The sequence below is a fragment of the Sphingomonas sp. PL20 genome (assembly GCF_017875905.1).
GTDB lineage: Bacteria > Pseudomonadota > Alphaproteobacteria > Sphingomonadales > Sphingomonadaceae > Sphingomonas > Sphingomonas echinoides.
Window position 1 is genome coordinate 3,397,106 of the sequence record NZ_JAGINH010000002.1, and the last position, 55,149, is coordinate 3,452,254.

General features: G+C 63.8%; 61 protein-coding genes and 1 pseudogene (2 of these 62 only partly in view). 39 read left to right on the forward strand and 23 right to left on the reverse strand.

What is annotated here, in order from left to right; genetic code table 11:
* Positions 1-480: the 5' portion of an alpha/beta fold hydrolase gene (locus H4W01_RS15945; protein WP_209613404.1), read on the reverse strand. It extends 345 nt beyond the left edge of the window; the window shows 480 of its 825 coding nt (coding positions 1-480); it begins with the start codon at positions 478-480; its stop codon lies beyond the left edge, outside the window.
* A gap of 434 nt (positions 481-914) precedes the next feature.
* On the opposite strand from H4W01_RS15945, the gene H4W01_RS15950 reads away from it, so the two are divergent.
* Genes H4W01_RS15950 through H4W01_RS15965 form a run of 4 tightly spaced genes read left to right on the forward strand, consistent with a single transcriptional unit; the run spans position 915 to position 3,541 of the window.
* The gene (locus tag H4W01_RS15950) at positions 915-1,712 is read left to right on the forward strand and encodes an alpha/beta fold hydrolase (protein ID WP_334685309.1); all 798 of its coding nucleotides are present in this window, start codon (positions 915-917) and stop codon (positions 1,710-1,712) included.
* A 52-nt stretch (positions 1,713-1,764) separates the two neighbouring features.
* Complete coding sequence (locus H4W01_RS15955; protein ID WP_209612288.1) at positions 1,765-2,496, forward strand: dienelactone hydrolase family protein; 732 nt, start codon at positions 1,765-1,767, stop codon at positions 2,494-2,496.
* Complete coding sequence (locus H4W01_RS15960) at positions 2,496-2,960, forward strand: nuclear transport factor 2 family protein (RefSeq protein WP_209613406.1); 465 nt, start codon at positions 2,496-2,498, stop codon at positions 2,958-2,960. Before H4W01_RS15955 ends, H4W01_RS15960 begins: the two co-directional genes overlap by 1 nt.
* Before the next feature lie 56 nt (positions 2,961-3,016).
* Positions 3,017-3,541 (forward strand): cytochrome P460 family protein, encoded by a 525-nt coding sequence (locus H4W01_RS15965; RefSeq protein ID WP_209612290.1) that lies wholly within the window; start codon positions 3,017-3,019, stop codon positions 3,539-3,541.
* Positions 3,542-3,596: 55 nt separating this feature from the next.
* On the opposite strand, the gene H4W01_RS15970 is transcribed toward H4W01_RS15965, so the two are convergent.
* The 3 genes from H4W01_RS15970 to H4W01_RS22870 are packed head-to-tail and all read right to left on the reverse strand — an operon-like array spanning position 3,597 to position 5,195.
* A complete protein-coding gene (locus tag H4W01_RS15970; RefSeq protein WP_209612292.1) occupies positions 3,597-3,818 on the reverse strand; it encodes an SDR family oxidoreductase in 222 nt (73 codons plus the stop codon).
* Positions 3,808-4,419 carry an asparagine synthase-related protein gene (locus tag H4W01_RS15975; protein ID WP_209612294.1) on the reverse strand — a complete coding sequence of 204 codons (612 nt, stop codon included), beginning with the start codon at positions 4,417-4,419 and terminating at the stop codon, positions 3,808-3,810. The genes H4W01_RS15970 and H4W01_RS15975 overlap by 11 nt, the downstream gene beginning before the upstream one ends.
* A gap of 11 nt (positions 4,420-4,430) precedes the next feature.
* A complete protein-coding gene (locus H4W01_RS22870) occupies positions 4,431-5,195 on the reverse strand; it encodes an asparagine synthase-related protein (RefSeq protein WP_334685310.1) in 765 nt (254 codons plus the stop codon).
* Here H4W01_RS22870 and H4W01_RS22875 point away from each other — a divergent pair.
* Both H4W01_RS22875 and H4W01_RS22880 read left to right on the forward strand, forming a co-directional pair.
* Positions 5,194-5,592 (forward strand): DUF3363 domain-containing protein, encoded by a 399-nt coding sequence (locus tag H4W01_RS22875; protein WP_334685311.1) that lies wholly within the window; start codon positions 5,194-5,196, stop codon positions 5,590-5,592. The two genes, H4W01_RS22870 and H4W01_RS22875, sit on opposite strands and share 2 nt — an antisense overlap.
* Entirely contained in the window at positions 5,550-6,065 is a 516-nt protein-coding gene (locus H4W01_RS22880; RefSeq protein ID WP_334685312.1) for a DUF3363 domain-containing protein, read from the forward strand. Before H4W01_RS22875 ends, H4W01_RS22880 begins: the two co-directional genes overlap by 43 nt.
* 16 nt (positions 6,066-6,081) lie before the next feature.
* On the opposite strand, the gene H4W01_RS15990 is transcribed toward H4W01_RS22880, so the two are convergent.
* The 5 genes from H4W01_RS15990 to H4W01_RS16010 all read right to left on the reverse strand — a co-directional run bounded on the left by H4W01_RS15990 (position 6,082) and on the right by H4W01_RS16010 (position 8,393).
* Complete coding sequence (locus tag H4W01_RS15990; RefSeq protein WP_209612299.1) at positions 6,082-6,459, reverse strand: hypothetical protein; 378 nt, start codon at positions 6,457-6,459, stop codon at positions 6,082-6,084.
* A gap of 8 nt (positions 6,460-6,467) precedes the next feature.
* Complete coding sequence (locus tag H4W01_RS15995) at positions 6,468-6,695, reverse strand: hypothetical protein (RefSeq protein WP_209612301.1); 228 nt, start codon at positions 6,693-6,695, stop codon at positions 6,468-6,470.
* 70 nt (positions 6,696-6,765) lie between these two features.
* Positions 6,766-7,353, reverse strand: coding sequence for an RES family NAD+ phosphorylase (locus H4W01_RS16000; RefSeq protein ID WP_209612303.1), 588 nt, complete (start codon positions 7,351-7,353; stop codon positions 6,766-6,768).
* The gene (locus H4W01_RS16005; RefSeq protein ID WP_209612305.1) at positions 7,350-8,060 is read right to left on the reverse strand and encodes an antitoxin Xre/MbcA/ParS-like domain-containing protein; all 711 of its coding nucleotides are present in this window, start codon (positions 8,058-8,060) and stop codon (positions 7,350-7,352) included. The genes H4W01_RS16000 and H4W01_RS16005 overlap by 4 nt, the downstream gene beginning before the upstream one ends.
* Positions 8,061-8,150: 90 nt before the next feature.
* Entirely contained in the window at positions 8,151-8,393 is a 243-nt protein-coding gene (locus H4W01_RS16010; protein ID WP_209612307.1) for a hypothetical protein, read from the reverse strand.
* A gap of 183 nt (positions 8,394-8,576) precedes the next feature.
* Here H4W01_RS16010 and H4W01_RS16015 point away from each other — a divergent pair, with 183 nt between their 5' ends.
* The 13 genes and pseudogenes from H4W01_RS16015 (at position 8,577) to H4W01_RS16075 (ending at position 20,219) form a co-directional block, all read left to right on the forward strand.
* On the forward strand, positions 8,577-10,607 hold the full coding sequence (locus H4W01_RS16015; RefSeq protein WP_209612309.1) for a conjugal transfer protein TraG: 2,031 nt from the start codon (positions 8,577-8,579) through the stop codon (positions 10,605-10,607).
* A gap of 3 nt (positions 10,608-10,610) precedes the next feature.
* On the forward strand, positions 10,611-11,015 hold the full coding sequence (locus H4W01_RS16020; protein ID WP_209612311.1) for a CopG family transcriptional regulator: 405 nt from the start codon (positions 10,611-10,613) through the stop codon (positions 11,013-11,015).
* A complete protein-coding gene (trbB, locus tag H4W01_RS16025; RefSeq protein ID WP_209612313.1) occupies positions 11,012-12,001 on the forward strand; it encodes a P-type conjugative transfer ATPase TrbB in 990 nt (329 codons plus the stop codon). The genes H4W01_RS16020 and trbB overlap by 4 nt, the downstream gene beginning before the upstream one ends.
* Positions 12,002-12,018: 17 nt before the next feature.
* Positions 12,019-12,354, forward strand: a complete 336-nt coding sequence (locus H4W01_RS16030) for a TrbC/VirB2 family protein (RefSeq protein WP_209613407.1) — start codon at positions 12,019-12,021, stop codon at positions 12,352-12,354.
* Positions 12,351-12,635 carry a VirB3 family type IV secretion system protein gene (locus H4W01_RS16035; RefSeq protein ID WP_209612315.1) on the forward strand — a complete coding sequence of 95 codons (285 nt, stop codon included), beginning with the start codon at positions 12,351-12,353 and terminating at the stop codon, positions 12,633-12,635. Before H4W01_RS16030 ends, H4W01_RS16035 begins: the two co-directional genes overlap by 4 nt.
* Positions 12,629-15,088 carry a conjugal transfer protein TrbE gene (trbE, locus tag H4W01_RS16040; RefSeq protein ID WP_209612317.1) on the forward strand — a complete coding sequence of 820 codons (2,460 nt, stop codon included), beginning with the start codon at positions 12,629-12,631 and terminating at the stop codon, positions 15,086-15,088. The genes H4W01_RS16035 and trbE overlap by 7 nt, the downstream gene beginning before the upstream one ends.
* On the forward strand, positions 15,088-15,834 hold the full coding sequence (trbJ, locus tag H4W01_RS16045; protein ID WP_209612320.1) for a P-type conjugative transfer protein TrbJ: 747 nt from the start codon (positions 15,088-15,090) through the stop codon (positions 15,832-15,834). Before trbE ends, trbJ begins: the two co-directional genes overlap by 1 nt.
* Before the next feature lie 99 nt (positions 15,835-15,933).
* Positions 15,934-16,773, forward strand: a pseudogene (locus tag H4W01_RS16050) (type IV secretion system protein); the annotation flags it as partial.
* Positions 16,774-16,778: 5 nt separating this feature from the next.
* Positions 16,779-17,582, forward strand: coding sequence for a conjugal transfer protein TrbF (gene trbF, locus H4W01_RS16055; protein ID WP_209612322.1), 804 nt, complete (start codon positions 16,779-16,781; stop codon positions 17,580-17,582).
* Entirely contained in the window at positions 17,579-18,544 is a 966-nt protein-coding gene (trbG, locus tag H4W01_RS16060) for a P-type conjugative transfer protein TrbG (protein ID WP_209612324.1), read from the forward strand. Before trbF ends, trbG begins: the two co-directional genes overlap by 4 nt.
* Positions 18,541-19,764, forward strand: coding sequence for a TrbI/VirB10 family protein (locus H4W01_RS16065; RefSeq protein ID WP_209612326.1), 1,224 nt, complete (start codon positions 18,541-18,543; stop codon positions 19,762-19,764). The genes trbG and H4W01_RS16065 overlap by 4 nt, the downstream gene beginning before the upstream one ends.
* A gap of 1 nt (position 19,765) precedes the next feature.
* On the forward strand, positions 19,766-20,005 hold the full coding sequence (locus tag H4W01_RS16070) for a DUF2274 domain-containing protein (RefSeq protein WP_209612328.1): 240 nt from the start codon (positions 19,766-19,768) through the stop codon (positions 20,003-20,005).
* Positions 19,998-20,219 carry a helix-turn-helix transcriptional regulator gene (locus H4W01_RS16075; protein WP_209612330.1) on the forward strand — a complete coding sequence of 74 codons (222 nt, stop codon included), beginning with the start codon at positions 19,998-20,000 and terminating at the stop codon, positions 20,217-20,219. Before H4W01_RS16070 ends, H4W01_RS16075 begins: the two co-directional genes overlap by 8 nt.
* A 380-nt stretch (positions 20,220-20,599) precedes the next feature.
* Here the strand turns inward: H4W01_RS16075 and H4W01_RS16080 are convergent, their stop codons facing one another.
* The 3 genes from H4W01_RS16080 to H4W01_RS16090 all read right to left on the reverse strand — a co-directional run bounded on the left by H4W01_RS16080 (position 20,600) and on the right by H4W01_RS16090 (position 22,770).
* Positions 20,600-20,980: a hypothetical protein gene (locus H4W01_RS16080; RefSeq protein WP_209612332.1), complete on the reverse strand. Its 381-nt coding sequence runs from the start codon at positions 20,978-20,980 to the stop codon at positions 20,600-20,602.
* 213 nt (positions 20,981-21,193) lie between these two features.
* Entirely contained in the window at positions 21,194-22,216 is a 1,023-nt protein-coding gene (locus tag H4W01_RS16085) for a FecR family protein (protein ID WP_209612334.1), read from the reverse strand.
* Positions 22,213-22,770, reverse strand: a complete 558-nt coding sequence (locus H4W01_RS16090) for an RNA polymerase sigma factor (RefSeq protein WP_209612336.1) — start codon at positions 22,768-22,770, stop codon at positions 22,213-22,215. The genes H4W01_RS16085 and H4W01_RS16090 overlap by 4 nt, the downstream gene beginning before the upstream one ends.
* Positions 22,771-22,989: 219 nt before the next feature.
* Between H4W01_RS16090 and H4W01_RS16095 the strand changes: the two genes are divergently transcribed.
* Positions 22,990-26,214: a TonB-dependent receptor domain-containing protein gene (locus tag H4W01_RS16095; RefSeq protein ID WP_209612338.1), complete on the forward strand. Its 3,225-nt coding sequence runs from the start codon at positions 22,990-22,992 to the stop codon at positions 26,212-26,214.
* 151 nt (positions 26,215-26,365) lie between these two features.
* Here the strand turns inward: H4W01_RS16095 and H4W01_RS16100 are convergent, their stop codons facing one another.
* The 3 genes from H4W01_RS16100 to H4W01_RS16110 all read right to left on the reverse strand — a co-directional run bounded on the left by H4W01_RS16100 (position 26,366) and on the right by H4W01_RS16110 (position 28,686).
* Positions 26,366-26,704 carry a hypothetical protein gene (locus tag H4W01_RS16100; protein ID WP_209612340.1) on the reverse strand — a complete coding sequence of 113 codons (339 nt, stop codon included), beginning with the start codon at positions 26,702-26,704 and terminating at the stop codon, positions 26,366-26,368.
* A 273-nt stretch (positions 26,705-26,977) separates the two neighbouring features.
* Positions 26,978-27,349 (reverse strand): response regulator transcription factor, encoded by a 372-nt coding sequence (locus H4W01_RS16105; RefSeq protein WP_209612343.1) that lies wholly within the window; start codon positions 27,347-27,349, stop codon positions 26,978-26,980.
* Positions 27,350-27,489: 140 nt separating this feature from the next.
* The gene (locus H4W01_RS16110; RefSeq protein ID WP_209612345.1) at positions 27,490-28,686 is read right to left on the reverse strand and encodes a M48 family metalloprotease; all 1,197 of its coding nucleotides are present in this window, start codon (positions 28,684-28,686) and stop codon (positions 27,490-27,492) included.
* Between the two features lie 215 nt (positions 28,687-28,901).
* Between H4W01_RS16110 and H4W01_RS16115 the strand changes: the two genes are divergently transcribed.
* Positions 28,902-29,540, forward strand: coding sequence for a response regulator transcription factor (locus H4W01_RS16115; protein WP_209612347.1), 639 nt, complete (start codon positions 28,902-28,904; stop codon positions 29,538-29,540).
* A 67-nt stretch (positions 29,541-29,607) separates the two neighbouring features.
* Here H4W01_RS16115 and H4W01_RS16120 read toward each other — a convergent pair whose 3' ends face one another.
* Positions 29,608-30,540 carry an AraC family transcriptional regulator gene (locus H4W01_RS16120; protein WP_209612349.1) on the reverse strand — a complete coding sequence of 311 codons (933 nt, stop codon included), beginning with the start codon at positions 30,538-30,540 and terminating at the stop codon, positions 29,608-29,610.
* An 86-nt stretch (positions 30,541-30,626) separates the two neighbouring features.
* On the opposite strand from H4W01_RS16120, the gene H4W01_RS16125 reads away from it, so the two are divergent.
* The 4 genes from H4W01_RS16125 to H4W01_RS16140 all read left to right on the forward strand — a co-directional run bounded on the left by H4W01_RS16125 (position 30,627) and on the right by H4W01_RS16140 (position 34,198).
* Positions 30,627-31,601: an SDR family NAD(P)-dependent oxidoreductase gene (locus H4W01_RS16125; protein WP_334685313.1), complete on the forward strand. Its 975-nt coding sequence runs from the start codon at positions 30,627-30,629 to the stop codon at positions 31,599-31,601.
* Positions 31,602-31,826: 225 nt separating this feature from the next.
* Complete coding sequence (locus H4W01_RS16130) at positions 31,827-32,450, forward strand: ATP-binding cassette domain-containing protein (protein ID WP_209612351.1); 624 nt, start codon at positions 31,827-31,829, stop codon at positions 32,448-32,450.
* The gene (locus tag H4W01_RS16135) at positions 32,447-33,820 is read left to right on the forward strand and encodes a hypothetical protein (protein WP_209612354.1); all 1,374 of its coding nucleotides are present in this window, start codon (positions 32,447-32,449) and stop codon (positions 33,818-33,820) included. The genes H4W01_RS16130 and H4W01_RS16135 overlap by 4 nt, the downstream gene beginning before the upstream one ends.
* A gap of 60 nt (positions 33,821-33,880) precedes the next feature.
* Complete coding sequence (locus tag H4W01_RS16140; RefSeq protein ID WP_209612356.1) at positions 33,881-34,198, forward strand: hypothetical protein; 318 nt, start codon at positions 33,881-33,883, stop codon at positions 34,196-34,198.
* Between the two features lie 18 nt (positions 34,199-34,216).
* On the opposite strand, the gene H4W01_RS16145 is transcribed toward H4W01_RS16140, so the two are convergent.
* Positions 34,217-34,585, reverse strand: a complete 369-nt coding sequence (locus H4W01_RS16145; protein ID WP_209612358.1) for a response regulator transcription factor — start codon at positions 34,583-34,585, stop codon at positions 34,217-34,219.
* Positions 34,586-35,124: 539 nt separating this feature from the next.
* Here H4W01_RS16145 and H4W01_RS16150 point away from each other — a divergent pair.
* The 3 genes from H4W01_RS16150 to H4W01_RS16160 all read left to right on the forward strand — a co-directional run bounded on the left by H4W01_RS16150 (position 35,125) and on the right by H4W01_RS16160 (position 37,457).
* Positions 35,125-35,946 carry an alpha/beta fold hydrolase gene (locus H4W01_RS16150; RefSeq protein WP_209612360.1) on the forward strand — a complete coding sequence of 274 codons (822 nt, stop codon included), beginning with the start codon at positions 35,125-35,127 and terminating at the stop codon, positions 35,944-35,946.
* Between the two features lie 128 nt (positions 35,947-36,074).
* A complete protein-coding gene (locus tag H4W01_RS16155; RefSeq protein ID WP_209612363.1) occupies positions 36,075-36,587 on the forward strand; it encodes an isoprenylcysteine carboxyl methyltransferase family protein in 513 nt (170 codons plus the stop codon).
* Positions 36,588-36,689: 102 nt separating this feature from the next.
* Positions 36,690-37,457, forward strand: a complete 768-nt coding sequence (locus H4W01_RS16160; protein ID WP_209612365.1) for a carbon-nitrogen hydrolase family protein — start codon at positions 36,690-36,692, stop codon at positions 37,455-37,457.
* 15 nt (positions 37,458-37,472) lie between these two features.
* Here the strand turns inward: H4W01_RS16160 and H4W01_RS16165 are convergent, their stop codons facing one another.
* Together H4W01_RS16165 and H4W01_RS16170 are read right to left on the reverse strand one after the other, a co-directional pair.
* On the reverse strand, positions 37,473-39,038 hold the full coding sequence (locus H4W01_RS16165; protein WP_209612368.1) for a PAS domain-containing sensor histidine kinase: 1,566 nt from the start codon (positions 39,036-39,038) through the stop codon (positions 37,473-37,475).
* A 198-nt stretch (positions 39,039-39,236) separates the two neighbouring features.
* The gene (locus H4W01_RS16170) at positions 39,237-40,070 is read right to left on the reverse strand and encodes an SMP-30/gluconolactonase/LRE family protein (RefSeq protein ID WP_209612370.1); all 834 of its coding nucleotides are present in this window, start codon (positions 40,068-40,070) and stop codon (positions 39,237-39,239) included.
* 379 nt (positions 40,071-40,449) lie between these two features.
* Here H4W01_RS16170 and H4W01_RS16175 point away from each other — a divergent pair, with 379 nt between their 5' ends.
* Positions 40,450-40,872, forward strand: coding sequence for a GFA family protein (locus H4W01_RS16175; protein ID WP_209612372.1), 423 nt, complete (start codon positions 40,450-40,452; stop codon positions 40,870-40,872).
* A gap of 57 nt (positions 40,873-40,929) precedes the next feature.
* On the opposite strand, the gene H4W01_RS16180 is transcribed toward H4W01_RS16175, so the two are convergent.
* The 3 genes from H4W01_RS16180 to H4W01_RS16190 form a co-directional block, all read right to left on the reverse strand.
* On the reverse strand, positions 40,930-41,964 hold the full coding sequence (locus tag H4W01_RS16180) for an alpha/beta hydrolase (protein WP_209612374.1): 1,035 nt from the start codon (positions 41,962-41,964) through the stop codon (positions 40,930-40,932).
* A 178-nt stretch (positions 41,965-42,142) separates the two neighbouring features.
* The gene (locus H4W01_RS16185) at positions 42,143-44,257 is read right to left on the reverse strand and encodes a xanthine dehydrogenase family protein molybdopterin-binding subunit (RefSeq protein WP_209612376.1); all 2,115 of its coding nucleotides are present in this window, start codon (positions 44,255-44,257) and stop codon (positions 42,143-42,145) included.
* Positions 44,254-44,715 carry a (2Fe-2S)-binding protein gene (locus H4W01_RS16190; RefSeq protein WP_209612378.1) on the reverse strand — a complete coding sequence of 154 codons (462 nt, stop codon included), beginning with the start codon at positions 44,713-44,715 and terminating at the stop codon, positions 44,254-44,256. Before H4W01_RS16190 ends, H4W01_RS16185 begins: the two co-directional genes overlap by 4 nt.
* Before the next feature lie 229 nt (positions 44,716-44,944).
* Between H4W01_RS16190 and H4W01_RS16195 the strand changes: the two genes are divergently transcribed.
* From H4W01_RS16195 to wrbA, 10 genes are all read left to right on the forward strand, one after another.
* Complete coding sequence (locus tag H4W01_RS16195; RefSeq protein ID WP_334685314.1) at positions 44,945-46,273, forward strand: c-type cytochrome; 1,329 nt, start codon at positions 44,945-44,947, stop codon at positions 46,271-46,273.
* Positions 46,274-46,451: 178 nt separating this feature from the next.
* Positions 46,452-47,093, forward strand: coding sequence for an NADPH-dependent F420 reductase (locus tag H4W01_RS16200; RefSeq protein WP_209612383.1), 642 nt, complete (start codon positions 46,452-46,454; stop codon positions 47,091-47,093).
* Positions 47,094-47,130: 37 nt separating this feature from the next.
* Positions 47,131-48,207, forward strand: a complete 1,077-nt coding sequence (locus H4W01_RS16205) for an alkene reductase (RefSeq protein ID WP_209612385.1) — start codon at positions 47,131-47,133, stop codon at positions 48,205-48,207.
* Positions 48,208-48,315: 108 nt separating this feature from the next.
* Entirely contained in the window at positions 48,316-49,263 is a 948-nt protein-coding gene (locus H4W01_RS16210; protein WP_209612387.1) for a helix-turn-helix domain-containing protein, read from the forward strand.
* Between the two features lie 168 nt (positions 49,264-49,431).
* Positions 49,432-50,250 (forward strand): AraC family transcriptional regulator, encoded by an 819-nt coding sequence (locus tag H4W01_RS16215; RefSeq protein WP_209612389.1) that lies wholly within the window; start codon positions 49,432-49,434, stop codon positions 50,248-50,250.
* 237 nt (positions 50,251-50,487) lie between these two features.
* A complete protein-coding gene (locus tag H4W01_RS16220) occupies positions 50,488-50,856 on the forward strand; it encodes a nuclear transport factor 2 family protein (protein WP_209612391.1) in 369 nt (122 codons plus the stop codon).
* 118 nt (positions 50,857-50,974) lie between these two features.
* On the forward strand, positions 50,975-51,619 hold the full coding sequence (locus tag H4W01_RS16225) for a hydrolase (protein ID WP_209612394.1): 645 nt from the start codon (positions 50,975-50,977) through the stop codon (positions 51,617-51,619).
* 127 nt (positions 51,620-51,746) lie between these two features.
* Positions 51,747-52,640: a pirin family protein gene (locus tag H4W01_RS16230; RefSeq protein WP_209612396.1), complete on the forward strand. Its 894-nt coding sequence runs from the start codon at positions 51,747-51,749 to the stop codon at positions 52,638-52,640.
* Between the two features lie 161 nt (positions 52,641-52,801).
* A complete protein-coding gene (locus tag H4W01_RS16235; protein ID WP_209612398.1) occupies positions 52,802-54,277 on the forward strand; it encodes an alginate export family protein in 1,476 nt (491 codons plus the stop codon).
* Positions 54,278-54,447: 170 nt separating this feature from the next.
* Entirely contained in the window at positions 54,448-55,047 is a 600-nt protein-coding gene (gene wrbA / locus H4W01_RS16240) for an NAD(P)H:quinone oxidoreductase (RefSeq protein ID WP_209612401.1), read from the forward strand.
* A gap of 51 nt (positions 55,048-55,098) precedes the next feature.
* Here the strand turns inward: wrbA and H4W01_RS16245 are convergent, their stop codons facing one another.
* Positions 55,099-55,149, reverse strand: the 3' end of a protein-coding gene (locus tag H4W01_RS16245) for a response regulator (RefSeq protein ID WP_209612403.1). The gene runs 588 nt beyond the window's last position; 51 of the gene's 639 nt are visible here — the last part of the coding sequence; the start codon falls outside the window, past its right edge; it ends in the stop codon at positions 55,099-55,101.

Genomic DNA, 55,149 nt, shown 5'->3' on the forward strand with positions numbered 1-55,149 from the left:
GGCGATATCATTGTAGAGTTGCGAGCGGTTCGCGGCGAGCTGCGTCTGATAACCGTCGAAGACCTCCTTGGGCAGACCGCCGGGGTTTGCGGCGGTCTTCACCATCAACGGTGGAACCGCACTGATGATCGCCGCCTTGGAGGCTCTGCCTTCGCCGTGACGAGCGAGGTAATGCACGACCTCGCCGCCGCCGGTGGAATGGCCGACATGGATCGCGTCGCGAAGGTCCAGATGCTTGACCACGGCCGCAAGATCATCGGCATAATGGTCCATGTCATGACCTTCGCTGACTTGGGACGATCGCCCGTGGCCACGCCTGTCATGCGCAACGACGCGGTAGCCCTTGCTGAGGAAGAACAGCATCTGCGCGTCCCAGTCATCGGCTGAGAGCGGCCAACCGTGGCTGAAGACGATAGGCTGTCCGCGGCCCCAGTCCTTGTAGAAAATCTCCGTGCCGTCGGTTGTCTTGATCGTGCCCATGCCATTGGTTCCTTGCTTGGAGTGGAAGGGAGATTCCGAGAGTGAATTGAATGCCCGGCCGGCGCCCGTGGCAGCGGTCAGGGCAGAGACGGCGATGAGCCCGGTCGCGCCGACAAGGGCTCTACGCCGCGTAATCAAGTGGGCTTGGCCGACGGGGTATTGCATCCTCACTACCCTTTCTGCTGGCGCGGCACTGTATCCTGGCGCCGTCGACTTCATGTACCCCAGGCCGGCGAAAGACCTCAGCAAGTTGGAGCGAAGAAGCATTAGAAGGCGCTTGTTGGGTGATGTTGCGCCCGCGTTCGAGGAACCAAGCAGAGGCTCGCAACGGCAAACATCGTCTCACACGACCGCGCCATCTATTCGCGCGATAATTGCTCCCGCAGATGGCCCCCAGCATTCACAGGGCCGAATTGACTGAAAAGGATCACGACATGCGCCACTGGATCGCAACCGCCTCCATCCTGATGCTCCTGAGCACCCCGGTCGTGGCCGCCGCGCCGGCGCGAGCGCAGAGCGAAGCGTCGAACAAGCCAACCATCGTTCTCGTCCACGGTGCCTTCTCCGGATCGTCGAGCTGGAATGCCGTCATCACCGACCTGACCGCCGACGGCTACACCGTGATTGCGGCGGCAAACCCGCTGCGCAGCTTGCAGGGCGACGCCGCTTATGTCGCGAGCCTGGTCAAGAGCGTTCCCGGGCCGGTTGTACTGGTCGGCCACTCCTATGGCGGCGAGGTCATCTCCGTCGCCGCGGCCGGCCGCACCAACGTGAAGGCGCTGGTGTTCATCGCAGGCCTCGCGCCGGACGTCGGCGAAAGCGCCGCAAGCCTGGGCGCGCAATTCCCGACCGGCACGCTCGGTGAAACGCTCGCGCCTCCGGTCCCGTTGACGGACGGAAGCAGCGACCTGTACATCCAGCGTCCACGCTATTGGCAGCAATTCGCCGCGGATGTGCCAAAGGCGGACGCCGTCCAGATGGCGGCCACGCAGCGACCGATTGTTCAGAGCGCGCTTGGCGAGCCGGCTGCTGTCCAATCGTGGAAGACTCTGCCCTCGTGGTTCATCTGGGGCTCGCTCGATCGCAATATCCCCGCCGCACTTCACGCCTATATGGCCAAACGCGCCGGCGCGCGCGCGGCCATCGAAGTCAAAGGCGCGTCACATGTCGTGATGATCACACATTCCCGCGCCGTTGCCGATCTCATCGAACGGGCATCAACAGCGAAGTAACCGCAGGTTACGGTGTCAGTCCGCGCAACCTTTCCAGTGGAGAACAATGACGATGAGCGAATTTATCCAGGTCACCGTTCGCGACGGGAACTTTGCCACGCTGATCGAGCGCCCCTCGGTCGAGCCAGCCCCGGTCGTAATCGTTCTCCACGAGATCTTCGGGATCAATGACGATCTCAAGGTCACGTGCCGCGAGCTGGCCGATCGTGGCTATGTCGCGCTATGCCCCGACCTGTTTTGGCGACAGGAGCCTGGTGTGTCGTTGTCGGCGTTCAGCGAGGCTGACTGGGCGAAGGGCTTCGCGCTCTACAATGCGTTCGATTATGACGAGGGCGTGGCCGACATCGCCGCAACGATTGCCATTGCCCGAACCTTGGAGGGCGCATCGGGCAAGGTCGGCGTGATAGGCTACTGCCTCGGTGGGCTGATGACGTTCCTGACCGCCGCGCGGACCGGGGCGGATGCCGCGGTCGCCTACTATCCGGGAGGCGCAGACGGCTATGCCCAAGAGGCAGACCGCATCGTCACCCCATTCATCGTCCATCTTGGCACCGAGGACGAGTATATTTCGCACCAGGCTCAAGCGGTCATCAAGACCGCCCTTGCGGACAATCCGTACGCCGTCGCCTATAGCTATCCTGGGCAGAGCCATGCCTTTGCGCGCCACGGCGGCGCACATTACAATGCTCAAGCGGCGGCCCTCGCGAACGGCAGGACCTGGTCGCATCTCGAGCATTATCTTTGTGCCGATCGGTCCAGCGGCGAACCCGGGGTGCCGGCATGATGACCCGCCCGCCTCTGCCTCCATTCGACGAGGCCTCGGCCATCGAAAAGGTCCGTCTCGCGGAAGACGGATGGAACAGCCGCGATCCCGAGCGGATCGCGCTTGCCTATTCGGAGAGTAGCCGTTGGCGCAATCGGGCCGAATTTGTGACGGGTCGCACGGCAATCATCGCCCTGCTGACTCGCAAATGGACGCGCGAGCTCGACTATCGACTCATCAAGGAGCTTTGGACCTTCGGCGGCAATCGGATTGCGGTTCGCTTCGCCTACGAGTTTCATGACGATAGCGGGCAGTGGTTCCGCGCTTACGGCAACGAGAATTGGGAATTCGACGACGATGGACTGATGCGACACCGCATCGCCAGCATCAACGAGCACGCGATCGCCGAGCGAGAACGCCAGTTCTTCTGGCCGCTAGGTCGGCGGCCCGATGAGCATCCCGGCCTCAGTTCGTTCGGTTTCTGACACCGCTCAACCACCTGGGACCGGCCTTCAACCGTCCCCAAACCACGGGTGTCCCGATGAAACGGAAGTACGCCTACAGACTTGCCGCCTGCGCCCTTGCCGTCAGTGTCGGCGCAATTGCCGCAGGAACCCGATCAGCCGGAGGCGGATCCCCCGTCTATGGCGTCACGCTTCCCCCGAACTACCGGGATTGGCGCGTGATCAGCGTCGCGCACGAGGCAGGCAAGAACAACGACATCCGCGCCATTCTCGGAAACGACATCGCCATCAACGCCTTCAGGACGGGCAAGCGGCCGTTTCCCGATGGCACCATGATCGCTCGGGTGGCGTGGCGATATCAGTCGTCGGCGCGTAATGATGCCGTCTTTCCGACACCCCAGTCTTTCGTTGCCGGCGCGCCCACCAATGTCCAGATCAGCGCCAAGGACTCGAAGCGCTACTTTGCTTCTGGCGGGTGGGGCTACGGCCAGTTCGTGAACGGAAAGCCGGATGGTAACGCCGCGCTGATGGGGCAATGCCTTCCGTGCCATGCCAAGCTCGAGAAGACGGCCGACTTCGTATTCACCCGCTACGCTCCCTAAGACGCGACAAAACATCCGCATCCAAGATTTCTGCTCATCGGATCGCTCCGAGAGTTCATATCTGCGCCGAGCCGACATCTACGAACGGTTCGGTGCCGTGCACGTAGCTGCTCTCATCAAATGCCAGAAACAGGGCGGCGGAGGCGATCTCCGCGGGGGCGGCTAGTCTGCCAAGCGGCGTCGCTTCCTGCGTGGCGTGCTGTATGGCCAAATGCCCTTCCGCCGACACTGAAAGATTTTGCCAGCCCTCGGCCCCCGCCCCGCCGTCAAAATACATCGGTACCGACGGGTTCCTCACGCGGCTTAGATAACCAGACGGTTAGCCACGCCTCGACATTGACGAGCTCGAGTAGGCGAACATTCTCCTCACCGGTCGTCGGACGGTCACGTCGCAGCGTTTCCTCGACCGCGCTTGCATCAAGGAGTCCATGAGCGATGAGCTGTCCGTCAAGCAGGCGTTCGCGCATCTCCTCGCGCTTTCGCGCGACGATCTCACCGCAAAAGGGGTCGGGCGTCCCCTTGTTCTTGCGGTCGAGAATCGCCTGCGGCAGCCGATCGGCGAAGGTGTCGCGCGCTACGGCACGATCCCTGCCACCTGTCCGCCACTGCCAGCTCGGGATCGAAAGGCACGTCTCGACGACGGGTTGCGACAGGAGCGGATGGACGACGGGAGCAACCCGGCTGCGATCGGGTTCGAGCGTCACCTGCGCCCGCAGCAGTCCGGCGATGTGCGCCGCCTTTCCAGGAAGCGCCCCGGGTGGGGCCTCAAGCCACGGATGCGCAAGTGCGAGTCCCTGCAACGACGCAATAAGCTCGGGATGCAGGAACGCCGGACTCGCTCTCCAGCGATAGCCGGGAGCCTCGCGAGCAATGCGCATCGCCGCGCGCGTCACGCGGAGCGGCCCGGCCCCGTTTGGCGGCAGATGTCGCGAAGCGTTGCCACCGCGCCAGCCCCAAGTCCCTCCTGCAACGCCCGGTCAGCCAAGGCCGCCGCGGACCGCGAATAGCAGAAGACATTGTCGCCGCCGTTACCGGTGAAGAAAGCGTAAGCCCCGACGTGTGCGGCAATTGCCCGGTGTGCCGTCTCATAAGGCTGGGCTTCCACCCTCCCCGCCGGACGCGGAAGGTGCGCACCCAGTGCGCGTCCGAGATCGACAGCTTCGAGCGCATAGCGGCATTCGACAAGCGGGAGATTCAAGGCCGCGCAGACTTGCCTGGCATAATCGCGCTCGTCCCCCGCCGGATCATCGGTATAGAGCGTGATGCATGACACCTCTCTTCCTGATCGCTCCCTTATCGATCGGGCGATGCAGTCGACGACGATCGAGGAGTCGAGGCCGCCGGACACGCTGAGCAAAGGATGGCGGTAGAGCGACGACCATGCGCCTATGGATTGATCGATGGCGCGGCGCAGCCGCTCACCTGCCGCCGTGCTCCCTTCGCCCGTCGGCGCTTCTGCAAAGTCCCACGGCGACCAGCTCGTCACCGTGTTTTCCCGGTGTCCGTCGAGGATCAGCGTCGTCCCGGCCAATATCATGTCGATACCGACAAGCGCCGTCTCGCGCGTCGGAAGTCCGCTCCAAAAAAGCATGCGGCCGAGGGCATCCCACCTGACTCCGCCATGCACTGCGCCGCCGGCCGACAGGAGTTCCATGTCGGCGACCGATGGCCGCACCCATTATGTCGAGATCGGCAAGGGTGAGAATGTCGATCCGCACGCGACCGGGACGATCGTGCGGATCGAGCCGGTGTCGGTCGGCATCCGCGAAGCCGACCGTATTGTCGCCGCGATCGCTGCCGCCAACGAAGGACGCTACGACGTCGACGCGCATCTTCGCCATGACCCGTCCGCGACCGAAGCGTTCGCCGAAACCCATGTGCGGCGTCTGGAGGCAATGCGGCGGCTGACCGGCGGCGTCACCCTCGAGGCTGACGGGTCATGGATCATCGCGCCCGATCATCTCGATCGCGCCGCCGCTTATGAAACAGCGCGGGCGAAGGACCGGCCGTGGCGGTCGAGACGCTTTCACCGCACCCGCTGGAAAAGCTGATCGCCGCCGACGCCTCGACCTGGCTCGATCGCGAGTTGGTGGGCGCCGATCCGGCGCCGCTGCGCGATGCCGGCTTCGGGCACGATGCGCGCGACGCACTGGCGCGTCGACGACAATGGTTGATCGCGCAGGGGTTCGCGGAAGAAGTCCAAGGGACCACAACATATCGATCTGGCATGGTCGCGGCACTTCAGCGGCGCGAACTGTTGCGCGTCGGCGCTCAGCTGTCGCGCGAGTTGGGGATGCCGTTCGCGGAGACGGAACCGGGAGCGCGCGTGAGCGGCATCTATCGCCAGCCGGTCGATACGATGAGCGGGCGGTTCGCGCTGGTCGAGAAATCGCGTGAATTTACGCTGGTCCCGTGGCGGCCAGTGCTCGATCGTCATGTCGGCAAGGGCGTGTCCGGTATCATGCGCGGCGACGGCATCAGCTGGAGCTTCGGTCGCGGACGAAGCGGGCCTGGCATTTCCTAGCCTGACATGGGCGCATTCATTCCGCGCTGGGCTTATATTTAATGGTACCCCTCACTTTGAAGCTGTTCATGCAGGGATCACCTTTACGGCGGCCGGCAGGCGTGCCCTCGTCGCCATTACACGGGTATGATTGATCCACGTCGGTAATCTTGGCGCCATAGGAGTGGTTGCGGAGGAATGTTCCGAAATCGAAGCCGCCGCGCCGGCAGCGATCATTCGGACAAGGAATGAACGACGTCGCAGATGCGCTGGTAAAGTGCGGCGGACGGTGTCCTCGCACATTGTACCAACCCCATGGATTGTCATCGATCGTGAAGTCGATCGCTTCCACGTTGGGAAAGGCCTCGCCGAAGTTTCCCGTACTACGCGCCAGCCAAGGAGTTGTGTCAGCCATAAAGCCTCCTAGTTTCGCCAGGTCTGGCGCAACTCTTGGTCGAACCAGCGTTCAGCATCTTCAAGCGCGCCCATCGTGGATCGGAACACGAAATAGCCCGAATAACCCTGTTCTTCGGCCCAACGCCTGAAGGCGGAGAAAGACGGCTGCTCAGCGGAGCCCACGGCAATGCCGGCAGCCTCAGCCCATTGGTGAACCAGAGTGCGGATAGCCGGTTCTGCCTCTGTGCGCTTCATTGGGATCTTCCTCGTCATCGGGGCAAATGCTGTCTTCCATATCCGGACGGCGCACACCACCGCCCGACGGCTAGGGCTTCCGGATCAGCGAGACGTTGAGTGATCGCAGCGCTGGTTCAAGGTCGGCGAGGCGGACGAGATCGACGACCGGGCAAGCCGGGTCGAGCTTCGAGCTGGTTGCCCGATCATAGACAGCCACGCACTCGGCGTTCGTGATCCGCGACATATAGACGATGCCGTCAAAGTCGGTGGTATCGTACAATTCCTGGCTGAACCGGCGCCCGGATTGCTGTGCCCTGCCGCGCACGGCGTTGGTCGGCACCCCCAACCGGCTTGCGCCGCTCGCGCGCAGGTCCAGAAGTTTCAACGGCGCGAGCGACATCATGCTCGCGATGACGGATTGCTCTACATCCTCTTCGAGCAGCTCGCGTTTCTGCTTCCCTTGGTAGCGGTCGCGAATGATCGCTTCGGCGAGCGCCGTCTGCAAATCCTGAGCGACGTAGAGTAGCTTGAAGCTGTCGGTCGGGCTGGCGAAGCGTGTCTTGCCATAGCCCATGCCGGTCGGCGTCGCGCGATGCGCCGCGTCCATGATGCGCAGATAGCCGGTCACGTCGATACTGACGGCCAACTCCCGCAATATGGCCTTGTCGAGCGTCACGGGCGATCGAAGACAGTCCGGGCCGCTTCCACGACCTCTTTGCGACGATCCTGTTTGAGCAGATCGATTGGGCGCTTGTCGCCAAGCAACGGGCTGGGGTTCACCATCCAGAACCAGGCCCGGCGTGGGCTATCGACGATATCGAGAATATCGCGAATGCCCTGCGCCGGCCGCCCATCGACAAACTGTGCAAGCGGGAAGACGTGCTTACGCGCGCCCTTGAGCAAGGCGACCACTTCGCCGCGACGCTGCCAGTCGTGGAGCGTCGAGCGGGCAATCCCCATGTCCTCCATAAGCGCGCTCGATCCAGCCAGGGGACCAGCCCAATCCGCGAGCGGAATATCGATCGCATAGTCGGAGAGCCTGCGGCGCCCTTCCTCGATATCCACCAGCTCGCCAAAGCCCGCGCCCTTGCGAGACTCGATCTCGACAGGAGCCGGAATCTCGATCCGACCGTTTGCGTTGTCGCCGCGTGCCCAGGCCGCGATCATGTCGGCCAGGTCACCGCTCCGGCTCTTCAACCGCTTCTGCTGGGAGGGCGACAGTCCGACCACTGCGGCGGCTACCGTCGCGACAATCTGCGCCGTATTGGCCGCTGCCGCCTTAGCGAGGCTCGGCTCGTAGCGGGTGAGCGCGTCGCTCACCTCGCTCGCCACCAGTTTGCGCACGCCTGCGCGGGCATTGGCACTCTGCAATTGCGTCGCCATGAGTCTCGTTCCTTTTCGGAATCCGATATAGCGACGTTCATCCGGTTTGTCCAGAATGTCCGGTTTGTACGAAGTTCGGTTCGTCCGTGCCTAGCCCATCGGTCCGAGGTCAGGCGGCAATAGCGACGGCTGCGCAGACGATCGCAAGCCGGGTTCGTCGAACTGGATATCGAAGCAGCGCAGGCGCTCGGCAAGCTGGCGCGCGACATCAGCGACCGCCGCGCCCCGTCGATACCGATCGGGATTGCTCAGATCATCCAACAGCCGGGGCGCAGTGCCTGCCAGTGCGACTTCCAGATGGAGAGAAAGTGCCTCTTCGTCGATTCGTGCCATAGAGACGTGAGAACAAATAAGGAACGACGAGTCAATTCTATATTGGGCTTCGCTCATAGCGGCGCGAGCCGCGCTGAGCTGCGTCCCGGCGCTGCGAGACCGTAATTTCCCAACGAGCCGAACGGATCGATTTTTGCGGGCATGAACCCGAAGGGCATCTCCGCCTTCGGGCGGAGCGCCCAAATGACACCGACCAAGCTGCTTATCGGTCAGATTATCGTGGTGTTCGCGATCGTGATCGCCGGCCTGTGGGCGGCGACGCAGTGGGCGGCGGCGATGCTCGCCTATCAGCCGCAGCTCGGGCTCCCTTGGTTCACCCTGTTCCACACGCCGATCTATCGGCCCTGGGCGATCTTCCCGTGGTGGTATCACTACGATGCCTACGCGCCGCAGGTTTTCGACAAGGCGGGCATGATTGCCGGCGCCAGCGGGTTCGTCGGCTGCGCTGCCGCAATCTTCGGGTCACTGTGGCGCGCGCGCCAGCAGCGCTACGTCACGACCTACGGTTCGGCGCGCTGGGCCGAGGTCAGCGAGATGGAACGCGCCGGGCTGCTTGGCGATGCCGGCGCCTTTCTCGGTCGGCACCATGGCCGCTACCTGCGCCATGACGGCCCCGAGCATGTGATGGCGTTCGCGCCGACCCGCTCGGGCAAGGGCGTCGGTCTGGTCGTACCAACCCTGCTGAGCTGGACCGGCTCGGCGGTCATCCATGACATCAAGGGCGAGAATTGGCAGCTCACCGCGGGCTGGCGCTCGCGCTTTTCGCATGCCCTGCTGTTCAATCCGACCGATGCACGATCGGCGCATTACAACCCGCTGCTGGAGGTCCGCCGCGGCGAGAACGAGGTCCGCGACGTCCAGAATATCGCCGATATCCTGGTCGACCCGGAAGGGGCGCTCGAACGCCGCAACCATTGGGAGAAAACCAGCCATTCGCTGCTGGTCGGGGCGATCCTGCATATCCTCTATGCCGAGGAAGAGAAGACGCTCGCCCGCGTGGCAACCTTCCTGTCCGACCCGCAGCGTCCGTTCGTGGCGACGCTCAAGCGGATGATGACGACCAATCATCTCGGCACGACCGAGGATCCGCAGGTCCACCCCGTCATCGCGTCGGCAGCCCGCGAAGTGCTCAACAAGTCCGACAATGAGCGCAGCGGCGTTCTCTCCACCGCGATGTCGTTTCTCGGGCTTTATCGCGATCCGACCGTTGCCGAGGTAACGTCGCGCTGCGACTGGCGGATTGCCGATCTGGTCGATGCGGCGCAGCCGGTCTCTCTCTACCTCGTCATCCCGCCGTCGGACATCAGCCGCACTAAGCCACTGGTCCGTCTGATCCTCAACCAGATCGGCCGCAGACTAACCGAACGCCTCGATGGCGTCGGGTCGGCGAAACGTAACCACAGGCTGCTGATGATGCTGGACGAGTTTCCGGCATTGGGGCGCCTCGATTTCTTCGAGACCAGCCTTGCCTTCATGGCCGGCTACGGCGTGCGCGCCTTCCTGATCGCCCAGAGTCTCAACCAGATCGAGAAGGCTTACGGCGAGCACAATTCGATCCTCGATAACTGTCATGTCCGCGTCGCGTTCGCGACCAATGACGAACGCACCGCCCGCCGTATCTCGGACGCACTCGGTACCGCCACCGAGCAGCGCTCGATGCGCAATTATGCCGGCCACCGTCTCTCACCCTGGCTCGCGCATGTCATGGTCAGCCGGCAGGAAACCGCACGACCGTTGCTGACGCCCGGAGAGGTGATGCAGCTTCCGCCCGTCGACGAGCTGGTGCTCGTGTCCGGTCTGGCGCCGATCCGCGCGCAGAAGCTGCGCTATTACGAAGACCACAACTTCACGTCGCGTATCGCGCCGCCGCCCGCACTTGCCGACGGCAACTATCCCGACAAGCCCAAGGTGCGTTCCGACGATTGGGGCAGCTTCGCCCGCCGACCCGATGCGCGCCTCGTCGTCGCGGAAGACGCTGCCGAGGCTGAAGCCGAAGATGGTGGCCTCGAGCAGCAACGCCATCCGAGCCTTGCCGAGGAAGCGCCCACGACACCCGAGCAGCCGAAGCAGCTCGATTTGCTCGCCGCCGACCAGGACGAGGGCGACCTCGCCGCCGATCAACGGGCGATGGACCGCGCCCGCGGACTGAGCGCGGTCGCGCGCGGCTACGGCATCGACGAAGCCGGCGGGCGCGACCTGCTGCCGGGGCTCTGAGCGATGAAATTCCGCCAGAACCTCTATATCGATCAAGCGCTCAGCGATGCGCTCGATGACCTTGCGCGCAAGCCGGGAACGAACAAATCGCAGATCGTCAGCGATGCGCTCGCAGCCTACCTGGCGCGCAAGGGCACCAAGGAGATCGACGACCTGCTGAAGGGCAGGCTTGATCGCATCTCCCGTGAGATCGGCCACGCCCGGCGCGACATCGAGGTGTTGCTCGAAAGTCTGTCGCTGTTCGTCCGCTATCAGCTGACCGTAACCGCGCCATTGCCGGAAGCAGACACCGCAGCACGCGCGGTCGGGCGCGAGCGGTTCGAGGCCTTCGTGAATCAGGTCGGCCGGCAGATCGGTTCGGGCAAGCGCTCGATCGGCCCGATCGAAGATGCGGAGGCGGGGCGATGAGCGAGACGCTTTCCGCCGATCGTCGCCGCGCGATGCTGCGCACCGCAATGGGGCCGACCATCGCCGCCGCGCTCGCCGATCCGGCCGTCATCGAGATCATGGTCAATCCCGACGGCGCGCTCCGGCTCGACCGACTTGGCGAAGGGCGAACCGATACCGGCACCCGCTACGATCCGGCCCAGGTCGAGCGGATCATCCGCCTGGTCGCAAGCCACGCCCGTACCGAAGTCCACGCCACGTCTCCGATCGTGTCGGCCGAGCTGCCGCCGCACGGTGAGGGCGCAGGCGAGCGGTTCGAGGGGGTCCTGCCGCCGGTCTGCCTCGCACCCTGCTTCTCGATCCGCAAACCCGCGGCGAAGATCTACACGCTGCTCGATTATGTGACCGACGGCATCATATCGGCCGACTCCGCGCGGCTGCTGTCGCGTGCCGTTGTCGATCGCAGGAACATCCTGGTCGCAGGCGGCACGTCGTCGGGCAAGACCACGCTTGCCAACGCGCTGCTCGCCGAGATGGCGCATCTCGATGAGCGCGTCATCCTGATCGAGGACACGCGCGAACTGCAATGCGCGGCATCCGATATCGTGGCGCTTCGTACCCGGCCCGGCATCGTCGGCATGGCCGACCTGGTTCGCTCGACGCTGCGGCTGCGCCCCGACCGCATCATCGTCGGCGAAGTCCGCGGGGCCGAAGCGCTCGACATGCTAAAGGCATGGAACACCGGCCATCCCGGCGGCATCGCCACCGTGCATGCCAACAGTGCGGTCTCCGCACTCTACCGGCTCGAACAGCTCGTGCAGGAAACGGTCGTCACCGTTCCGCGCCGGCTGATCGCCGAGGCCATCGACATGATCGTGTTCATCGCCGGTCGCGGCCTCGCCCGCCGGGTCGAGACCATCGCACGCGTCGCCGGCGTCGATCCCGACGGCGGCTACGCCATCATCGACCTCACCCCCGATCCCACCATCCCCAAGCCAGGAGAATGACAATGCGCCTTGCTCACATGCCCGCCCTTTCCGTTCCGGGGCGCCGCTCGACCTTCCTCGTCGGTGCCGCACTTGGCCTCGGCCTCACCATCGCCAGCCACGCCCAGGCCGCCGGCACCGGCATGCCGTGGGAGCAGCCGCTTCAGCAGGTGCTGGATTCGGTTCAGGGGCCGGTCGCCAAGATCGTCGCGGTGATCATCATCATCGTCACCGGCCTGACCCTTGCGTTCGGCGAGACGGCTGGCGGCTTCCGCAAGCTCATCCAGATCATTTTCGGGCTCAGCATCGCGTTCGCGGCGTCGAGCTTCTTCCTGTCGTTCTTCTCGTTCGGCGGCGGGGCGCTGATCGCGTGATCGGGCCAAACTCTTACAATGCCGCCCATATCGAGGGCTTCGAGGCTCCGCTGCACCGGTCGCTCGCCGAGCCGATCCTGCTCGGCGGTGCGCCGCGGACGATTGCGATCGTCAACGGCACACTCGCGGCTGCGCTCGGGATCGGCCTCCAGCAGTGGATTGCCGGGCTCGTGGTGTGGGCGTTCGGACACACGCTCGCCGTGCTCGCCGCCAAGCGCGATCCCGATTTCGCATCGGTCCTGGCCCGGCATCTTCGTCAGAAAGGGCATCTCGCATGCTGAGCCTGCGCGAATATCGCAGCCGAGCCGACCGGCTTGCCGACCATCTTCCCTGGGCGGCGCTGATCGCCCCCGGCATCGTCCTCAACAAGGACGGTAGCTTCCTACGCGTTGCGCGGTTCCGTGGACCCGATCTGGAATCCGCGACCGAAGCCGAATTGGTGTCCGCCTGCGCACGGGCGAACAACGTGCTCCGGCGCTTCGGCACCGGGTGGGCGTTGCAATTCGAAGCCGAACGGCGCGAAGCGCTCGGCTATGCTGCCAGTGCCTTCCCCGATCCGGCATCCTGGCTCGTCGATGAGGAGCGCCGTTCCGGCTTCGAAAATGCCGGTCAGCATTTCGAGAGCCATTACCATCTCACCCTCACCTATATGCCGCCGGGCGATCAAGCCGATACGGCAGGCCGGGCCCTCGTCGAGCGCAGTGACGACGTAAAGGGGCGCGACTGGCGACAGGCGCTTGGCGCCTTCGTCACCGAAACCGATCGCGTGCTCGACCTGATGTCCGGCTTCATGCCCGATGTCCGGGCGCTCGACGACGGCGAGACGCTGACGTTCCTGCACGGGACGATATCGGCGCGGCGGCACGGCGTCGCCGTTCCCGAAACGCCGATGTATCTCGACGGCGTGCTGGTGGACACGCCGCTGACCGGCGGGCTCGAGCCCATGCTGGGCGATCAGCATCTCCGCACGCTGACGATCCTCGGCTTTCCAAACGTCAGCCGGCCCGGAATCCTCGACGCGCTCAATCACCAGGATTTCGGGTATCGCTGGGTCACGCGGTTCATCGCGCTCGACAAGACCGACGCGATCAAGGCTTTGACCAGGCTGCGCCGCCAGTGGTTCAACAAGCGCAAGTCGGTGACCGCGCTGCTGCGCGAGGTGATCTACAACCAGCCGGTCCAGTTGCTCGACAGCGACGCCGACAACAAGATGGTCGACGCCGACCTCGCACTCCAGGCGCTTGGCGGCGATCATGTCGCGTTTGGCTATATGACCACCACCATCACGGTGGCGGACGGCGATCGCGCGGCTGCAGAACGGAAAGTCCGCGCGGTCGAGCGGATCGTCAACGGCCTCGGCTTCACTACGATCCGCGAGACCATCAACGCGGTCGAATCCTGGCTCGGATCACTGCCCGGGCAGATTTACGCGAATGTCCGGCAGCCCCTGGTCCACACGCTGAATCTTGCCCATCTGATGCCGTTGTCGTCGGTCTGGGCTGGGCCGGTCCGCAACGCCCATCTCGATGGTCCGCCACTGCTCTTTGCCGAGACGAGCGGTTCGACGCCGTTCCGCTTGGCCACCCATATCGGCGACGTCGGCCACATGCTGATCGTTGGCCCGACCGGTGCCGGTAAGTCGGTGCTGCTCGCGCTGCTTGCCTTGCAGTTCCGGCGTTACCGGCAAGCGCAGATCTATGTATTCGACAAGGGCTTCTCGGCACGCGCGGCCGTGCTCGCAATGGGCGGCGCACATCATGCGCTGGGGCTCGGTGGCGAGCATGATGGCGAGGCGCGGGCGATTGCGTTCCAGCCGTTGCGCCACATCGAACGCGGTGATGAGCGCGCCTGGGCGGCGGAATGGATCGCGGCCCTGCTCGCGCATGAGCATGTCGCAGTTACGCCCGAGATCAAGGAATCGCTGTGGTCGGCGTTGAACAGCCTGGCTACCGCCCCGATCGAGGAGCGGACGCTCACCGGCCTGTCGCTGCTGCTCCAGTCGACCGCATTGCGGTCAGCGCTCTCGCCTTACACGTTGGAAGGGCCATTCGGCCGCCTGCTCGACGCCGACGAGGATGATCTCGCCATCGCCGACATCCAGTGTTTCGAGACGGAGGCGCTGATGGGCCAAGCCGGCGTCGTCGCACCTGTGCTCACCTACCTGTTCCACCGACTCGAGGAACGGTTCGACGGGCGGCCGACCTTACTCGTGCTCGACGAGGCCTGGATCTTCCTCGATCATCCGCTCTTCGCCGCGCGCATCCGCGAATGGCTGAAAACGCTCCGCAAGAAGAATGTCGCGGTCGTGTTCGCTACGCAGAGCCTCGCCGACATCGCGAACAGTTCGATCGCGCCCGCCATCATCGAAAGCTGCCCGCAGCGCATCTTGCTGCCGAACGACCGCGCGATCGAGCCCCAAGGTCGCGCCGCCTATGAGCGGTTCGGCCTCAACGACCGCCAGATCGAACTGATCAGCCGCGCTACACCGAAGCGGCAATATTATCTGCAATCGGCGCGCGGCAACCGCCTGTTCGAACTCGGCCTTGGACCCGTAGCGCTGGCGCTGTGCGGCGCGTCCGATCCCGCAACCCAGGCCCGCATCGATGCCCAGCTCGCCGAGCACGGCGCGCATGATTTTGCCGCCGCCTTCTTGAGCGGTGCCGGCCTCGACTGGGCCGCCGGCCTGCTCGCCGATTTCCCCCATCCCCAAGCCCCCCAAGCAGGAGATCTGTAATGCGTATCGTTTTTCGCAAATATCTCGCCGCGTCCGCGCTCGGACTCGGCGCCGTCGGTTCGCTCATTATGGGTGTGAGTGTGCCGAGCACACCGGCCCATGCTCAGCTCACGGTGTTCGATCCGGGCAATTACAGCCAGAACATCCTCACGGCGGCCCGTACGCTGCAGCAAGTCAACAACCAGATCCAGTCGCTCCAGAACCAGGCGACGATGCTAATCAATCAGGCGAAGAACCTCAGCCGCATCAACTTCCCGGAGTTGCAGGCACTCACAAGCACGCTTCAGCAGATCGACCAGCTGATGGGACAGGCGCAGGCGATCCGGTTTCAGGTTTCCGGGCTGGATCAGCAGTTCAGCCAACTTTTCCCAAGCGACTTTGGTCAGGCGCTGCGGACCAACCAACAGGTGATCGGGGCCCGCTCCCGGCTCGACGCGAGCATGGATGCGTACAAGCACACGATGACCGTGCAGGCACAGGTGGTCGAGAATGTCTCGGCCGATGCGCAGACGCTGTCCGACATCGTATCGCGCAGCCAAGGTGCCGAAGGATCTTTGCAGGCGCAGCAGGCGACCAACCAGTTGCTCGCGCTGACCGCGAAGCAGCAGCTCCAGATCCAGACCTTGATGGCAGCCCAATACCGCGCCGACGCGACCGAGGCCGCCCGCCGCGTCCAGGCCGAGCAGGAAGCGCGCACCGCGACCCAGAAATTCCTCGGAAGCGGGCACGCCTACACGCCGCAATGAGCTGAGGGGACGCCGGCTTCAGCTCCCCCGCCGGCATTCCCTCGTCGCGGAGCTCTGTTGGGCCTTCGCCCCCATGGCCGCCAGGGCTCCGCGACACCCGTCATCCTCGCCTTCTTCATCCTCGCCGTGCAGCTCTTCATCACGATCATCGAGTTCAAGCTTACCACGCTCGCAGGCTTCGTGCTCGTTCCCTTCTCGCTGTGGAGTCGCACGAGCTTCCTCGCCGAGCGCGTGCTCGGCAACGTGGTCTCGTCGGGCATCAAGGTAATGGTGCTCGCCGTCATCGTCGGTATCGGCTCGGGCTTCTTCTCCCAATTCGTCGACGCGTTGCAGGGTCAGGAGCCCAACATCGGCCAGGCCATGAGCCTCGTGCTTGCGAGCATCACACTATTCGGTCTCGGCATCTTCGGCCCCGGCATCGCATCCGGTCTTGTCGCCGGCGCGCCGCAACTCGGCGCGGGCGCGGCCGTTGGCACCGCGCTCGGTGCTGGTGCTGCGTTCGCGGTGGGAGGCGGAGCGGCCGTCGCGGCAGCGCGCGGCGTGGCGGGCGGTGCCCTTGGCGCGATCCGTGCCGGCACCGCGATGGGCTCGGCTGCGTCGACCGCTGCACAGCTCGGCAAGGAAACCGGCGGCTCTGCGATCGGCGGGATGGCTGCTGCTGCCAAGGGCGCCGTGTCACAGAGGGTCGGCAGCGCCCTTGGACTTGGCGAGGCCGCCGAACGTGGCCGCAATGCTGCCTGGACCGCGCTCAGCGGCGCAAACGCCGCTTCCGGTTCCGGAGCGCCGGGCTCTGGCAGCGGCGATTCGGCTCCCGCCTGGGCTCGCAATCTGCGTGCCCAACAGACTGCCCGGCACCACCGCCAGCTTGCCTATCACACGCTGAAGGACGGCGATCGTGGCGGCACCTCCGCAACCCCAGACATCAAGGAAAAGGAGTAATCCCCATGCGATTCAAGCGCGCCGTGCAGCGCTATGGGCGAACGCCTGAACCCGAAACACCTTACCAACGTGCAGGGCAACTCTGGGACGAGCGGATCGGATCGGCCCGCGTCCAGGCGCGTAACTGGCGGCTGATGGCCTTCGGCGGACTGTTCCTGACCACCGGACTGTCCGCCGGGCTGGTCTGGCAATCGATGCAGAGCCGCGTCGTTCCCTATGTCGTCGCGGTCGATGCGCTTGGCGAAGCACGGGCGATCGCGCCCGCTGCGACCGACTATCGCCCGACCGACCCTCAGATCGCCTGGTTCCTCGGCCGATTCATCACCGATATTCGGGGAAGGTCGCTCGACCCCGTGCTGATGCGGACCAACTGGCTGGCGGCCTATGACTTCATATCCCCGCGCGGGGCCATCTTTCTCGGTGAATATGCCCGCTTGGCGAATCCGTTCGCGGACGTCGGCGACAAGACGGTGTCGGTGCAGGTCACCAGCGTCGTCCGCGCGTCGGATACATCCTTCCAGGTGAAGTGGGTGGAGACCGCGTTCGACCGAGGAAGCCTCACCGGCACCTCGCACTGGACCGCAATCCTGACGGTCACGGTCAAGCCACCGAAGAATGCCGATACACTGCGGAAGAACCCGCTCGGACTCTACGTCGATGCGATCGATTGGAGCCGCGAACCCGACGCACCCACACCGAGCGCGATGGCTTCGCCACGGCCAGCGCCGACCGCGGCGCCGACGAATCTCCCGCTCGGCTCACCTCTCGATCCCAACCTCGCGCCATCCCCACAGGAGAACCGCCAATGAAACCCGCCTTGCTCGCGGCGACGATGTTGGTCGCTGTTTCCTCCGCGCATGCCCAGACGGCGGCTTCGACGCCGGCTGTTCCGGCGCCAAGCCAGCCAACGCCCGGGGCAGCGCCGGTCGGGCCGCCCGTCGCCGCCGATGCCCCGCCGCTCGCAGTGTCGCCGCTTCGTCACCGGCTGAAACCGTTGTCGCCGGCGGCGCGGCGCGTTCGGACCGCCAATCGCGAGGCGACGCTCGAGCCGCAAGCCCATGCTTTCGTGAATGCCGCGCAGATCTATCCGTTCAGCGACGGCGTACTCTATCGGCTCTATGCCGCACCGGAACTGGTGAGCGATATCGCCTTGCAGGCCGGTGAAATCATCATCTCGGTGGCGGCCGGCGACACCGCGCGCTGGACCGTGGGCGACACAACCAGCGGCACCGGTGAGGCCAAGCGTGTGCACATCCTGGTGAAGCCGTTCATCGCGGGGCTGACGACCAACCTGATCATCACCACAGACCGACGCACATATCATCTCCAGCTTGAGAGCACGGCGACGACGGCGATGTCGGCGTTGTCCTGGACTTACCCGCAGGACGAATTGCTGGCTATCAAACGGGCGGCAGACCAGCAGCGCGCTGCGGCGCCGGTCGCGAGCGGGCTCGCGGTCGAGCAGCTGAACTTTGGCTATGCGATCACGGGAGACAGGCCGAACTGGCGCCCGCTTCGTGCATTCGACGATGGTCGCCAGACCTTCATCGAATTTCCGCCGAGCTTGGCTGTCGGAGAGGCGCCGCCACTGTTCGTCGTGGGTCCGAAAGGCGATGCGCAACTCGTCAACTACCGCGTGTCCGGACGCTTCTATGTCGTCGACCGCCTGTTCGATGCCGCTGAACTCCGGCTCGGCGAGAAGAAACAGGCCGTCGTGCGGATCACGCGCGGCGGCGACGCGGGGCGCCCGAACCACCGGAGGGCATCATGACCGACGAAACCACCGAACGGCCGGCGCCCGCGAAGGCTGATCCCGAAACCCTCGTCCTGCGCGGTTCACCCGGCCGGGTCGTCCGGTTCCGGCGCGGTGCGGTCGTCGCAATCGCCGCACTGGGATCGACCGCGATCGTTGGATCGGCTTGGTTCGCACTGAAGCCGACGACGTTCCACGTCATTGCGGCGAACGAGGATAGGCCAGACATTGGAGCGAAGGCGCCGGCCGACGCGCTCGCCAACGCGCCGAAGAGCTATGGTGACGTGCCCCAGCTCGGTCCGCCGCTTCCGGGCGACCTTGGGCGGCCGATCCTTGAGCATCAGCAGTCGATCGGCAGTGCGATCCCGCCTGGCGGTTCCGACCAGCGGGCGCAGGCTGCGGAGGCCGAACGTCAACGCGTCGCTGCCGAGCAGAAGGCCGCGCGCGAGTCCGGCGTGATGATGCAAATTTCGGGTGCGAACCGTCCGGGTGCAGTGGAGCCGCCCGCACCAATCGCTTCGACAGCGTCTCCCGGGGATGCCGGGACGGCGAAGATTGCGCTCGATCCGGATCGCGATCCGAACGGGCAACAGCGCAAGGCGGACTTCGTCGGTGCGGCGGATCGGACCAGCGATATCAATCCCCACGCGCTCATGCCGTCGCCATCACCCTACACGCTGATGGCGGGCAGCATCATCAGCGCCAGTCTTATCACGGGTCTGAATTCCGATCTGCCTGCCCTCGTGACGGCGCAGGTCACCGAGAATGCCTATGACAGCGTCACCGGACGGATCCTGCTAATCCCGCAGGGTTCACGGCTGGTCGGCAGCTATGACAGTGTCGTCGCGTTCGGACAGAAGCGAGCCCTCGTCGTCTGGCAACGGATCATCCTGCCCGACGGTGCGTCGGTCCGCATCGACAACGTGCCGGCGACCGACACGGCCGGCTATGCGGGGCTGTCGGACAAGGTAGATGTCCACACCTGGCAACTGCTCAAGGGCGTCGCACTATCGACATTGCTCGGGGTCGGAACGCAGCTGAGCTTCGGCAGCAATGAAAGCGATCTGGTTCGCGCAATCCGGGAGTCCGCGCAGCAGAGCGGGTCGCGCGCAGGCGATCAGCTCGTCACGCGCAACCTCAACATTCAGCCGACGATCCGTGTCCGGCCCGGCTGGCCGCTCCGGGTCGTGGTGCACAAGGACATCGTGTTTTTGAAATCCGATAGCACGGAGAGGTGATATGGCCGAGATCAAGCTTGCGAGGCTGCCTGACCGCACTCCGGTCAAGTTGACGATCACGGTGGCGCCGGAATTGCACCACGCGCCTACCGACTATGCGGCCATCTACAACGAAACCTATGGCCAGTCCGAGCCTGTCGCCGAACTCGTGCCCTATATGTTGTCCGCTTTCCTGGCCAGTGACCGAGGGTTTGCAAAAGCGCGCACGAACCTCCCTGACGCCAAGCGCTACGATGCCTGAGACTTGGGAGCAGCCGGAACGATTCATTCGGCTCCCCGAGGTCTGCCGGCGGGTCGGCCTAGGAAAGTCGATGATCTACGAGATGATACAGAAGGGGCGCTTTCCGAAGCCGTATAAACTCACGCCCTTTACGTCGTGCTGGAGCGAGCACGAGATCGTGGCGTGGATTGCCGATGTGAAGGACGGTTTTGAAGGAAAGAAACGCAAGGTGTGACACGCGGGAGCAATAGATCTGACCCCTCATTGACATAGATAAAGAGCGTACAAGCGGGGATAGGAGATCCGAAGTCCGCGCTTCCGGCCGATTGATCCGAGGCGGTCAAGCGGCTACAATCATCCCGCACCGACGAGTTGGTGCCCAAGCGATCGGTCCTAAAAAGGGCAAGATTTCAATCGCGTGGCTTCAGGCGTGGCGCCTTGAGGAAATCGAACTGAAAGACGTATAAGAATCAGGGCTTTATCGTCGCAGTTCGAATCCCTCCCGCTCCGCCATTACCCATTGAAATAACTAATTTTTTCCAAGGTGGGCCCGCTGTCCACCATAATGTCCGCCATCGGTTCGGCGCTTGCATGGTGCCCACAATCGGGTTCGGGCTAGCCGTCGATCTGCGCGGCCCATTTATTTTGGCGATCGATTTCGATCTGCACCCGTTGCTTTTGCGGCGTGAACGAAGCCGTCCCTTGCTGAAATGCGGTCGCGAATCGGGTTGTCGCCGCCTTTGCCTTTGCGCACGGTTTGGCGAACATCGCGGGCACTTGCGCCGGACAGAATTTCGCGACCGGGTTCGCCGCCGCCCTCGCATCGTCCACTATGCCGTTAAGCCGGATGGCGTATTGGCTTCGGACAACTTCGATTTGGTTCGTGCCGACTTCGACCTGATTTGCGGCCACTGCTAGTTGGCCGCGTTGCACGCCCGACAACGAAGGCGCGGTTTCGTCACTTCTTTTGTGAGAGGCGGATATATGCATATCCATGATTAATTCTTCGCCCGAATTTTGCGTAAGTTGGCATCGCTCTCCCCACCCTTCCAGTACATATTCGCCACGGTATGCGGAAGACTGCGGGGCTCAGTGTAGGGCTATACATCGTAATTTAATTTCATAGTAATATCAATTCTATAAGAATTGCCTACACTCTCTCCCACAGTACTTGCTGGCATCCGGGATCAGTTCACCGTCTGCTGATGCTCACATTTCATCTCGCGCGGAGCGCGTGACAATTATTTCCGTGTCGGTGCGGTGGGAGACGCGTGCGATCCCGTTCAGCTCCAGCGCCGTCACGAAGCCTTCGACATCGCCCGCTGCAAATACACCGACAATATTGGTAGGCGGTGCGGGCCCGTCCGCAAAGACGATCTTGCGCGCGGAATAGCGGTTCACCTCTTTCAGCGCCTCCGCGAGCGGTTCACGGACAAAGGTCAAGCGGCCCGTCAGCCAGCTCGTCTCGCTCCCGGTGTCGACGTGCGTCACCTTCCAGCCGCGATCCGATTTCGCGACCAGGCGTGCCCCGGCTACCATATCGACACGGCGTCCGGGCCGGACCCAGCCGTTTGGCTGCTCGACCCGCACCTTTCCTTCGATCAGCGTAACGGTCAGCTTCGCCTGGTCGTCGAGCTGGACGTCAAATTCCGTCCCAACCGCGCGGATCGTCTTGCTCGCCGCTTCGACGAAAAAGGGGTGCAACCGGTCCTTGGCGACTTGAAAAAAGGCATGCCCCCGGATCAGTTGCAAGCGTCGACGGGCCCCCATTTCGACGACCCGCAGTTCGCTCTCCGCGTCGAGCGTTACCACCGAACCGTCGGTCAACGTCGCGGTGGTGCGCTGGCCGGTGCCGGTGCGGAACACCTCCCCGTCTGAACCGAACAAGGATCGCAGCGGATTGCCATAGTGCAGAAAGGTCACAGAGGAGGAGACCAGCAACAGCACCGCAGCCGCCACCGCCAGCAAAGCCTTGAAGCGCGCTGGAAGATTGTAGGCCTGAACCGCGTGTTCGCGCATTTCGAGGACGGCTGGGTCGTTGGCAATGGAATCGAGCGCATCCCAGTGTTGTTGCAGCCGCTCGAGGCGGGCTTCAGCATCTGGGTTGCGTGCGAGCCAATCCTTGAACGTCGCCCGTTCCTCCGCTGCCATGTCTCCGGCGCGCCGCGCGCTGAACCAACGCGTCGCTTCGGCCTGCAAAGTGTCGTCCAGGCGCTTGGGCACCTTCGTCACTGACTGTCCTCCATCACGTCGGACAGACGGACCAAGGCCCGGTGGATCAACTCCTTTACCGAATTTTTGGTGATACCCATCCGCACCGCGATCGTCTGGTATGTCATGTTTTCGAAGCGGTGCATGACGAAGGCGGCGCGAACGCGCGGCGGCAGGTTCGCGATGGCCTGAACGACCAGGGCATATTGTTCCCGCCCGATCGCAATGCGTTCGGGAGACATATCATCGCGAGGTTCGGCCTTGGTCCCCTCAATTACACCGGGCATCGACGGTGAACGACCGCCATCGGCGCGATAGCGGCTGATCAAGACGTTTTGTGCGACGCGGAAAAGATAGCGTTCGGCATGTTCGATTGGCTGGTTAGGCTGGGCCGTTTGCATGCGCAGAAAAACATCCTGAACAAGATCATCAATATCGGCTGCATTCACCCGCCGGGCCAGGAAGCGGCGCAAGCCCGGGCCATAGCGATTCATCCATTCCGTCAAATCATAGCTATGCAGCGGACCGGTTGCCGCCTGCATGGGATCAGCCTTTTCCGGACGGTCTCCGCTCATGCGTCCTGCTCCGCCGGACATTCCGGCATATCACAGCTGTTAGACGGTGCTTTGCTATGATCGGGGGGATCAAGCGAGACTTTTGTTGTGATCGTTACGATTCGTTGGCGGAAATATTTCGTTTTTTGAAAAGGATCCCCCCGCCCGCATCGTCGTCGCGTCTTAGGTTTACGGAAGCGGATTCGGCTCAAGTCGAAACGCAAAACAAAGGAGGGGATTATGACCTTTGGGTCGTTGCGCGTTCGTCGATCGATGTTGTGCGGAATCGCGCTGACGGGGTTGATCGTATCGACGTGTGGAAGCCCCGCCTTTGCCGAGACGCCCTATCATATCCGCCCGCAGTCTCTCGATCTCGCCTTGCGCGATTTTGGTTTGCAGAGCGGGCTGACGATCATGGCGGACGCGGCGCTGACCCGGGGCAAGACGAGCCCCGGTATCGCCGGTGCGGCAACGCCGGAAGCCGCGCTCAGCGCGATCTTGCGCGGTTCCGGCCTGACCTACCGTCGACAGGGCAAGGTCTTCGTGATCCAGCCCGCGTCGCTTGGCAGCGCGGAGGGAAACGGTCAGGCGGCCGCCCCGGTCGCTGCCGTATCGCCTGAGCCCACCCAGACCGAAACCACCGGCCAGGATATTATCGTCACCGCCCAGAAGCGGCGCGAATCCATCCAGAAAGTACCGATCGCGGTATCGGCGTTCAACGCCAAGGCCCTCGACCAGTATAAGATCGAGGGGGGTGCCGAGCTTGAACGCGCGGTGCCCAACGTCAATTTCTCCAAGAACAATTTCAGCGGCTACAATTTCTCGATCCGCGGGGTCGGCACCAAGGCCGTTTCCGTGAGCACGGATCCGGCCGTCGCGATCAGCTATAACAATACACCTTTATTGCGAAACCGGCTGTTCGAGCAGGAATATTTCGATGTCGAGCGCGTCGAAGTGCTACGCGGGCCACAAGGTACGCTCTATGGTCGCAATGCGACGGCGGGTGTCGTCAACATGCTTCCGAACAAGCCAAGCGACCGGTTCGAAGGCATGCTGAAGGGCGAGGTCGGCAATTACGATACGCGCCGCGTGAGCGGCATGATCAACGTCCCGCTGACGGATAGCTTCGCGGTGCGCGTCGCCGGTGCCTACACCAATCGTAGCGGGTTCGACTACAACACCGTGACCAACCGCGCGATCAACGGTCGAGATCTCTGGTCCTTGCGCACCACCGCGCAGTGGCGTCCCGTGGATGATTTCACGGCCAGCTTCGTCTGGGAGCATTTCGACGAGAACGACAATCGGTCTCGCACCGGCAAGCAATTGTGCCACAACGATCCCGGCCCCAGCACCGTCGGCGGGCTCGCGGTGCCGGAAGTGTCCAACGGCTTTCCCATCCGCGCCCAACTGAGCCAGGGGTGCGCGAACGGTTCGCTCTATGACGCGGGTGCCTATGGCGTGCCCAACGGGTTAAGCCTGCCCTATGTCGCTGCGGCGAGCGGCCTGGTCCAGTTGGGCTTTCTGCCGGACTTTTCCGGCCTTGCGACCTTCGCCGATCCAACCCGCGATCCCTATGCCGGGATCGTGCAATCGCGCAACCTGCGCGAAATCGCGACGAAATACGATCCGACCTTTCGCGCGCGCAACGACATCTTCCAGCTCAATCTCGAATGGGGCGTGCGTAACAACCTGAAGCTCTATTCCCAGTCGCTGTATACGAAGGATTTTTACCACTCGACGCAGGATTATAACCGCTTCAACTCGGTGCCGATCATCAACAATTCCATCGATCTGTTCAGCCTCGACACCTTTACGCCGCAGGTTAAGGGGTTCACGCCGGGCGGGATATTCAACGATCCGCAGCTTGGCCCGTCCAATACCCTGATCGCGGTCGACATGGTCAATTCGCGCAGCGAACAATGGTCGCAGGAACTGCGTTTGCAATCCTCCAACGCCGGTCCGATCAATTTCAGTCTCGGTGCCAACTATCTTCATTTCAAGATCAACGAAGACTATTACGTCTTTTCCAATTTTTTCACCGCGATCGCCCAGGGGTATTTCAACGGTCCCGTCAGCAGCGATACACCACCGCCAGCGTGTCCGGCGGGCGCGACCACCGGCTGTATCTATATCGACCCCAATCCGATCGACCGGATCAATGGGCAAGGACACAATTACTTCCGGAGCGACAATGTATACAAGGTCGATTCCTACGCGGCCTTTGGAGAGGTGTATTGGCGTGCTACGCCCACTCTCAAATTCACCGGCGGATTGCGCTATACCGATGATCGCAAGGTAACCACGCCGGTTCCCACACAATTGCTGCTCTCACCGGGCATTTCGGGCGGCGGGTATGTCAATTCAGGCTACCCGGCTCAACCCGACATTCATCAATCGTGGCGCCGTTTTACAGGACGGCTGGCGGTAGACTGGGCGCCGAAACTCGCCTTTACCGATTCCACCCTGATCTATGGATCCTATTCGCGCGGCTATAAGGCGGGTGGCTCCAATCCGCCCGGCATCAATGCCGACCCGCAATATCTTGAATTCTATCCCCAGCCGACGACCTACAAGCCGGAATACGTCAACGCCTTCGAAGTTGGCATGAAAAATACGTTCGACAATGGGCGATTGACGCTCAACGGTTCGGCGTTTTTCTATGACTATAAAGGCTATCAGATTTCTAAGATCGTCGATCGCACCGCCTTGAACGAAAATTTCAATGCGCAAACCTGGGGGGCGGAACTGGAAGCAACGTGGCGACCGGTGCGCAATCTGCAATTCAACGCCAATGTCGGCTATCTGGGGACGCGTCTGGGAAAGGGGTCGTCGTCGATCGACGTGTTTAACCGGACGCAGGGCAATCCGGATTGGACGCTGGTGCGACCGTGGGTGCAATTGACGTCGAGTTGTATCGCACCGACCTCGATCGTCAAAAACGTCGTGCAGGACCCCACCGCTCCTCCGCTGGTGCTGGCGTTGCTGTGCGGCGGGGTCGCGGGGCTCAATTTCGGGAGCTTCAAGCCCGGCGACACGCTGGCGGCGAAATATGGTGCCTATGACTTAAAGACGGCCCCCAACAATGGTCAGGGAATTGCGGCGGATGTGAGCGGGAACGAACTGCCCAACGCGCCGCACTGGACGATCAATCTCGGGGCGCAATACACGTTCGAGCGCGGCGATTGGGCGCTGACCCCGCGTGTGGATTTCTACCGGCAAGATGCAAGCTGGGCACGAATTTACAACACCGCGATCGATCGCCTGCGCGCGTGGAACAACACCAATATCTCGCTGACGCTCGACCAGCGCAAATGGGACATGACGCTGCAATTCTATGTGAAGAACCTCTTCAACGCGACGCCGATCACCGACGCATTCGTCAACAGTGACGATTCGGGTTTGACGACCAATGTGTTCACGCTCGATCCGCGGATTATCGGCGTCAACATCACCAAACGCTTCTGATCGGCACCCCTGCCGACAGCTTGGCCGCGCAGCAACACAGGCTGCGCGGCCAATTTTTTGCGCGCATGGCCGTCGAAAAAATGTGGCAGAAAAATGCGGAAAAAATGAGGAAATGCGAAAAAATCATCCCCCCGCCAGTGATGATGAAGCGTCAATGAAGATGGGGAGACATACCCCGCAAAAAATAACCATCTGCATTGAGAGGATGAACCATGAAAAAAGCGCTACGAAAGCGTTGATTTCGGCGCGCTTCAGTCTGATGCCCTTCGAAAAGAAATATTTCGCGCGCCCCTTTTTTGGGCACAGAATTGTCGATGAGATAGCGGATGCGCTTCTTCAAGACCTCCTTGGTCGGTGGGGTCGGACGATAGAAATCTTCCCGTCGGTCGCGCGCAACGGCCCCTCGCGCGACATGCGCCATATCGTGCGGTGCGATACAGGCGGTATCACAAGGCAGCGCGGGACCTGTCGCTTCAGTGTCTGCGACCACCCGAGGACCGCCTCTTGGAAGGCCAGTCTGCGACTGTCGGCGTTATCGAACACGAGGGCGGGCAGCAGCTTGCGGCTGTCGACGACGTTCTCCAGCGGACGGGCAATGTAGGAAAACCTGTGCGGGCGCGGCCGCGTGGAGAAATTCGCCAAACTTTTCCTTAAAGACGTTCTTGTCGCGTTCGTTTAGGGGCCCAAACTCGCCGTCGCTTGGGTGCGCACCTGAACATAAGCAGTGCGCGATCCGCGGGCGCAGCGCCGTGCCCTCGTTGGCCTATCGCTGAAGCACTCGTTCGAGGCACGTAATCAAGATCTCACCATCAAATGGCTTTTTCAGGCACACCTCAACGCCTGCGGCATTGGCCGACGCTTCGATCTTATCATCCAAATATGCCGAAATGAGAATGACCGGGGTGGTCGCGCCTTTAGCGCCAATCGCCTTGGCAAGCTCGATCCCGCTCATCCCCCCGGGCATCTGTATGTCGCTGACGATGCACCGCGAGCTATCGGCGCACGGTGACTCGAGGAAGGTCTCCGCGCTGTCGAACACCGCGACGCGACAACCGATACTGCGGATAAGACCATCCAGAGCCAGACGGACACCGTCGTCGTCGTCCACGATCGCGATTAGCGGCGGCTGGATCACTGCGGCGGATTTTCGACGTGCAAGAAAGCAACACCTCCCCTGGGAATTTTAAGCCTCTGCACGATTACCAGCGCTCGGTAAATCATACGCGCGCATGAGGCGTTCAACCCTTTCACGCGCATCGGGTTTCATGCACGTCGCTAGCGCAACGCATGATGCGAAGTCTCGACCCTATGCTGACGTTTCCACTCCATCGCGTGCCTCACCCGCGCCGCGATGCTGGGATGGTCGTAGAACAGCGCCTCTTCGATTGGAGCGGGAGAGCTGGCGCGGTACTCCACCGTTCGGATCAACGCTTTCGCCGCGCCATCCGGTTCGTTCGCAAGCCGCAATCCATAGCGATCCGCATCTTGCTCGATCAGACGCTGCCCCGAAAGAAGCAGCGGTGTCGCCAACAGCAAGACGGTTGCAAAAACCAGATGGGCGAGGGGTATGGCACTCGGATCCTGGATCATCGGCGTTTGACGATGCCCGTTCAGCCGGGGCAATCGCAGAACACGATGTACGAGCCAAAGGTCGGCCGTCACGATCATCGCCAAGAAGATCGACAAGATCAGCAGGTGGTTATGCACATAATGGCCGATCTCATGAGCGACCACCGCTCGAACCTGAGACAGGTCCACTTTCCCCTGCAGCATCGTATCGCTGAGTTCGATCGTCGCGAAGCCCGGCCCCCCGACAACGGTTGCGGAATAGGCGTTCGATCGCTTCGAAGCATCAATGACCACGATGCGCTCCGCTGGAATGCCGGCCATATGTGCCAGCTGTTCGACGCCAATCCGGATCGGCCCAGCAGGCGCGGGACGCACTTGGTTGAGCACTCCGCCGAGCAGTACCGGCATGACGACGATCGCGAACACGGCGAGCACGGCAACGACAAGCCCGGACCATGCCCACCACCGATCGCCGCTACGCCGCATCAGCGCGTAGATAGCGATTGCGGCAAGCCCAAGCAGAAGCGCCGTTACAAGCGTCGATATAAGATACTGTACCAGCCAGTCGGACAGTGTCTGATTGGACAGGCCATAGGAATGCTCGCGTATCCAGTTCACGTAAAAGGACCACGGCATGCTGACGATGCTGGTCACCCCGATGAAAACCGCGATGCTGACGAAGGCTGTCAGGTTTGGCCGCGGTCGACCGCGTTGTATCCTGTCACGCAGACCGACCAGCAGCCGCGAGCGAAGGAGCATGACGTCGATACCCACCGTCAGCAGCCAGCCCCAAAGCATGATCCAGTGTGTGCCATGCGTGTAGGCAATCGCTTGCGCTTCGCGTGCCGGGTCGATCATCTGAAGATAGTGGGCGGTCGCACCGGCAGCATCGAAGGTTTGCATTGTAAAGCTTATGACTCGCCCACCTCCTGAGGATAAGTATACCGACGTATGGTGGGGCTCGCGGAGGCACGTGAGCCCGAGCGTCGAACCGAAAGGACGCGGAGCATTACAAATTCGCTCGTCGATAGACGCTGAAGATCGGGCAGAAGCGCGGACTATCCTTGAGTATAGGTCCCGTTGACGCGATCACGGAGGGAGGCCACGGTTTGATAGTGATGCCCGCTTCCAAAACCGCCCCGAGTTCAGATGCTCCCGCGATCTTCATTGTCGATGACGATGACGGGCTGCGCATTGGCCTGGACGCTTTGTTCCGGTCGGTTGGGTACAAGACGCACCAATTCGGCTCGGCCGCGGAATTCATGGAATCGGGCTTTACGAAAAGTGCGGGATGCCTCGTGCTCGACGTGCGACTTCCCGGCCTGAGCGGCCTCGACTTTCAGGAGAAACTCGGCGCGGCGGGCATTACGATGCCGGTCATCCTGATGACGGGCCATGGGGATATCCCGATGAGTGTACGCGGCATGAAAGCCGGTGCCGTCGACTTCCTCGCGAAGCCCTTCCGCGAGCAGGACATGCTCGACGCGGTCGCTACAGCGCTCGCTCGCGACGCCGCGGAGCGTGATGAACGCCGCCAGGACGAGGACCTGCGGGCACGCGCCGACACGCTCAGCGCGCGCGAAAAGGAGGTCATGGTCCGCGTCGCCAAGGGCAAGATGAACAAGCAGATTGCGTTCGATCTTGGCCTCAGTGAAATCACCGTCAAAATTCATCGCGGCAATGCCATGCGGAAATTGGGGGCAAAGACGCTCGCCGACTTCATCACGATGATCAACGCGCTCGGGCTCGGCACCTAAGCGTTCCGACGGCAACCAGACACCGGGCAGACCCCGGGCAGACCCCGGGCAGACCCCGGGCGACCTCCTACCGTTCCGTCACCGCCGTCTCGCGCGCCTCCCGTCGATAGCGCGCGGGCGTCGTCCCGAACCGTCGCCTGAACGCGGCGCCGAGCGCGCTTTCGGAGCCATAACCGCTCGCGGCTGCGATGCCGCCGATCGACATGCTGTCCGTCCGGAGACGGCTTGCCGCGAGTTGCAGCCGCCAGTCGGCGGCATAGGCCATCGGCGTGGAGCCGACGCGCCTCGTGAAGAGCTCCGCAAAGCTCGAGCGCGACATCCCGGCTTCACCGGCAAGATCGCCGACGGTCCAGTTTCGTGCAGGGTCGCGGTGAACTGCGCCGATCGCGCGCGCGAGCCGTGGATCGGCAAGCGCGCTCAGCCAGCCCGCGAGGTGCGCGCCGCCAGACGCGTAATAGCTGCGGAGGATCAGGATCACGACCAACTGCGCGAGATGGTCCGACAGCAGCGATTGCCCTGGGCTTTCGGACTCGAGTTCGCGAACCAGCGCCTGCAGCGCCCAGCGCAAATCCGCACTTCCGGCGGTGTCGGCGCGGACGAGGAGCACCGGCGGAAGCTGTTCCAAGAGAAACGGCCCGCTGACCCCGTCGAGTTCGATCTGACCGCCGACGAGGAAGGTCCCCTCGCCGCTGCCAATCGTCGCCACGCCGTCGATCGCCGCCTCGAAGACGCCTCCGGCCTTGGTCGGAGGAAGACCGGGACTGCTCGAAAGCATATAGGGCCCGCTATCGACGAGCAGGAATCCGTCGCCTTCGGACAGGCTCACCGGAGCCTCGAGCGCATCGGTGGCAAGCCAGCACTGCCCTTTCACGACTGCGTTAAATTTGGGATTTTCGGGTGCCGGCAGAATCAGCGACCAGTCGCCTCCGGCGCGCAACCGCCCCGAAACGCTGCCTTTGGCGCGCACCAGCGACAGGACGGCGGATAGGACATCGACCATGGACGCTCCCTACAGAAAGTCGGACGCCATGCGCTTGAGGATCCGACGGTGCTTTCCGATAATGGGTGCCTATCAAGAGGGCAATCATGCAGAGACAATCTCCCATCGCGTCGCCATTCGACGCTTTCGCGACATCGCGCGATGTGCTGCGCGACATCGACCTTACCGGCCGCACCGCCATCGTCACCGGTGGCTATTCGGGCCTCGGGCTGGAAATGACCCGATCGCTCGCGCGCGTCGGCGCACGCGTGATCGTGCCCGTCCGATCGCTCGAGAAGGCGCAGGCGGCGCTCGCGGGTCTGGGCACTGTCGAAATTGCACGCGTCGAACTCACCGATCCCGCCACGATCGACCGGTTTGCCGATGGGGTCCTTCAAACCGGCCGTCCGCTCGACATCCTGATCCATAGCGCCGGCATCATGGCCCCGCCGCTCGACCGCGACGCGGCCGGCAATGAGAGTCAGTTGGCCGTCAATCACCTCGCCCCGTTCCGCTTGACCGACCGGCTCGCCCCAGCGCTTCGCGCGGCCGATGCCGCGCGGGTTGTCACTATGTCATCGCGCGCGCATCGCATCGCCGGTGTCGATTTTGACGATCCCAACTTCCAGACGCGCGACTACGGGCCCTGGGTTGCCTATGGCCAATCGAAGACGGCCAACGCGCTGTTCGCGCTCGAACTCGATCGACGCGCGCGCGGATCGGGCATCCGCGCCTATTCGGTGCATCCGGGATCGATCCTGACCGATCTCGCACGGTATCTCACGCCCGAACAGATTAGCGCGTTCGGCGCGTTCAATGACGACGGGAGCGTGCGGGTCGATCCGCTGAACGATCTCAAGACCATCGAGCAAGGTGCCGCGACGGCCTTGTGGTGCGCGACCAGCCCGCTGCTGGCCGATCTGGGCGGCGTTTACTGCGAGGATTGCAACGTTGCCCCGCTGCGCCGCCCCGACGACGCCCGCAAGGACGGTGTCCGCGAATGGGCCGCCGATCCCGATGCGGCGATACGCCTGTGGGAGCTTAGCGAGGCGCTCATTGGCCGAAAGACGACCGGCTGGTGACTCGCCAGTCGAGCAGCGTACCGACTATACGCTGGTATAGTCACGAACGGTCGCGCCTTGTCCTAAGCGTGTCAACATGAAGACACGGCAAGCCAGGCATCGCGCAAGCCGACCACGGCGGTTCAGAAGCGCTATCTCGTCATTGCCGACGAGGGCGGACGCGTGGTTCAAGTCCAGGCACAATAATTGAGAGATCGGACGTCGCCCTTGCCCACGCTCAGCCTCATGTCGGTATCGAAGCAATACGGGCGCAAACACGTGCTGCGGGATATCGATCACAGCTTCACGACCGGTCTGACCCTCCTCGTCGGGCCGAGCGGCGCAGGCAAGTCGACTTTGCTTCGCCTCATCGCCACCGCCGAGCGTCCGACGCGCGGCACGATCAGCTGGAATGAAGCGGCGCTGCCCAAAGCCCGGCGGACGCTTCGCGCCCAGCTTGGCTACGCACCGCAGGCGGTCGATCTCCCTGAGGAACTCACCGGGCGCGAGTTCGGGCTGCACATGGCCGCGCTGAAGGGGCTCGATCGAAGCTCGAGCAACGGGCAGTTGAGCCATCTGGGCGACGCGCTCGGCCTTGGAGCCGACATGGACCGCCGGATCGCGACATATTCCGGCGGAATGCGCCGCCGCCTGGTCCTGGTTCAGGCGATGCTCGGCGCGCCGCGTCTGCTCGCGCTCGACGAACCGACCGCAGAGCTGGACGGCCAAAGCATCGCGCGGGTCGTCGGCCTGATCCGCGAGCGCGCGGAGTCCGCGGTCGTGATCATGACGACCCATCTGGCGGAAGGACTGGCGGACGGATCGGTCGCCACGCTGCATGTCGAGGATGGCCAGGTCCGCGCGCTATGACTGCGTTCGCCGCGACGCGCGCCTGTTTCTCGGACGATCTGTTGCGCTACCGGCGGAGCTGGGGGCTGTGGGTCATTCTGCTCATCGTGCCAGTCGGCGCGCGCTACCTGGTCGATGGGTCGGCGGTGCACATTGCGCTCGATCAACATTTGCTGATCATGACCTGGGGGACCGTCGGGGTCACTATAGGCGTGGTCGCCTCGACGATGCTGCTTCCTATCGCGTTCCTCTACCTGCGCTCGAACGTCACGCGACGCCGCGCGTGGCAAGTCGAGGACGTCGCGCCGTCTTCGCGTCTGGCGATGGTGCTCGGGCACTTCGCTGCGGATCTCATCGTTCTCCTGGCTGCGCTTGCCTTTGCCACGGTCGCGGGCTGGATCCTCGCCTGGCATGCCGGGCAGGGATCCGCCGATGCAGTTCAGCTCGCCGTCGCGACCTGGCTTATTGCGGGTCCAAGCCTGGTCTGCCTGGTCGCGATCCGCCATCTCCTCAACGCGCTTCCGCTGACTCGCGGCGCGCTTGGCGACGTCGTGGCGTTCTTCTGCTGGATGGCGCTGCTGGCAATGCCCGCCGCAGTCGCGGGGCGTCCCTCCGGCTTCGCGGTCAACATGTACGATCCTGGCGGGTACATTCGACCGATCGTTGGGCGCGCGGCGCTGCAGGACAGGGCGTTCGCGGTCGGGGGCGGCCCGGTCCTGCCCGGCCGCGTCGCGCTTGACGCTGGTGCCGGGCTCGATGCGCCGGGCTATGTCGCATCGCGGTTTGCGTGGCTTTCGATCGGCTTGGGTCTCGTCCTGCTTGCCGGGCTGATCGATCAGCCGGCCCGATTGGGCCGACGGCGCGTGCGCGCACACGCCGTGGCCGCCTGGCTATCGGCCAAGCGGCCCGTCCGTGCGAGCGCGGCGCCGGCGAAGCGGGCCCGATCGGCCCGATCAGCGGTCATCGCGGCAGAATTCCGGCTGATCGGACGCGGCGTTGCGTTCCCGATCCTTGCCGTTGCCGCAGCGGCGCTTGGACTGTTCCACGATTTCCGTCACATCGGCAGCCCGGCCGGCCTGTTGGTGCTCGTCTTCGCACTCAGTGCGCAGGCTGGACGAAGCGAAGCAAAGGGCCTGCTGCATCTGACATCGACGACGCTGACCTCGCCTGCGGTCCGCCGGGCGGCGTTCGTTGCCGCTGGTACCGGATGGGCGATGCTGATCGCGTTGCCCGGCGCGGTCATGGCGCTTTCTCCCGCTCCACTTTGGCTCGCGGGTGCGACGGGTGCCGGAACTGCGGTGATCGCAGCAGCGCTTGCGGCGCTGGCGCGCTCGGCGGCGGCACCGCGGATGGTGCTGCTGATCGCATGGTATGCCTACTTCGCCGCGTGACGCTGTGCGGTACCGAAAGGCGAGCCTATGCGACGATATCCATCACCGAAGGAAACCTTGATGCGCCCCTTTCTCTTATCCGCTTCGATCGCGGTAGCATGTGCCGCAGCGGCACCGCCCGCCGGCGCGTCGAGCGACGCGGCATGGCGCGAATTCAACACGCGCGTGACGCGCGCCTGTGTCGCGGCGAGCGGCATCCGCAACTACCGCGCCTCGACGATCGTCGGGTTCAACGACGAAGCGGGCAAGGTCGCGATGCTCGTGACCGATCGAACCAGAGGATCGAACCACTCCAAGCTCTGCCTCTATGACAAGCGCGCACGGCGGGCGTTCGTCGATGATGCGGAAATGTGGAACGCGCCGCCGCAACCGCGCTGATCCGCACGCGGGCGCGCCCTAAGCGGAAATGGCGCGCTCCACGCAAAGCGCGAGATCGTCGCCGTCGAAGGGCTTTTTCAGCGTGCAATAGGCACCCGCGCGCTCCGCCTGTTCGCGCGATTCCGCGACCGTGAAGGCCGAGATCAGGATCACCGGAACCGCGCTGCCCGTGCTCCGCACGTGGGACAGAAGCTCGAGACCGGTCATACCGGGCATCTGGACGTCGCTGACAATGCATTCGCTGTCTCGCGCGGCGTCCGAGGCCAGAAATCCTTCCGCGCTTTCGAATAAGGCGACGCGGTAGCCCATGCTCCGTATCAACCCATCGAGCGAAGAGCGGATGCCCGCGTCATCATCGACGATTGATATAAGCGGTTCGTTAGCCAACCTCGTCGTCCTTCAAAACCAGGGCGTCCTTGGCCCTACATCTTCTCATCACACGCCCAGGGACTAGAGCGATATTATACGTAGGGCTGACCGATATGAACCTGGGACGACTCCCTGGTGCGAAACCGGCGCGCGGCGTCGTCGCTCTCGGATCGGCATCCCGGTCTCTGCGGACGCCATAGGTGCTACCCCCCTGCCGCGACCGACCTGTCGCCGACGGAATGGGCAGCGCCGGAATTCGGTTCGCATACCCCGCTCTCATCGATCCGCGAGGCGACCGTTCTGCGCCGCTCGGTCAACGCGATGTTCGCCATCTACCGAACCGTCCCGCAGCCGCGTAACACCGAAGTCGGATCACCACGCGCGGCGCGAAAGCTACGCGATTCCACGGCTCCATACAAAGCAACTCAAACGTACGTATGATCCGATTAAATCTTGGTTTCGCCGCGAGATACCGCAGAAAGCGCGCCACGCCGCACGCCTCGGCCTAGTGAGCGAGCGACGGCGGGTGGCACGCCCGCCAGAGCGTGGAGGACAGCATGAGCACGATCACGACCAAGGATGGCACCAACATCTTCTACCGCGACTGGGGTTCGGGCCAGCCGATCACCTTCTCGCATGGCTGGCCGCTGTCGAGCGACGCCTGGGACCGGCAGATGATGTTCTTCGGCGACCACGGTTTCCGCGTCATCGCACACGATCGCCGCGGCCATGGTCGGTCGGACCAGACGTGGGACGGCAACACGATGGACCAATATGCCGACGATCTGGCCGAGCTGATCGAACAGCTCGATCTCAAGGATATCGTCATGATCGGGCATTCGACCGGTGGCGGCGAGGTCGCACGCTATATCGGCCGCCATGGCACGGCACGCGTGCAAAAGGCCGTGCTGCTGAGCGCGGTCCCGCCGATCATGCTCAAGAGCGACGCCAATCCAGAAGGAACGCCGCTTGAGGTGTTCGACAGCATCCGCGTCGGCACGCTTGCCGACCGTGCGAGCTTTTTCAAGGAGCTTGCGCAGCCGTTCTACGGCTTCAATCGCGAGGGCGCGAAGCAGGCTCCGGGTCTGATCGACACGTTCGAGCTCCAAGGCGTGATGGCGGGCGTCAAGGCGGCCTATGACTGCATCCGCGAGTTCTCCGAGACCGATTTCAGCGAAGATCTCAAGAAGATGGACGTGCCGACGCTCGTCGCGCACGGCGAAGACGACCAGATCGTCCCGATCGCCGCTGCGGCCTACAAGACGATCAAGCTCGTCCCCAATGGTGTGCTGAAGACCTATCCAGGCGGCAGCCACGGCATCGCCCAGTTGAACCCGGAGCAGTTCAACCAGGACGTGCTGGACTTCATCAAGGGCTGACCCCTACGCCGCCGACTGTCAGCCGTCGGCGGCGCTTTTTCCACGTGCGGAGCACATCGCGATCCCCCAGACACACGTCGGTGACGGTTTCGTGCCCCCCCCGGACGCTGGTCCGTCAGGAGACCCTCTTGCTGATCCCTTTCATTATCGCAGCCTTCATTTTCCGCTTCGCGATGCTCGCGGTATCGATCCGTAACGAGAAGGCGCTCCGCCATAACGGCGCGGTCGAATATGGCGCGCGCAATTCGAGCCTGCTCGCCGCGGCGCATGTCGCTTTCTATGTCTTCCCGACCATCGAAGGCGTCTGGCGCTCGGCACCGTTCGATGGCGTGAGCGCGACCGGGTTGGTGCTCTATCTGTTTGGGGCCGCGATGTTGCTGGTGGTGGCGCACCGCCTTGGCCGCTTCTGGACCGTGAAGCTCTTGATCGCCCGCGATCACGCGCTCGTGACGACGCCGCTTTTCCGCTTCGTTCGACACCCGAACTATTATCTGAATATCATTCCGGAGTTGATCGGCTTCGCGCTGACGCTGCATGCTTATGACACGCTGGCGATCGGCCTGCCGATCTACCTCGTCCCGCTCGTCATCCGGATCACGCTGGAGGAACGGACGATGCGCGATCGCTTTTCGGAGTACTGAAACCCGTTCGATCGACGGCATACGCGCGAAGACGTAGCATCCCCTCTGTCGGGGTCACGTATGGCCACGTCGCGGCTTGAGCGGCCTGAAGGATCAGCAGAGATGCGTGTAGGTTTTGTGGAATGGCCGGATGGTCTGCTGCCCGAGGGTCGCGATTGGGAAGCGATCGGCACCGAAATCGCCGAGGCTTCAATCGACCTGCTCGTCACCAACGAACTCCCCTTCGGCGATTGGATTGCTGCTGCGGCATCGTTTGACCGCGACACGGCGGCAGCAAGCATCGCGGTGCACGAGGCGGGTATCGCAGCACTCGCGCGCTTTCAGGTCGGCGCCGTCTTGACGTCCCGGCCTGTCTGGTTCGGGGAAAAGCTTGCCAACGAGGCCGTTCATATTGCCGACGGCGTGGCGCGGGCCGTACACCGAAAACGATATTTTCCGTCGGAACCGGGATGGTATGAAGGCCAGTGGTATGCGCCTGGGAACGGTTTCCGATTAGCTGGGATCAACGATGCCAAAGTTGGCGTGCTGCTGTGCACCGACGTCATGTTCAACGAACATGCCCGGGCATATGGTCGCGACGGTGCGGACCTGATCGTCGTGCCACGAGCAACCGGGCGCGAGGTCGAGCCATGGCTGACGGCGGGCGCTATGTCCGCATTGGTCAGCGGTGCCTATGTCGTCAGTTCCAATCGTGTCGGTCGGCAGGGCGCAGGGCCCGACTTTGGCGGTGTCGGCTTCGCTTACGCCCCGGGCGGGGCGTTGCTCGCCACCACCTCCCCTTCCAACCGGCTTGGCATAATCGAGGTCGATCTCGCATTGGGGAAACGCGCCAAGCAAGCCTATCCAGTCTATGTGGACGCCCCTATCTGACGAAGGAACCGCCGCTCAGGCGAGCGCGGCAGCGCCGGAGGTCAGCGGCAGCTTGATCTGAAAGCGCGTTCCGCCTCCTGCGGGCGACGTGGCGGATATCACCCCGCCATGCGCACGCACGATCGTCCTGGCGATCGACAGCCCCATGCCCATGCCGTCCGACTTGGTCGAATAAAAGGCATCGAACACCTGCTCGCATGCGGCGCTCCCGATACCTGGCCCCGTATCGCTGACGTCGATCACCACCGTGTCCGCCGCCTGCGCGACGTCGATCGCAATGTCCCGCTGCCCATTTTCGATCGCCGCCATCGCCTGCGCGGCATTGACGATCAGGTTGATGATGACCTGCTGCAACTGGACGCGATCACCGACGATCTCGGGAAGATCGCTGTCATATCGGGTCGACAGCGTTGCCCCCAGCGACGACACCTGACGCTGCGTGATTTCAACCGCATCGTCGATCATTTCGGGGATCGTCAAGGCGGCACGAGTCTCTTCGCCCTTGATCGCCATTTTCCGCGTCCGCGCGATCACCTCCGACGCACGGGCACCTTCGCTGATCATCCGTCCGAGCGCGGCAAGCGCTTCCCCGATATCGGGTTCGGGACGCCGCAGCCACCGCACCGCGGCGTTGCCGTTGGCGAGGATCGCCGCGAGCGGCTGGTTCACCTCATGCGCGATCGACGCCATCAGCTCGCCGAGCGTCGCAACACGGGCGGCATGCGCAAGATGCGCCTGGACGCGCGCGAGTTCCTGCTCCTTGCTGATGCGTGCGCTGATGTCGACGATCCCGACAATCACCAGCACCTGCTCGTCGCGCTGCTTGGGGAAGGCGCAGCTCAGCAGGACATCCACGAGCGTGCCATCCTCACGCCGCATGACCGTCTCGGCCTCGAAGCTTTCGTCCCCGCTGAGATACGCGATGAGATTGCGGTTCCACACCGGCAAACCGACGTCGGGGACCCATTGCCCCAGCGGTCGCCCCAGCGCCGCGGAGCGCTCGACCCTGAACATCGCGCAAGCCTTGGCGTTGAGATCGACCACCGGCGTCCTATCGAGCGTCCGCCGCACGATCGCGATATCCGACGCGGCCAGTCTGGCGATCTCGCATGGGTCCGACGAAAGCGCCGCGAACATCGCGCGCATTTCCGTGAGGTCGATCTCCCAGAATCCGACTGCCGTGCCGTCGAAGATGCTGTGGAAGCGGCTCTGTTCGCGCGACAGGTCGAAGACCAGTGTATGGAACCCTTCAAAGCCATTCGATCCGATCCGTGGAACGTACCGGATCGCCGCATCGCGCCAGCCACCCGAGCGGTGTGGCACGGTCGCTTCGAAGGAGACCTGCTCGCCGCGCGCGACGCGGTCGAGAAACGGCTGCCGCTGGAGATACGCTTCGGGGCCCAGAAATTCGCGCATATGGAGACCGATCAGGCATTCGGCGGACCGCCCGTACCATGCCAGATGATGGTCGTTCGCATAGCGGCACACATGATCGGCGTCGAAGAACGAGATCAACGCGGGGATCGCGTCGGTCGTCACCTGGAGACTTTCGTCATCCCAGCGCAAAGTTTTACTGCCCATGCGAATACACGCGTTGGCGACGGACTGTATCGCAGTCTCTCAAACGCAAGCGGATCGGGAGACTGGCAAGACCGCGTATTTCCCGATGCGGCTTATGATCAACCATGGGCTGCGTCCCGCTTCCCAAATTCAGAGGCGTATCGGTCTGGCTACCAAGGCTTTGCACGCGAGTCACTTCATAGAAAGACGAAGTCGGTTTCATGAGTCGATCGACGGTTGATGCAGCGGAAAACCGCTATGGTCCGCGCGCACGACTTCGACCGCTCCGAACTGCACCTCGGTGATGAACAATTCTGCATCGTGCCGCGCGAAGGCGACGTTCGTCGGGCGATCTCCGTTCGTCCGTATCGAAGGAAGCGCAGCACCTGCGGAATCGAGGACGGCCACCCGCCCTTCCCCATAGACCGCGCAATACAACCGCCCAGCGGAGTCGAACGCCATGCCGTCAGGCCCGCAGAAACGATCGATCGGGGCTTGCCGCTCCAGCTGCGCAAATGGCGTGGCCGCACCGCCGTCCGGCTGGCGATAAATAACGCCCGTCAGCGTTTCATTATAATACAGCGCATCGTCGGGACCGAAGGCGATCCCATTCGCAAAGCGCAACCCCGTCGCCAGACGTCGGACAACCGACGCCTTGCGCGGGTCGATCTGAAAGACGCGACCGTCATACCGCGCACTGGCAAAATCAGGCCGGATGACGAGCCCCTGGATAAGCTCGGTCGGCGTCATCCCGGAATCGGTCATGTACACCATGCCGTCGGGACCGAAAGCCAGGTCATTCGGAAACAGGAACGGACCATGGTCATCCCCCGCGATGGTCGCAAGCACCTCCCCCTTGGGCGAAAGCCGTACGAGCGAATTGTCGGTTCCACCCGCCACCCAGATGCATCCATCGCCATCGACGGCGAGCCCGGTTGGGCGGCCGCCGGGACGCGCAAAAGGCACGGGACCCAAAGTCCGATCGAGGCGCGTGACGCATTCCCGCGCTTCTCCCATTTCCACCAGGAGGATCGTGCCATCGGATAGAACCATGGGGCCCTCTGGCTGGTCCAGACCCTCGACGAGGACGCGATTAGGAAGCCGTTGTTCGAGAGACGCCATCACCGGCCTACCCAATCGATCATCGTCTGGCGAAGGCACACACAAGTCACTCATTAGGTCTCCGGTGGAACCATCGGAAACCTAACGAGTTTGCGCGCGTCGGCCTTGAACGGATTTGTTCGAATTTGTCTCCATTTGTCGATCTGCGGGCTATCGTTCGATGCGGATGACGACCGGGGTGATCGTCGATGTCGCGTGCCACCTGTTCGCAACGTTTCGCTATACGTCGGTATAAGTCGCGGGCACGATCGCGATTTGTCACTTTGCGCCCGTGCCGGCGCGCTCACGCCCGGCGGACAAGGAGCGCATCATGCCTGCTAAATTCACCGGAAAATGCGCCTGCGGGTCGGTCAGGTTCGAATTCACGACCGACCCCGCCTTCATCGCGGACTGCTACTGCCTAGATTGCCAGAAATCGTCGGGTGGCGTGATGGCCAGCTATTTCTCGGTCCCGGAAGATGATTTCGTGTTGCTCAGCGGCGATCCCAAGGGATTCTCGTACGTTGCCGATACCGGCAACACGCTGACCCGCCGATTTTGTCCCGAGTGTGGGGCGAGGGTCTTCACCGATCAGCTGCAAGGCTTTCCCAGCACGATCTTCCTCATGCTCGGGGCGCTCGACCATCCCGATGAGATTGCGCCGCCAATGATGGAGATCTTCACCAAGCGCCGCTTGGCCTGGACCAAGGCGTTGGACGTGCCCCAGCATCTTGCGCGTCCCGACATGGACTGACACCGCGCCCAAGGTCGGGCGCACGCCGTTGAGGCGCGCGCCCGATACGGCAAGGTCTTACTGGCCGATATGCTCCCGGATACCGTCGCTGATCTGTTGCAGCGCCGCCTCGGTCGAGGGCACGTGACGCAGGCCGTTGAGCAGCACGAAATCGTGGATCGTGCCGTTGTAGCGGACCGCGGTCACCACATTGCCAGCGTCCTTGAGCTTGCGCGCATAGGCCTCGCCCTCGTCACGCAGCGGATCGTTCTCGGCCGTGATCACCAGCGCTGGCGGCAGGCTTTTGAGGTCGTCCAGGCTCGCGCGCAGCGGCGAGACATAAGGATTGTCGCGCGTCTTGGCGTCGGGCGCATAGCGGTCCCAGCCATATTTCATGAAAGCGCGCGCGAGGAAGCGATCGTTGGCGAACTTGATATAGCTTTCGGTATCGACGCTGGCATCGGTCGCCGGGATCAGCAGCACCTGATAGCGGATCTTCGGCCCCTTGCGGTCCTTCGCCATCAGCGCGAGCGCCGCGGTCATGTTGCCGCCGACCGAATTGCCCGCAACCGCGATCCGGCCGCCGTCAGCGCCGAGCTCGCCGGCATGTTTGGCGACCCATTCGAGTGCCGCATAGGATTGATCGAGCTGAGTCGGGAACTTCGCCTGGGGCAGCGGGGTATATTCGACGAACACGCCGATCTGGCCCGAACCGACCACCATGTCGCGCAGCAGCCGCTTATGATTGGCGAAATTGCCGACGATCCAGACGCCGCCATGGATGAAGAGGATCACGCCGGGCTTACCCGTCACGTGCTCGGGCTTCATGACGAAGAGCTTCACCGACCGGCCGTCCTCGACGATCGTCTGTTCGGAGATGGTGACGCCCGACATGTCGACCGGAGTCGCGTTCTGCAGCCCGGTGATCACATCCTGCGGCTGCGGCTGCGGCAATTCCCACAGCGGCGTCGGGCTCGGGTTCTTGTTGACCTCGACCAGGAAGGCGCGAACCGCCGGATCGAGATTGGGGTCGGTCGCGACGTCCTGCGCGAAGGCTTGCTGGCTCATCAAACTGGCTCCGATAATGAAGGTGGCTGCGGCTGAACGTTTCATCGATTGCACTCCCCTGAACGTGCTGGTCGAACGCTGACCAATGGCGATTTTGAAGGCGGCGCAGGTCTTCCCCTCCGCCTACGTTGAAGATCGCCGATCTCGCATCAGACCGAAATTATGCGCGCGGCGTTCGGATCATCCGTGAGTATGGTGCGAGGGTCGGCGGCGTTCGATGCCGTCAGGCGAACTGCTCCAGGATCGGTAGCTTGCGGATGCGCTTTCCCGTCAGGCGGAAGATCGCATTGCAGATCGCGGGTGCCACATTGGGTGCCCCGCCCTCGCCGACCCCATCCATCTCGCCCGATTCCTGAAGCTCGGTGTGGAAGATCGGCGCTTCGGCGAGGCGCACCATGCGGTAGTCGTGGAAGTTGCTCTCCTGAACGCGCCCCGCGTCGATCGAGACGCGGCCGTAGAGCGCCGCCGTCAGGCCCCAGATCGCCGCCCCCTCGAGCTGGGCGATAACCGCGTCGCGATTGATCACCTTGCCGGGATTGGACACCGTCCAGAGCCGCTCGACTGCGAGCCGCCCGTCGCGGATCGATACCTGCGCGACCTGTGCGGTCAGGCAGTCGTCGCGCTTGTGGCTGATCGACAGGCCCATCGCCGATCCACCGCCCGTGCCGGGCCACCCCGAAATCTCGACCACGCGGTTGAGCGCGGCGAGCTCGCGCGGGGCATCCCGCAACATCTCGCGGCGCATCGCGACCGGGTCCGCGCCGATCTCGTGCGCGACCTCATCGACAAAGCTCTCGATCGCGAACACCGTGTGCGACGCGCCGACCGAGCGCCACATCCCCGTCGGCACATGCGTTTCGCTGCGCACCCAGCGCGTCTCGCGATTCGCGAAACCGTAGGGCGACTGGATCGCATCGGTCACGACCTCGTCATAGGTCTTCATCGCGGCCGGATACATGCGCGGCAGGATCGAGGGGGTCGCCTGCTTGTGGACATAGGTGTCGATCCGGCCGCCCGTGATGCCTGCGGACAGCTCGGACATGCCGGCGGGACGGTAGAAATCGTGTCGGACATCCTCCTCACGCGTCCAGATGACCTTGATCGGCAAGCCCTTGAACACATTGGCGATCAGCACCGCTTGCTCGACGACGTCGGTTTCCTGGCGCCGTCCCATGCCGCCACCGGCGATGACCGGGTGACAGGTCACCGCTTCCTTCGGCATACCGAGCAAAGCGGCGACGGTGTCGCGCGCCTTTTGCGGTTGTTGCGAGCCGATCCAGAAATCGCACGTCGCGCCGCTCACCAGCGCAACGCAGGACATCGGCTCCATCGTCGTATGCGCGAGATAGGGCACTTCATAGCGCTGGGTGATGACCTTCTCGGCGTCCTTGAGCCCGGCCCGCCCCTTGCCCCGCACATCTTCCGCCACGACGCCCGGCGTCGCCAGGTCGCGCGCGAACTGGGCGCTGATCACGGCATCGTCGACATGGTCGTGTGGCGTCGCCTGCCACACCGGAGCGAGCAGCTCGAGCGCACGGCGGGCGGTCCACCAGCGATCCGCGACGACCGCCAGCCCGTTCGGCAGATCGACCACGCCCTTCACGCCGGGCAGCTTCAACACCGCAGCGCGGCTATCGGAGAGCAGCTTGCCGCCGAACACCGGCGCGGTGACGACCGCTGCGCTCAACATGCCGGGCATTTTGAGATCGATCGCATAGAGCGCCGATCCATCGACCTTCTGCGGCAGATCGAGGCGGACCATCCGCTTCGTCGCGTAGCGCGGACGCGTGTCGGTGCGCTCGATCAGTACCGTCGGCTCGGGCAGCCGCGCGGCATAAGCCGCCAGTTCGCCGTAGCGAAGACGCTGACCGGCGGGGCCGACAACGACGCCGTTCTCGGTGGTCACCTGCGCCACCTCGACGTTCCAGCGCCGCGCCGCCGCCTGGATCAGCATCGTGCGCGCGGTCGCGCCGGCCTTGGTGAAGCCCGCGTGGAACTCGGACACCCCGGTGCTCGAGCCGGTAAGCTGCGAGAAGAAGCGCGGATTGTTGTATTTCGGGTCGACCGGGGCGAGCTCGATGCGGATCCGGCTCCACTCGGCGTCCATCGCGTCGCCGACCAGCATGGCATAAGCGGTCGCGGTTCCCTGCCCGATCTCGGCTACCGGCGACGTCAGGATGATCTCGTCGTCCGGCGCCAGCTGCAGAAAATGCGTCGTCAGCACATCCGAGCCGGTCCCGCTCTTTGCGGGCGTCGTGAAGCTGAGCAGATATGCGCCCGGAACGGCCGCCAGTGCGGCCGCGACGAAACCCCGTCGCGAGGGAGCGAGCACGCTCATGCCGCCTTCGCCGCAGCGCCGCGCGCCTCATCGAGCGCGGCGCGGACGCGCGAATGCGTTCCGCAGCGGCAGATATTGGTCATCGAGGCGAGGAGCTCGTCATCGCTCGGATGTGCATTGGCCGCGAGCATTGCAGCCGCCGCCATGATCATGCCCGATTGGCAATAGCCGCATTGCGGGACCTGATGCTTGAGCCACAGCGTCTGGACGGGATGCAGCCCCTTGGTGCCTAGCCCTTCGATCGTTGTGACCTTGCGTCCCGCGACTTCGCCGACCGGCAGCATGCAGCAGCGCTTGGCCTCGCCATCGACATGCACCGTGCACGCGCCGCATTGCGTGATGCCGCAGCCATATTTGGTGCCGGTCAGGCCAAGCTCCTCGCGCAGCACCCATAGCAATGGCGTTTCCGGGTCGACCGCGACAGACGCGCGCTGCCCGTTCACCTCGAAGTCCACCATCTCGCCGTCCCTCCGCCACGCGGACGAACGCTGTCGCGCCGCCGCCCCAAATTTAAGGCGTTTTCTCCAGCGATAGCAGCGGCTCGGCAATCATACGCGCGTATCGGTGTCGGTAGGGAATCTCATCCCCGTGTATAATCGAGCAATCGCTCCGGCGGCGGTACGCCAGTACCAGAAGGGCGCGTACGGAAGCGGGCCTCGCTCAACGCCGGAAGCAGATGCGATGACCATGAGCAAGCGACGCACATTTCTTGTCTTATTGGGTGCGGCCGTTTTGATCGTCGGCATTATCGCCTGGCGCATGCTGATCCTTCCGGCGCCGCTCTCGTTCGCCGGAGGGACGCAGGTGGACCTGGCGTCCTATGTCGGGCCCTCGCCGGTCGGTGTTCCGGCGGAACTCGCCAGCGCGGATGATCTGGCCAAGGGCAAGTACCTCACCGAGGCTACCGACTGCATGGCGTGCCACACCGCGAAGGGCGGCAAGCCCTATGCGGGCGGGCGCGCCTTCCGCCTGCCGTTCGGAACGCTCTACGCGCCCAACATCACCTCCGATCGAACAACCGGGATCGGGGCCTGGAGCGACACCCAATTCCTCCGCGCGATGCACCACGGGATCTCCCGCGACGGGAGCAGACTCTATCCTGCCTTTCCCTACGCCTCCTATGCCCAAATCGCCGATGGCGACGTGCGATTGATCCGCCGCTACCTCGCGACGATCGCGCCAGTGCAGCAGGCAAACCGCCCGAACAGCTTCAGCTTTCCGTACAATCAGCGCTGGTTGATGAGCATCTGGTCGGCCTTCTTCGTGCCGAGCCAGCCGTTCCGCCCGGTCGCCGAACGCAGCGCGCAATGGAACCGCGGTGCCTATCTCGTCGAAGGCCCGACGCATTGCGGCGAGTGCCACACGCCCCGCACGCTCGCCCAGGCGATGGACATGCGCCAGAAGTTCGCCGGCGGCGTGGCCGAGGGCTGGAACGCGTACAACATCACTTCGGACCGCGAGACCGGTATCGGCACCTGGTCGCCCGCGCAAATGGCGAGCTACCTCAAGCAGGGCTATGCGCGTGGACACGGCGTCGCATCGGGGCCAATGGAAGAGGCCATCGACGTCAGCCTGAGCAAGCTGACCGACAGCGACATCGCCGCGATGGTGACATATCTCCAGACGATACCGCCGCGTCGCTCCTCCGGGTTCGCCGCGATGGCCAAACCGGCTTCGCGATCGCCCGTGCAAGGCCCGGCGCCTGGCACCCCCGGCGCGCGGCTCTTCGCGAACGCATGCGTCGGCTGCCATGCCTGGAATGGGTCCGGCGCGCTGGTCGGCGAGGCGCAGCTGACCGGAAACCGTGCCGTGAACGACCGCACTGCGGCCAACGCCGCTTTGATGGTGCTCAACGGCACGGGTCGGCCCGACCAGATCCGCCGCTACATGCCGAGCTTCCGCGACAGTTACTCCGACACGGAGATCGCGGCGGTCGTAAACTACGTCACCGCACGCTACGGCGGGACGCCCTCAACGCTGACCGCCGCCAAGGTGGCGGCGCTGCGCGCCGAGTGACGCGATGCTGGGGGCCAGACCCGATCCTAAGCGGCCAGACCGTTACGTATCCGGAATATACGCGGGTATGACGCGGCGAAACCGTCGTAGCATGGCGTCCAGAACCGCTTTGACGCACGTCTAAAGGCACCGGTCCTCGAGGGGAAACCGCCCAAACCCCGTTTAAAGGAGACATGCGATGACCTATGCAATCATTGGCTCGGGCGCGATCGGAACCGCGATTGCCCGTCAGTTCGCCCGTATCGAAACCACCGTTCTCGTCGCCAACTCGCGCGGTCCCGGATCGGTCGCGGCGCTTGCGGAAGAACTCGGCTCCAGCATCGTCCCGACCGAGCTTGCCGAGGCGGTCCAGGCGGACATGGTCATTCTTGCCGTACCGTATGAGGCGGCGTTCGACGTGTTCAAGGCGGGTAGCGACTGGACCGGTCGCATCGTCGTCGATGCCACCAACGCGCTCGACTATTCGGACTTCTCGCCGCTCGACCTCGGCGGCCGCCCCTCGATCGAGATCCTCGCGGAAGCAGCCCCCGGCGCGCACTTCGTCAAGGGCTTCAACCACAATTGGGCGCGTGTGCTGGGTCGCGAACCGAGCGACCACAACGGGGGGAGCCGCGTGCTCTTCGTCTCCGGAAATGACAGCGATTCGAAGGCTGCGGTGGTCGCGCTGATGACCAGGATGGGGTTTACGCCGATCGACCTCGGCCGCACCGACGAAGGTGGTCTCCTGTCGCAATTCGGCGGCCCGCTCACCCAGAAGAGCCTGATCTCGCAGGCCCAGGGCGGGGCCAGCGCCCCCGAAATGGACCTGCTCAACCCGTAAACCCGGTCGGCGAAAGCGCCGCGACAAGGATACAACCATGCCTTCGCTTTTCGACCCGATCCAACTCGGCGCGATCACCGCGCCCAACCGCATCCTCATGGCACCGATGACCCGTGCGCGCGGCACGCGGGCGCACGTTCCGACCCCGATCATGGCGGATTACTATCGCGACCGCGCCGACGCCGGCCTGATCATCTCTGAGGCAGTCGGCATCACTCAGGAGGGGCTCGGCTGGCCTTACGCCACCGGCCTGTGGACGCCCGAGCAGATCGCCGGCTGGCGCGAAATCACCGACGCCGTCCATGAGGCCGGTGGCCGGATCATCGTGCAGCTGTGGCATATGGGCCGAGGCGTGCACTCGAGCTTCCTCGGCGGCCAGCCCCCCGTTTCCGCCTCGGCGACGACTGCGCCGGGCCACGCGCACACCTATGACGGCAAGCAACCGTACGATGTCGCGCGACAGCTCCACATCGACGAGATCCCGCGCATTCTCGCCGATTTCCGGCAAGGCGCGCTGAACGCGATCGATGCGGGATTCGACGGAGCGCAGATCCACGCGGCGAATGGCTATCTGATCGACCAGTTCCTGCGCGACAGCGGAAACCACCGCGACGATGCCTATGGCGGCTCGATCCCCAATCGCATCCGCCTGCTGCGCGAGGCAACGCTCGCCGTCGCCGACGCCATCGGTGCCGATCGAACGGGCGTCCGGCTCTCGCCGAACGGCGAAACGCAGGGCGTGCGCGACAGCGATCCGGTTCCGTTATTCTTGGCGGCGCTGGAGGCCTTGTCGGAGATCGGGATCGCGCATCTCGAGCTGCGCGAGCCGCCGATCGACGGCTCGTTCGGGGTTGGCGAAATGCCGCCGCTCGCGGGTCAGTTGCGCTCGTATTTCAAGGGACCGCTGATCCTCAATTCCGACTTCACGGGGGCCCGCGCGCAAGCCGAACTCGACGCAGGGCACGGCGATGCCGTGGCGTTCGGTCGGCCGTTCATCTCCAACCCCGATTTCGTCCAGCGGCTCCGAAACGGGTCCCCGCTTGCACCGGACACTATGGCGACGTGGTTCACGCAAGGGCGCGAGGGGTATACTGACTACCCCAAGCTGGCCTGATTCAGTGGGGAGAGGGGTTTCTGGGTCGCAGGTGGATTCCTCCCGGTCAGTGGCGGTACAAAGCGCCGAAACCTTGCTTCATCCTTTTGACATTCTTACCACTTTTCGATGAAACCGGGCTTGATGATGAATACTGACAAGGGTCTTGGTCCGGTGTCGTCGTGGCGTCGGCGCGGCGACGCCGTTCCCGGAATGGTGCGCAACGAACGGCGCTCTGCGGTGATTGGGAACGCGGCGATGATCGCAAGCCACTCAACCCGCGACACGGTCGGCTCCGACGCCGAGTTACAAGCCGCAGCCCAGGACAGTTTTTCGCTGATCTACCTGTTCGACACTCTGCCGGCGCACGAATTCTGGTCGGACGAGGGGCACGTCAACGTTCCCGACCTGCCCGCAGGCTCGCTGCACATCATGGATCTTAGGACGAGCGGCAACGCGCGGATCAAATCGCCATTCGACACGATGAACATCGCACTCCCGCGGGCCGCGCTCGACGCGCTTGCCGAGCAGATCGGCACTGCATCGCCAAAGGATTTGCGCGTTCCCCAAGCCTGGCGCTGGCGCGACCCAGCCATCGACGGGATGCAGACCAGCCTCGCCCACTGCATCGCCGCGGGCACCGAGATCAACACGCTCGTCTTCGATCATCTGATCCTCGCGCTGCTGACCCATGTCGCGATCACCTATGGCGAGATGCGGAAGCCTTCGCCGGGGCTGCGTGGCGGCCTCGCCCCGGTGCAGTTGCGGCGCGCGCAGGATGCCATGATGGAAAACCTCGACAGCGCGGCGGCCTTGTCCGACATCGCGCGCCACTGCGACCTTTCACCCAGTCATTTCTCACGCGCCTTCAAGCGGGCAACAGGCAAGAGCCCGAGCGCGTGGCGTCTCGAGCGACGGATCGAACTCGCGCAAGAGCTGCTGCGCAAGGACGCGCATTCCATTGCCGAGGTGGCGCTGCTGTGTGGTTTCGCCGACCAGAGCCACTTCACGCGGGCCTTCTCGCGGCACGTCGGCCGACCTCCCGGCGATTGGCTCCGAACAGCCCGGCATCCTTAGCCTGCTGCTTTGGACCAAGTTGAAGATGCTATCGCGAGACACGACGTATCGGCTTCCCTGTCGCAAAACGACACCACAGGAAATGGCACTGCGATGGACAAACCCGCTGCAGTCAACGTGTACACGGACCATGACGAGTCGCGTTCGACGACCATAGGAGCGAAGTCGGTGATCGCGAGCCACACGCGCTGCGCGACGATGGGGCCGGAAGCCGCGATCCACGCGGACCGCCAGGAGAGCTTCTCGCTCATCTATCTGTTCGACGATCTTCCACACCATGAATTCTGGTCCGACGAAGGGCATGTCAACGTGCCCCATCTGCCGCGCGGATCGATGCACATCATGGATCTTCGGCCGAGCGGCAATGCCCGCTTCAGCTCCGCATTCGACACGATGAACGTCGCCATCCCGCGCGGCGCGCTCGATGCGTTGGCCCAACAGGTCGGCACCGCTCCACCGAACGACCTGCGCGTCCCCCACGCCTGGGATTGGCGTGACCCGATGATGGACGGTCTTCAGGCCAGCATCGCGCACGCCATCGCGTCCGGCCCCGAAGTGGACGACCTCGTCTTCGATCACTTGCTCATGGCGTTGTTGACGCATGTTGCGATCACCTATGGCGAGATGCGCATCCCCTCGCCCGGCCTGCGCGGCGCGCTCGCCGCCCCGCAGCTGCGGCAGGCGCAGGATGCGCTGCTGGAAAGCCTGGAGAGCCCGTCGGCCTTGTCCGAGATCGCGCGGCGTTGCGATCTGTCGCCCAGTCATTTCTCGCGCGCCTTCAAGCTCGCGACCGGGAAATCGCCGAGCGTCTGGCGGATGGAGCGCCGTATCGAGCTCGCGCAGCAGCTGCTGCGCGGCGATGAGCATTCGATCGCCGAGGTGGCGCTGCTGTCCGGATTTGCCGACCAGAGCCACTTCACGCGGGCCTTCTCGCGCCAGGCGGGAACCTCCCCTGCGGAATGGCGTCGGTTCCGCAGTCGCCGCTAAGGCGGCCAGCTTCGAGAGGGCGTGCGATCCCTGCCCGGCTCGGCGCGACATGATGACGGAGCACTGGGGACGAACGCCGATATGGGCCCGCGCGACATTGCTTGGACAAGGACATCGTCATGGGCGCGCCGCCATCCCCGGGTATAGCTTGAGCCGCCCGTCGCCGCGGGTATCGTACCAAGGCGGTGAGACACCACCCGCACCAGTCCCTGTCCCCAACCGAACAAGGCGATCCGCATGTCCGAACTGCCAGAAGTAAGCCTCCTCAATGCGAGCATCGAGCGCGTGTGGAACGAGCGCGACGACGCGCGACGCCTGATCGCAATCGGCGAGATCTATCATCCCGACGCCACAATCTACGAACCGGCACGACCCGTGCGCGGTCATCAGGCGATCTCGGACGTAGTCGCGGCGGTGCTGGCCGACATGCCCGAGGGGTTCCGTTTCGTCGTCACCGGGCCGACCCTCGGCCATCACGGCGTCGCCGTCACGCGCTGGGAGGGTGGGGCCCCGGGCCAGGTCACGGTCAGCGGCACCGATGCGGTCCGCGTCGCAGACGGCAAGCTGATCGAGCATTACTTCTTCTTCGATCCGCCGCCCGCCTGATCGCTGATGACCCGACGTGTCATCCCCAAGTATGACATCGATCCACCCAGGTACAAATGACGATCCAGCTACGCGCGTCCACACCATTCTCGTTGATAACGCCAATGAGGATGCTGCCATGCTTCGTAACGGACTCTCTTCGCTGCTTCGCCCCGAGGACTCGGTGCTGGTTCTGATCGACCATCAGCCGTATCAGCTTGCAAATCTCAACAGCCACGAACCAACGATGGTCGTCAACAATACGACCGGGCTCGCCAAGGTGGCCAAGGCGTTCGGCGTCCCGACGATCCTGACCAGCGTTGTGGCCGCGCGCGGCGGCAAGATCTTCCCGCAGATCACCGACGTCTTTCCCGACCAGGAGGTGATCGACCGCACGTTGATCAACACCTGGGAGGACCGCGCGGTCGTCGCCGCGGTGGAAGCCACTGGCCGCAAGCAGTTGATCCTCGCGGGCCTGTGGACCGAGGTCTGCGTCGCGATGCCGACGATCCAGGCGCTCGGCGAAGGTTGGGACGTGACCGTCGTCACCGATGCGTCGGGCGGCGTGTCGCTCGAGGCGCATCAGGTCGGCATCCAGCGCATGGTCGCGGCGGGCGCGAACGTCATGACCTGGCTCGCGGTCGCCAGCGAGTGGCAGCGCGACTGGGCGCGTTCGGCGCACGCCGTTGCACTGACCGAGGTCGTGAAACAGCACAGCGGCGGAAGCGGCATCGCCTATCTCTGGGAGCAACAGCTGCTCAACACGCCCGTACCGGCGGCCTGATCCCCGGAAACCGTGGGGCACACGACCGGAAAAGCTGCGTTGCCGACAGCGCATCTGACGCCGGTCGGTGCGTCACACCATCTCCACCCCGAAGGGCCTTGCCCGACCACCACAGTGAGGGAAAACCATGCTGCAAGACTTGAACACTGGCATCGTCGATACCGACCGGCGCAGCGTCATCCATGTCGAGCAGGGGCGCGGCCATGGCGACATCCTTCGGCTGATGAGCCCGTCCGACCTTGGCGAGCACCTCAAGCCCTTTGTGTTCCTCTACCTGTTCGCGGGCGACATGCGGCTGATGCAGCAAGCGATGCCGATCCATCCGCATTCCGGCATCGCAACGGTGACGGTGTTCACCGAAGGCGACGTGCGCTTTGATGATCCCGATGCCGGCACGGGAAGTCTCGGATATGGCGGCGTGGAGTGGATGCGCGCGGGCGGCGGCGTGTGGCACGGCAAGGAACTGTCGGCGGGCAAATCGCAAACGATCCAGGGCTTCCAGCTCTGGGTCGCGCTTCCGCCCGCGCTCGAAAACGGTCCGGTCGACAGTCAATATATCGAGGCGTCGCAGATGCCGACGGTCGGCGCGGCGACGCTCGTCCTCGGCACCCATGACGGCGCGGTCAGCCCGGTACGGTCGCCCGACGGGATGAACTATCTGCTCGTTCGGCTCGCCGCGGGTGAAACCTGGTCCTATGCGCCGCCCGCCGGACACACAGTCGGATGGGCTGCGGTGGCGAAGGGCAGCATCGATCTCGGCAAGACGGTCGTTCGGGGACAGATTGCGATCCTCGAAGACGGGGAAAAGCAGATCCATGTCGTTGCCGGCCCCGACGGCGCGACCTTCGTCGTCGGGTCATCGGTTCCGCACGACCATCCGCTGCACCTCGGCTATTATTCGGTGCACAGCTCGGCCGACGCGCTCGCCCGGGGCGAGGCGCGGATCGCCGAGCTTCACGAAATGCTGCAGCGCTCGGGCGATCGGCGCACGGGGACCGGAAACGTCCCGATCTACCGCTGAACCGGGCGTCGCGCTCCGCTTAAGGCGCTGGGGAGGCGGGTGATCGACCCCCGCCCCAGCTGTGCCGTTCCTTGCGGAGTATCGGACCAGCCTCGCGTATAATGTCACGCATCCTCTGCAGATCGTAGATCGCATCCTCCCCGAAGGATGCGATCTACGGCATGACCTGCACAGCACCTCAAGACCATCCCGACCGCACATACCGCTCCAGACGATCCGGGATCGGCGGATGGGCGAACGCATGCGCCTGGTCGGTGGGGTGCGGGGCGGCGCTGCTCCTCGTCTGCGCGCCCGCGATCGCGCAGACGACCGACACCTCGCGCGCGCCGACGCTGACGATCGAGCGCTACGATGAGGACTGGTCGTTCCTCGCGGATCCCGAACGGCGATCCGGCCGCTGGACTGAGGTTGCGAAATACATCCCGCTCGACTCCACGGGCTCGACCTATCTGACGACGGGGCTCGAAGCCCGGTCGCGCTACGAGGGCTATCAGAACACGAACTGGGGCTCCTCACCCGATCAAGGCTATGTCTGGCATCGGCTAATGCCCTATGCCGACCTGCACGTCGGCAAATTCCGCGTCTTTGCGCAACCGATCGTCTCAGCGATCTCGGGCGCGGAAGGCCCAAAGCGTCCGGTCGACACGACCGGCGTCGATATTACGCAAGCCTTCGGGGAGGTCGAAGTCGATCTCACCAAGACCGTGGCGCTGCGCGTCGCGGTAGGTCGCCGGTTGATCAGCCTCGGTGCCGGGCGGTTCATCGACACACGCTATGGCCCGGGCGTTCCGCTGCCGTTCGATGGCGTGCAGACAACGCTGAGCGGTGCCCGCGCGCAGATCACGCTGCTCTATGTTCGGCCGGTTGCCACCCAAACCGGCAATTTCAACGATCGCACCGAGTCCGATCGCGCCGCCTGGGGCGGCTATGCGACACGCTGGTTCGGCGCAAAACGTGCGGCGGGGATCGACCTCTATTATCTCGGATACCGCGATCGCCATGCCGTCGCCGACCAGGGGATGGGTCGCGAGATCGCGCATACCTTCGGCACCCGTTTCTTCGGCGATACGGAGAAATGGTATTGGAACGTCGAGGGCGTCGTCCAACGCGGCACCTTCCTGCGCGGAAGCGTCCGCGCGTGGGGCGCGGGCGGCGAGATCGGGCGGCGCTTCGTGACGCTGCCCCTCAAGCCCGAACTGGCGCTTACCTCAGACGTCGTCTCGGGCGACAGGAACCCCGACGACCCTGTCCTGGGCACGCTCAATCCGATGTTCCCGCGCGGCAAATATTTCGGCGCGCTCACCCCCGTCGGCCCGCGCAACCTGATCCACGTCCGCCCCTCGACGACCGTCCACCCGTCCAGGAATGTCGCACTCTCGCTGACCGGCGTCGCCTATTGGCGCGAGAGCACGCAAGACGGGATCTACAATATTCCGGGTTTTCTGGTGCGCAGCGGGCGCGATTCCACCGCCCGCTTCATCGGGAAGCAGATCGAGGTCGCGGTCGCTTGGCAGGCGACGCACGAACTCAACCTGTCCGCCCAGCTCAGCACTTTCGCGCCGGGTGCCTTCATCCGCGAAACGGGGCCCGCCAAGATGATCCGGATGGCGGGCACCGCCGCGACCTTCAGATTCTGACGATCCGGCCGGGGCCGAGCGCGCAGTTGTGCCTGGGGTGCCCGTGTTCATACCTGCGTATGACCGCGCCACGCGCACGTCTGGATGCGCTGTGCCGACGATCCTGGCACAGCATTCTCATTCGGCGATGAGCGGCACCGCCGACGTGATGATCGAACGGGAGACATAACGTGGCGAAGGTTCTGGTGCTATATTACTCGTCTTATGGTCATATCGAGACGATGGCGCATGCCATTGCCGAAGGCGTGCGGTCGGCGGGATCAACCGCCGACGTGAAGCGCGTTCCCGAAACGGTGCCCGAAGACATTGCGCGCGGTGCCCATTTCAAGCTCGATCAGGCGGCACCGATCGCGACGATCGCGGACCTGGAGCATTATGACGCGATCATCGTTGGAACCGGCACGCGGTTCGGTCGCATTTCCGGCCAGATGGCAGCATTTCTAGACCAGGCCGGTGGCCTGTGGGCGCGGGGCGCGCTCAATGGCAAGGTCGGCGCGGCGTTCACGGCGTCGGCGACGCAGCATGGCGGGAACGAGACGACCTTGTTCTCGATCATCACCAACCTGCTGCATTTCGGCATGACGATCGTGGGCTTGCCGTACAGCCATACCGGTCAAATGACGATCGAGGACGTCGTCGGCGGTGCACCTTATGGGGCGACCACCATCGCCGGGGGCGACGGATCGCGGCAGCCGTCCGACATCGAGTTCGACGGCGCGCGGCATCAAGGCGCGTTGGTCGCACAAACCGCCTCGAAGCTGTTTTCGTAAAGGCGTTGGTGGGGGTGGAGGCGAAGGGCAGCGCTCGAAAAGGGTCCGGTCTTAGAGCGAGATGATGCCGCGGCGGAACGCGACGGTCACCGCATGCGTCCG

Bases quoted from the DNA above. Each gene is read 5' to 3' on its own strand.
- H4W01_RS15950 (WP_334685309.1), top strand. From the start codon at position 915: ATGCGCCACTGGATCGCAACCGCCTCCATCCTGATGCTCCTGAGCACC.
- H4W01_RS15955 (WP_209612288.1), top strand. From the start codon at position 1,765: ATGAGCGAATTTATCCAGGTCACCGTTCGCGACGGGAACTTTGCCACG.
- H4W01_RS15960 (WP_209613406.1), top strand. From the start codon at position 2,496: ATGACCCGCCCGCCTCTGCCTCCATTCGACGAGGCCTCGGCCATCGAA.
- H4W01_RS15965 (WP_209612290.1), top strand. From the start codon at position 3,017: ATGAAACGGAAGTACGCCTACAGACTTGCCGCCTGCGCCCTTGCCGTC.
- H4W01_RS15970 (WP_209612292.1), bottom strand. From the start codon at position 3,818: ATGTATTTTGACGGCGGGGCGGGGGCCGAGGGCTGGCAAAATCTTTCA.
- H4W01_RS15975 (WP_209612294.1), bottom strand. From the start codon at position 4,419: ATGCGCATTGCTCGCGAGGCTCCCGGCTATCGCTGGAGAGCGAGTCCG.
- H4W01_RS22875 (WP_334685311.1), top strand. From the start codon at position 5,194: ATGTCGGCGACCGATGGCCGCACCCATTATGTCGAGATCGGCAAGGGT.
- H4W01_RS22870 (WP_334685310.1), bottom strand. From the start codon at position 5,195: ATGGAACTCCTGTCGGCCGGCGGCGCAGTGCATGGCGGAGTCAGGTGG.
- H4W01_RS15990 (WP_209612299.1), bottom strand. From the start codon at position 6,459: ATGGCTGACACAACTCCTTGGCTGGCGCGTAGTACGGGAAACTTCGGC.
- H4W01_RS15995 (WP_209612301.1), bottom strand. From the start codon at position 6,695: ATGAAGCGCACAGAGGCAGAACCGGCTATCCGCACTCTGGTTCACCAA.
- H4W01_RS16005 (WP_209612305.1), bottom strand. From the start codon at position 8,060: ATGGCGACGCAATTGCAGAGTGCCAATGCCCGCGCAGGCGTGCGCAAA.
- H4W01_RS16010 (WP_209612307.1), bottom strand. From the start codon at position 8,393: ATGGCACGAATCGACGAAGAGGCACTTTCTCTCCATCTGGAAGTCGCA.
- H4W01_RS16015 (WP_209612309.1), top strand. From the start codon at position 8,577: ATGACACCGACCAAGCTGCTTATCGGTCAGATTATCGTGGTGTTCGCG.
- H4W01_RS16020 (WP_209612311.1), top strand. From the start codon at position 10,611: ATGAAATTCCGCCAGAACCTCTATATCGATCAAGCGCTCAGCGATGCG.
- trbB (WP_209612313.1), top strand. From the start codon at position 11,012: ATGAGCGAGACGCTTTCCGCCGATCGTCGCCGCGCGATGCTGCGCACC.
- H4W01_RS16030 (WP_209613407.1), top strand. From the start codon at position 12,019: ATGCCCGCCCTTTCCGTTCCGGGGCGCCGCTCGACCTTCCTCGTCGGT.
- trbE (WP_209612317.1), top strand. From the start codon at position 12,629: ATGCTGAGCCTGCGCGAATATCGCAGCCGAGCCGACCGGCTTGCCGAC.
- trbJ (WP_209612320.1), top strand. From the start codon at position 15,088: ATGCGTATCGTTTTTCGCAAATATCTCGCCGCGTCCGCGCTCGGACTC.
- trbF (WP_209612322.1), top strand. From the start codon at position 16,779: ATGCGATTCAAGCGCGCCGTGCAGCGCTATGGGCGAACGCCTGAACCC.
- trbG (WP_209612324.1), top strand. From the start codon at position 17,579: ATGAAACCCGCCTTGCTCGCGGCGACGATGTTGGTCGCTGTTTCCTCC.
- H4W01_RS16065 (WP_209612326.1), top strand. From the start codon at position 18,541: ATGACCGACGAAACCACCGAACGGCCGGCGCCCGCGAAGGCTGATCCC.
- H4W01_RS16070 (WP_209612328.1), top strand. From the start codon at position 19,766: ATGGCCGAGATCAAGCTTGCGAGGCTGCCTGACCGCACTCCGGTCAAG.
- H4W01_RS16075 (WP_209612330.1), top strand. From the start codon at position 19,998: ATGCCTGAGACTTGGGAGCAGCCGGAACGATTCATTCGGCTCCCCGAG.
- H4W01_RS16080 (WP_209612332.1), bottom strand. From the start codon at position 20,980: ATGGATATGCATATATCCGCCTCTCACAAAAGAAGTGACGAAACCGCG.
- H4W01_RS16090 (WP_209612336.1), bottom strand. From the start codon at position 22,770: ATGAGCGGAGACCGTCCGGAAAAGGCTGATCCCATGCAGGCGGCAACC.
- H4W01_RS16095 (WP_209612338.1), top strand. From the start codon at position 22,990: ATGACCTTTGGGTCGTTGCGCGTTCGTCGATCGATGTTGTGCGGAATC.
- H4W01_RS16110 (WP_209612345.1), bottom strand. From the start codon at position 28,686: ATGCAAACCTTCGATGCTGCCGGTGCGACCGCCCACTATCTTCAGATG.
- H4W01_RS16115 (WP_209612347.1), top strand. From the start codon at position 28,902: ATGCCCGCTTCCAAAACCGCCCCGAGTTCAGATGCTCCCGCGATCTTC.
- H4W01_RS16120 (WP_209612349.1), bottom strand. From the start codon at position 30,540: ATGGTCGATGTCCTATCCGCCGTCCTGTCGCTGGTGCGCGCCAAAGGC.
- H4W01_RS16125 (WP_334685313.1), top strand. From the start codon at position 30,627: ATGCAGAGACAATCTCCCATCGCGTCGCCATTCGACGCTTTCGCGACA.
- H4W01_RS16130 (WP_209612351.1), top strand. From the start codon at position 31,827: ATGTCGGTATCGAAGCAATACGGGCGCAAACACGTGCTGCGGGATATC.
- H4W01_RS16135 (WP_209612354.1), top strand. From the start codon at position 32,447: ATGACTGCGTTCGCCGCGACGCGCGCCTGTTTCTCGGACGATCTGTTG.
- H4W01_RS16140 (WP_209612356.1), top strand. From the start codon at position 33,881: ATGCGCCCCTTTCTCTTATCCGCTTCGATCGCGGTAGCATGTGCCGCA.
- H4W01_RS16150 (WP_209612360.1), top strand. From the start codon at position 35,125: ATGAGCACGATCACGACCAAGGATGGCACCAACATCTTCTACCGCGAC.
- H4W01_RS16160 (WP_209612365.1), top strand. From the start codon at position 36,690: ATGCGTGTAGGTTTTGTGGAATGGCCGGATGGTCTGCTGCCCGAGGGT.
- H4W01_RS16165 (WP_209612368.1), bottom strand. From the start codon at position 39,038: ATGGGCAGTAAAACTTTGCGCTGGGATGACGAAAGTCTCCAGGTGACG.
- H4W01_RS16170 (WP_209612370.1), bottom strand. From the start codon at position 40,070: ATGGTTCTATCCGATGGCACGATCCTCCTGGTGGAAATGGGAGAAGCG.
- H4W01_RS16175 (WP_209612372.1), top strand. From the start codon at position 40,450: ATGCCTGCTAAATTCACCGGAAAATGCGCCTGCGGGTCGGTCAGGTTC.
- H4W01_RS16180 (WP_209612374.1), bottom strand. From the start codon at position 41,964: ATGAAACGTTCAGCCGCAGCCACCTTCATTATCGGAGCCAGTTTGATG.
- H4W01_RS16185 (WP_209612376.1), bottom strand. From the start codon at position 44,257: ATGAGCGTGCTCGCTCCCTCGCGACGGGGTTTCGTCGCGGCCGCACTG.
- H4W01_RS16190 (WP_209612378.1), bottom strand. From the start codon at position 44,715: ATGGTGGACTTCGAGGTGAACGGGCAGCGCGCGTCTGTCGCGGTCGAC.
- H4W01_RS16195 (WP_334685314.1), top strand. From the start codon at position 44,945: ATGAGCAAGCGACGCACATTTCTTGTCTTATTGGGTGCGGCCGTTTTG.
- H4W01_RS16200 (WP_209612383.1), top strand. From the start codon at position 46,452: ATGACCTATGCAATCATTGGCTCGGGCGCGATCGGAACCGCGATTGCC.
- H4W01_RS16205 (WP_209612385.1), top strand. From the start codon at position 47,131: ATGCCTTCGCTTTTCGACCCGATCCAACTCGGCGCGATCACCGCGCCC.
- H4W01_RS16210 (WP_209612387.1), top strand. From the start codon at position 48,316: ATGAAACCGGGCTTGATGATGAATACTGACAAGGGTCTTGGTCCGGTG.
- H4W01_RS16220 (WP_209612391.1), top strand. From the start codon at position 50,488: ATGTCCGAACTGCCAGAAGTAAGCCTCCTCAATGCGAGCATCGAGCGC.
- H4W01_RS16225 (WP_209612394.1), top strand. From the start codon at position 50,975: ATGCTTCGTAACGGACTCTCTTCGCTGCTTCGCCCCGAGGACTCGGTG.
- H4W01_RS16230 (WP_209612396.1), top strand. From the start codon at position 51,747: ATGCTGCAAGACTTGAACACTGGCATCGTCGATACCGACCGGCGCAGC.
- H4W01_RS16235 (WP_209612398.1), top strand. From the start codon at position 52,802: ATGACCTGCACAGCACCTCAAGACCATCCCGACCGCACATACCGCTCC.